The sequence below is a fragment of the Streptomyces sp. NPDC044061 genome (assembly GCF_056434305.1).
In genome coordinates this window covers 1-57,671 of sequence record NZ_JBWKFL010000039.1, presented here as the reverse complement: position 1 = coordinate 57,671, position 57,671 = coordinate 1, and the positions used below count along the sequence as shown (strand labels likewise).

Genomic DNA, 57,671 nt, shown 5'->3' with positions numbered 1-57,671 from the left:
CGGCCGGGTCGGAGGCCGTGAACGTGACCTTGAAGGTCACCTTGTTCGTCGTGCCGACGGCGACGTCCTTACCACCGTTCACCACCACGTTCGAAACGTTGGTGTCGCCCACCACCGTGTCCGCGTGAGCAACCGGAACGGTGAGGGCGATGAGTGCCAGCGCGCCGGACGAAGCGGCACCGATGGCGAGTCTGCGCATAAGTTCCCTCAGGAAAAGAGGCCTGTCGCCTGGGTAGGCGTGTGGCGGGTGAACGAACTGTAAGGGACACCTACTCCGGGGCACCGCCGCCCCCCGGGGCTTCAGGTCGTCCCGCCGGGTCGTCAGTGCCGTTCGGTCTCACCGTGTGGCAGCAGGGTCGGCATGTCCGTGTCCAGCGCCTGCTGCAGCACCTGGTGCGCGATGCGGTCGTAGTCGCCGGCGCTCTGCGGGCTGGGGTGGAGTTCGGCGTGGACGTCGTCCGCCAGAAACTCGCCGGTCGACTCGTGCATGAGCATCAGGAAGTGCCGCTTGGGCGCCCAGCGGAAGTCCGGGAAGCGCACACGGTTCTGCTGTTCCAGCCGCTGCGCCCAGTCCGAGCCGAACACCTCGTAGACCCCGTAGGCAAGGCCGCGGGCCGGCGGATGACCCTCCTGCGCCTCGTCGTTCGGGTAGCCGAAGACGCTCTGGGTGCATGCGATGAAGGTGACGTCGAGCACGCCGAGGTGTTCCTGGTCGGGCATGAGCACATGGCATCCGTGCTCGTCCATCAGGAGCAGGCCGCCCCCGGTAGTCGTGAGCTCGTGCCCGAGGTCGACCTTGACGGTGCGCGGACTCTTTTCCTGCGGCATGCACGCCTCCACACCACGAGAACGGATCGGACGCCAGTATGCGACCCGTACCTCGTGCCGTCCGCAGCAGGCCGGATCTGCCCTCATCGGGGGAGGCTCCGGTCGAGAACGATCTTCCAAGCTGGGGCTCCACGACATCGCTGGGCCATCGGCCAAAGCCGCTCCGCCCGTGCAGTAGCCTGCCTGCGGAGGGGTGCCATGTCCGCGTGGATCATGTTGGGTTCCGGCTGCGTTTTCGTAGTTCTGGGCGTGTTGACTTTGAACGGCCGGGGAACGGCGGCGTATGCGCCGTCGCCCAGGGCCGGTTGGGGTTGGATAGCGATGGCCGGCGGCCCCATCTTGGACGGAGCACCCAAACTCCTCGGCTTCTCTTCCGAAGCGGCGATGATTCTTTCCACCGTTGCTCTGGGGCTCGTCGTGCTCGGTGCGGTACTTCTGGTCCGGGGCGGAGCCTTCGTCAAGGCTCGTCGTGCCGGCGATGGCGACTGAGTGCTGCCCTGCGCCCTGTCCAGGGCGACCGTCAAGTTGGGCGACTGATGTCTGACACCAGCGGCTGACACCAACAGCGGCGGACGAAGGTGGATCAGGGCGAACGGCCAGGGATGGCCTTCCAGTCCGTTCGAAGGCCACTGGAGGCTCTCTGTGCACACCGCCGTCTTCCTGCTGCGGGATGCGCTGGCCCAGGTGGCGGTCTGGTGGGCAACTGGGAGCTGACCCGCCAGGCTTCGGGACCGGGCTGGAGGAAGCCGCGGGTCTTCTCTGCGATGGCGGCTTCGATGCTCGCCGGGCTGCCGGCCGTCTGGAGATGGCCAGTCGGCGTGCCACTCCCGTGCCCGTTCAGTCGGGAAACGGCGGGGAACAGCGGTCGCCGGCGGACAACGCTCACGAGAACGGCCCCTGACCGAGTTGCCTGGTCAGGGGCCATTCACCTGCGGTGGGCGTGGGATTTCAACCCACGGTGACATCGCTGCCACGACGGTTTTCAAGATCGTGGACTAGTCCTGGGGCGGAGCCGGACGCTCGTACCCAAGGATGTCGTGAAGCCAACGGTCGAAGTACTGGCCCTCGGCCTCTCGGTCACCCTCGACGGTCAGCCACTCACGGGCGGCAGTGACCATGTGGCTCTCTGCTTGATCCGTTTCCGCAGGCCGGAGCTCGACCCAATCGGTCAGCTCGCCCCAGATGAGCGCGAGCGAATTACACGCTTCATCACCTTCATCCACCGGCATCCCACCACTGGCAAGGCCAAGAATCTCCAACGCCGGTTCGTACGGTGAGGCATCGCTGTTCAGCATGGCCGTCACACGCGCCCTGACCGCTGTGCGAAAGGCCTCCGAGTCCTCCATGATCTGGAGAATAGGTGCAGCCATGGCGCAGCCCTCGGGTCGTGCCACTTTCGTGCCGGAACGGGCGGGGACTCACGGGGAATCGGGGCACTGAGCGGGCAGTACGGCCGCACTGCGCCAAGCCGGAGAACGCGCAGCCCGGTCCCGTCACCGCCCTACCTCGCTCCTGAAGCGGTGTTCATGCACGAGCGCCCTCCCGGGCCGTCCTCGGGCCATGGAAGGGCGCTCAAAGGTGACCAACGCCGACAGGCGCCGACAGCTCAGAAGCAGGTCAGAACGTTGATCGATGTGGCAGCCGCAGATCAGGGGCGCCAGTGATCAGTTGTGGCTGTGCAGCGGCACAGCGTGTGCTTCATGAAGCATGGGGATTGATCCGGAGCTGCACTCGGCACGGCCGGCCCGCAACAACTGGCGCAAGTCCCGCGCAACACTTCCACGGAGATCCTACGGGCAAGGGGCAGTTACCTGTGGTTCGCGGGCGACTGAAGCTCGTGCCGCGCCTGCCGTGTGAGTGTCCGACTGCGTGACAACGCCTGCCTACACCGGCGGACAACCACGCACACCTGTGGACCATCGCGACAGGTGAGGGGCACGCCGGGCCGAGGCCGAGCGCAGAGGCAAGTCGCTTCGGGACGAAGAGGTCGTGGGTTCAAAATCCCGCTGCCCTGACAGGTGAAACACCAGGTCAGGCCTTGGAAGGTGCCTTGGGAGCGAGCGGGGAATGAATCATGGAAATCTCGCCTCTCCCGTCATTTAGGTCAGAATCTGACCTCTAGGCCCCCTAGCGTCGTCCTTGCCCGGCGGAACACCGAATGACGGAAGGCAGCAACCATGAGCGAGACCATGACTGTCACCGAACTGGCCACCCACGACCCGGCTCATGAGCCGACCGCCACCGGCGAGCGCGCCGACTTGCTCGAGGCGCTGGCCAAGCATCGGCACTTCCTGCGATTCACCACCCGCGACCTCACCGACGAGCAGGCCGGGCGCCGGACCACCGCCAGCCGGCTGTGCCTGGGCGGCCTGATCAAACATGTCGCTGCGGTCGAGCGAACCTGGGTGCAGTTCATCCTGGACGGCCCGTCGGCGATGCCCGACTTCACCACCATGACCGAGGCCGACTGGGCCCGGCGGGCCGACGAGTTCCGGATGCTGCCCGACGAGACGCTGACCGGCGTGCTCGCCGACTACGCCGAGGTGGCCCGTCGGACCGACGAACTGGTCGTCACCCTGCCCGACCTGGACGCCACACAACTACTGCCGAAGGCCCCGTGGTCCGAGTCGGGCGCGCGATGGTCGGCCCGCCGGGTGCTGATGCACATCATCGCCGAGACCGCCCAGCACGCCGGCCACGGCGACATCATCCGCGAGTCCCTGGACGGCGCCAAGACCATGGGTTAGCCAACGCCGCGGCAGGGCGTATCGCCCCCACACGATCGAAGGCGATGACCCCTGTGACCCCGCAAACACCTTGCCCCGTGATCCGCGTGCCGACGAGTGTCTGTGAGGATGGCGGTGGCGCCGTCCGAGGGGTCTGACCCCCCGTCTGACCGACGCATGCTGTCCTGTTGATGATTTGTCGGCCACTTCGGACGGTGCCGTCCGGCGCGCTGCCGGTCGGGCGTGTGTGACCTCATAGGAGCCCGGCCAAAGGTGCCGGCGGGCAACGCCAGGTCGGAGGGGGTGCGCCAGTGATTGCACCAAGCGCCTTCCAAGCGCTCGCTGCGTCATGATCTGGCAATGGCTGAGTACGCCTGGCCCACGGGCCGTGAGGTGCCGGCCGCGGACGTGGGGGAGAGCTGGGCGGCAACCGTCGCAGCGCTCCCCGTAGGGACCCCGATCACAGGAGAGATCACCGGCCGCCGGCCCTTCGGGGTCTTCATGCGTATAGATGGCGTGCCGAACGCCATAGCGCCGGCGGAGATCACGTCCATGCCGTAGGGGATGGAGCTCCCGGCCCTCGGGACCTCCGTCAGCGGCGAGGTCTACTGGCACTCCCACAACCACCAGGTCAGGGTCCGCCTCGACGAGTGGCGGGCGGCCGACGGGTGATCGTCCCTGGGCCGTTCCTGGGCCGTTCCGACGCCGCTCGGTAACGACCAGTGGCGCCTACTGACGACAGTCGCAGCGACCGACACCCCCAGGTCACCCATTTGGATCTGCGACACTGGTAACGCCATGCCTAAGCCCGGAGAACTCACTTTTGTCGCGCCGCGCGGAGCCCAGAAGCCGCCGCGGCACCTCGCCGACCTCACGCCCGCCGAGCGCAAGGAGGTCGTGGCCGAGATCGGTGAGAAGCCGTTCCGTGCCAAGCAGCTCTCGCAGCACTACTTCGCGCGGTACGCGCCCGACCCCGAGCAGTGGACCGACATCCCCGCCGGGACGCGCGGCAAGCTGCGCGAAGCGCTGTTCCCGGAGCTGATGACCGTCGTACGGCATCTGTCGACCGACCAGGGGACCACGCGCAAGACGCTGTGGCGGCTGTTCGACGGGACGCTCGTCGAGTCCGTGCTGATGCGGTACCCGGACCGGGTGACGATGTGCATCAGCTCGCAGGCCGGGTGCGGGATGAACTGTCCCTTCTGTGCCACCGGGCAGGCGGGGCTCGACCGGAATCTGTCGACCGCCGAGATCGTCCACCAGATCGTGGACGGGATGCGGGCGCTGCGGGACGGCGAGGTTCCCGGCGGGGCCGCGCGGCTTTCCAACATCGTCTTCATGGGGATGGGGGAGCCGCTCGCCAACTACAAGCGGGTCGTGGGCGCCATTCGGGCCCTCACCGACCCCGCCCCGGACGGTCTCGGGCTCTCGCAGCGGGGCATCACCGTGTCGACGGTCGGCCTCGTGCCCGCCATCCACCGGTTCGCCGACGAGGGCTTCAAGTGCCGGCTCGCGATCTCCCTGCACGCCCCCGACGACGAACTGCGCGACACCCTCGTCCCCGTGAACACGCGGTGGAAGGTGCGCGAGGTGCTGGACGCCGGGTTCGAGTACGTCGAGAAGTCCGGGCGCCGGCTGTCGATCGAGTACGCGCTCATCCGCGACATCAACGACCAGGCCTGGCGCGGTGACCGGCTCGGGCGGCTGCTCAAGGGCAAGCCCGTGCACGTCAACCTGATTCCGCTCAACCCGACGCCGGGGTCCAAGTGGACCGCCTCGCGGCCGGAGGACGAGAAGGCCTTCGTGGAGGCCATCGCCGCCCATGGGGTGCCCGTCACCGTCCGGGATACGCGGGGGCAGGAGATCGACGGAGCCTGTGGTCAGCTCGCGGCCACAGAGCGGTAATGTGGCTGCGTTCGATTGAGTCTCATCACATCTTCATATTCCGACAGGGGAGCGCCACAGCGCTGAGAGTGCGGCGATCGGGCCGCAGACCCTCTGAACCTCGCCCAGGTCATTCTGGGTAGGAAGTTCGGTCATCACTCATGCTGTCGTGCCCTGCCCGGGCTCCCGGGTGGGGTCGCGTTCTTCCTGGCCAACCCCAGGAGGACAACCAAGTGCACACCAAGACCCTCGTGGCCGCGGCGGTCGGCCTCGGCCTCGTCACCTTGTCCGCGTGCGGATCGACGGACGCCAAGGGCTCCGCGGACTCCAGGACCGTGACCCTGGTCAGCCACGACTCGTGGCTCGTCTCCAAGAACGTGATCAAGGACTTCGAGAGCCAGTCCGGATACAAGGTCAGGGTCCTCAAGAGCGGCGACGCCGGCCAGGCCGTCAACAAGGCGATCCTGACCAAGGACAACCCGCAGGGCGACGCCTTCTTCGGCGTCGACAACACGCTGCTGTCGCGTGCCCTCGACAACGGGCTGTTCCAGCCGTACGAGGCGAAGGGTTCCGACCTGGTCCTGCCGCAGTACCGGGTCGACCAGGACAAGCACCGCGTCACGCCCATCGACACCGGCGACATCTGCGTCAACTACGACAAGGCCTACTTCAGCGAGCACAAGCTGACCCCGCCGCAGAGCTTCGCCGACCTCGCCAAGCCCGAGTACAAGAACCTCCTCGTCACCGAGAACGCCGCCACCTCCTCGCCCGGCCTCGGCTTCCTGCTCGGCAGCGCCGCGAGCTACGGTGACGGGGGCACCTCCCGCTCGAGCGAAGCCGAGAGTGGGGGAGGCTGGCAGGGCTACTGGAAGAAGCTCGAGGCCAACGGGGTCAAGGTTGTCGACGGCTGGGAGCAGGCCTACTACCAGGAGTTCTCCGGCTCGTCGGAGGGCAGGAAGGCGGGCGGTGACCGGCCGCTCGTCGTCTCCTACGCCTCCTCGCCGCCCGCCGAGGTGATCTACGCCAAGAAGCGGCCCGGCACCGCCCCGACCGGGGTGTCGTACGGAACCTGCTTCCGGCAGACCGAGTACGCCGGACTGCTGAGCAACGCGAAGAACCCCAAGGGCGGCAAGGCACTCCTCGACTTCCTGCTCACCAAGGAGTTCCAGGAGGACATGCCGCTGAAGATGTTCGTCTACCCGGTGCGGGAGGCCGCCCAGGTGCCGCCGGAGTTCGTGAAGTACGGCCCGCAGGCCAAGAACCCCGAGACCATGCCCCCCGGCAAGATCGCCGCCAACCGCGACCAGTGGGTCAAGTCGTGGACGTCGCTCGTACTGAAGTAGCCGAGGGGCACACGCGCGGGAGCGCGGCGCGGCTGGGGCTCATGGCTCTGCCCGTCGCGTTCTTCGCCGTCTTCTTCGCCTGGCCCGTGGCAGCGATCGTCGCGCGCGGGCTGAAGGTGGACGGCGTCTGGCAGTTGGGCCGGGCGGCGGACGTCGTCACGCAGCCGGACATCCGGCACGTGCTGTGGTTCACCACCTGGCAGGCTCTTGCCTCCACCGCGCTCACCCTGCTGCTCGCGCTGCCCGCCGCCTACGTCTTCGCCCGCCTCGACTTCCCGGGCAAGCAGGTGCTGCGGGCGGTCGTCACCGTCCCGTTCGTGCTGCCGACCGTCGTGGTCGGCACGGCGTTCCTGGCGCTGGTCGGGCGGGGCGGGCTGCTGGACGAGCTGTGGGGCGTACGGCTGGACACCACGGTGTGGGCGATCCTGCTGGCGCACGTCTTCTTCAACTACGCGGTCGTCGTCCGCACGGTCGGCGGGCTGTGGGCCCAGCTCGACCCCCGGCAGGAGCAGGCGGCCCGGATGCTCGGCGCCTCACCCCTGAAGGCCTGGCGGAAGGTCACTCTGCCCGCACTCGCGCCCGCAGTGGCCGCCGCCGCCCTGATGGTGTTCCTGTTCACCTTCACCTCCTTCGGCGTGGTGCAGATCCTCGGCGGGCCCACCTTCTCCACCCTCGAAGTGGAGATCTACCGGCAGACCTCAGAGCTCTTCGACCTGTCCACGGCCGCCGTCCTCACCCTCGTCCAGTTCGTCGCGGTGGGCGCGATCCTCGTCGTGCACGCCTGGGCGGTACGGCGGCGGGAGACCGCGCTGCGGCTCGTGGACCCGAAGGTGACCGCCCGCAGGCCGCGCGGGGCCGGGCAGTGGGCGCTGTTCACCGGGGTCCTCGCCACCATCGCGCTCCTTCTCCTGCTGCCGCTCGCCGTGCTGGTACGGCGCTCCCTGGACGCGCCCGGCCTCGGCTACTACCGGGCGCTGACCGACGCCGACGGCGGCACCTTCCTCGTGGCGCCGCTGCACGCCGTGTGGACCTCGCTCGAGTACGCGGCGGCCGCCACCGCCATCGCCGTACTGATCGGGGGCCTCGCCGCCGCCGCGTTGGCCCGCAGGGACGCGGGACGGCTGGTGCGCGGCTTCGACGCGCTGCTGATGCTGCCGCTCGGCGTCTCCGCCGTGACCGTCGGCTTCGGCTTCCTGATCGCTCTGGACAAGCCCCCGCTGGACCTGCGCCAGTCCTGGATCCTGGTACCGCTCGCCCAGGCGCTGGTGGGCGCGCCCTTCGTCGTACGGACCATGCTGCCGGTGCTGCGGGCGGTGGACGCACGACTCAGGGAGGCGGCGGCCGTGCTCGGGGCCTCGCCCTGGCGGGTGTGGCGGGAGGTCGACCTGCCGCTGGTGCGGCGGGCGCTGCTGATCGCGGCCGGTTTCGCCTTCGCCGTCTCCCTGGGCGAGTTCGGGGCGACCGTGTTCATCGCCCGGCCCGACAACCCGACGCTCCCCGTCGCCGTCGCCCGCCTGCTGAGCCGGCCCGGAGACCTCAACTACGGGCAGGCGATGGCCCTGTCCACGATTCTGATGGTGGTGTGCGCTGCCGCGCTGCTGATCCTGGAGCGGCTGCGCACCGATCGGACGGGGGAGTTCTGATGCTGCTGAGTCTCGAGGCCGCGACCGTGCGCTTCGGCGGGTGGCCCGTGCTCGACGCGGTCGACCTCGACGTCGCCGAGCACGAGGTGGTGTGCGTGCTCGGGCCCAGCGGCAGCGGCAAGTCGACGCTGCTGAGGGCGGTGGCCGGGCTGCAGCCCCTGGACCAGGGGCGGGTGCTGCTCGACGGCCGGGACCAGGCGGGCGTCGCCGCGCACCGGCGGGGTGTGGGGCTGATGTTCCAGGACCACCAGCTCTTCCCGCAGCGGGACGTCGGCGGCAACGTGGCGTTCGGGCTCAGGATGCACGGGGTGCCGCGGAGCGAACGGGACGCCGAGGTCGGGCGGTTGCTGGAGCTGGTCGGGCTGCCGGGGGCGGCCGGGCGGGCCGTGGCCGCGCTGTCCGGAGGCGAGCAGCAGCGCGTGGCCCTCGCGCGGGCGCTCGCGCCCCGGCCCCGGTTGCTCATGCTGGACGAACCGCTCGGCCAGCTCGACCGCTCGCTGCGGGAGCGGCTGGTGGTGGAACTGCGGGACGTCTTCGGCCGGTTGGGCACGACGGTGCTCGCCGTCACCCACGACCAGGGCGAGGCGTTCGCGCTCGCCGACCGGGTGGTGGTGATGCGCGACGGCCGTATCGCCCAGTCCGGAACGCCGCTGGAGGTCTGGCAGCGGCCCGCGAACGAGTTCGTGGCCCGTTTCCTCGGCTTCGACAACGTGGTCCCGGCGACCGTCGCCGACACGGCCGCGGACACCCCGTGGGGCAAGCTGCCCGTGCCCCACGGCGCCCCCGAGGGCACCCGGCAGCTTCTCGTGCGGCCCGCCGGAGTACGGCTCGTGGCGCCCGACGAGGGCCTGCCGTGCACGGTGACCGCCCGTACCTTCAAGGGCACCCATGTGGCCGTCCGCCTCCAGCCCCAGGACGGCGGCCCGCACCTGGAGGCGGCCTGCGCGCTGCGGGACGCACCGGAGGCCGGGCGCGCGGTGGGCGTGGAGTTCGACGTGGCCGAAATCGTCGTGCTGGGATGATCATGTCGCCCCTAGGGTGAGGGGTATGACGTTGCTCGCACATGACCGCTACTGCGACGAAATCGCCCATCAGGTACAGCAGTTGAGGGCGGTGGTGACCTCCGGCACGGACCTCGCCGCCACCGTGCCGACCTGCCCGGACTGGTCACTGGAAGACCTCGTGCGCCACATGGGCGGCGCGCTGCGCTGGGTGGACGCCCTGGTGCGCGCCCGGGCACAGGAGAACATCCCGCCCGAGCGGATTCCGCTCGCCGGTGGCCCGCGGGAGCGGGGTGACGCGGCCGCCCTGGACGCGTGGCTGGCGCAGACGGGCGAACGGGTCGTCGAGGCGCTGCGCGAGGCCGGTCCGGACACCAAGGTGTGGGCGTGGGCCGGAATCCACGACGCCGGCTTCTGGGCCCGGCGCATGGCCCACGAGATCACCGTCCACCGCGCCGACGCCACGCTCACGGCCGGGCTGCCCTACGAGGTCGCGCCCGACATCGCCGCCGACGCGCTGGACGAATGGCTGCAGCTCGTGGAGTGGGTGCAGCGCAACGCGGCCCATCCGGCGGCCGGGGAACTGCGCGGGCCCGGCCGCAGCATCCATCTGCACGCCACCGACACCGACGCCGCCCTGAACGCCGAATGGCTCGTCGAGCTGGGCGAGGAGGGCGTCAGCTGGCGCCGCGGCCACGAGAGGGCCACCGTCGCCCTGCGCGGCCCGCTCACCCCGCTGCTGCTCGCCTTCTACCGGCGGCTGCCGCTGGACGCCCCCGGCCTGGAGGTGCTGGGCGAGCGCGAGGTGCTGGAGTTCTGGCTGGAGCGGACCAGCTTCGGCTGAACACGACCGCGGCCCGCCCCCCGGGGATACGGGGACGGGCCGCGGCGGTGTACGAGTGGTGGTGCGAAGTGAGGCGTCAGCTGCCGCTCTTCGCGCCACGGCGGCGCATGCCGAAGTAGACCGCGCCACCGCCGACGACGACCAGGGCGCCCGCGACACCGGCGATCAGACCGGTGTTGGAGTTCGCACCGGTCTCGGCGAGGTTCGAGTCACCGGCCGCCGGGGACGGCGCGTTGCTCGGCGTGCCCGCCGGGGCGGAGCTGCTCTCGGACGCCGACGGAGTCGGGGTCGCGGTGGTCTTCGACGGCTTCGGCGTCGGGGTGGCCGGCGGGGTCGGAGTCTGGGACTCCTCCTTCTTGCAGGCGGTCGACGGGGTCACCAGGTCGGGATTGATGTCCTCGTCGACCAGGTTGCCGGCCTTGACGTGGATGCGGTAAGTGGCGTCCGGCTTCCAGTCCTCCTGGAAGGTCACCGAGGTGCCGTCGGCGGAGCCCTTGACATCCTGCGGCTCACCGACCTGCTTCTCGACGCCCGCGGCGTTCTTCGAGAACACGGTGATGGTGGCCGGGGTGCCGGAGCCGTCCTTGTCGGTGACGACGATGACGCCCTTGTTGCCGTCGCACTGGGCTTCGGCGGAGAACTCACGGATGTTGCACGCGAGCGCGGTGCTGGACAGACCCAGCGCCAGCGCGGCGGAGGCGGAGGCAACTCCCAGGACGCGCACGGAACGGCGTGCGCTACGGCGGGTTATGGACAACGCTTGTCCTTTACAGAGTGCAGAACTGCGGGGGGTTGAGGGGGAGACGGGACGACGGATGAGGTGAGGTCCCAGCACCCCCAGGAGGCTCACAGGTTTATAAGCGCTCCATAAGAAGTGTCAATGCATATGCCCGCGACGGCCGTTGGCTTTGCCTGCTTATTAACCGCAGAGACGTTTCAACGCCTCCGCGGCCTGCTCGATCCGGTCAACCAGGGCTATTCGGGACTCCATCGACCGCCCCCGCCCCAGCGACCTCAGCAGCGGCCAGGCGGGCAGCTCCTGCGTCCAGTGATCCTCGTCCACGAGCACCATCGGCGTGGGCTCGCCCCGCGACTCGTAGTAGTTCGGGGTCGCGTTGTCGAAGATCTCCTGTACGGTGCCGGCGGCGCCCGGCAGGAACACCACACCGGCGGTGGAGCGGGCCAGCAGGCCGTCCTCCCGTAGGGCGTTGGCGAAGTACTTGGCGATGTGCGCGGCGAAGGCGTTCGGCGGCTCGTGGCCGTAGAACCAGGTGGGGATGCCGATCGACTCCCCGCCGCCGGGCCAGCGTTCGCGCACCTCGAAGGCGGCCCGCGCCCACTCGGTGACGGACGGCCGGAACGAGGGCGCCTTGGCGAGGAGCCGGAGCGCGTCCTCCAGCATGCCGTCGGCGAACGGGGCGGCGTACGCCCCGAGGTTCGCCGCCTCCATGGCGCCCGGCCCGCCGCCGGTGGCGACCGTGAACCCGGCGCGCGCCAGCTCCCGGCCCAGCCGGGCGGCTCCGGCGTACGCGACCGTACCGCGGGCCATCGCATGGCCGCCCATGACGCCCACCACCCGTGCGCCGGTGAGGAGTTCGTCGAGGGCGTCGGAGACGGCGTCGTCGTGGATCGCGCGCAGCATCGAGGCGAAGACGTCGCCGTCGGCCTTCGTGCGCTGGAACCAGGCGTAGGCGCGCGCGTCCGGCGTGGACTCGTAGCCCGCCGCGAGCGACTCGAACAACTCGTCGGGCGTGTAGGCGAAACCGCGATAGGGGTCGAAGGGGAGCCCCGGGACCGGCGGGAACATCAGGGCGCCGGAGGCCCCGACGCGTGCGGCCGCCTCGGGTTCCATCGGGCAGCCGAGGAAGACGGCGCCCGCGGTGTCGAGGGCGAGCAGGGCGTCCGTACGAGCCGTCAGATCGACGGCCTGGACGCGGAACTGGGCCAGGGAGCCGTGCTCGGCGACCACTTCGTCGAACTCGGCGAGGGACTCGATCTCGCGGTCGTGGGCGGCGCGATGCGGCTGGGCGGGTGTCGGATGCACCCGCCCATGCTAGGCACGGGTGTTCGGCCGGGAGACGGTCAGCCCTGCACCGCGGCCGGATCCATCCACATGACCTCCCAGGTGTGGCCGTCGAGGTCGTCGAAGGCACGGCCGTACATGAAGCCGTGGTCCTGGGTCTGGCCGCTCGCCGAGCCACCGGCCGCGATCGCCCGGTCGACCAGCTCGTCCACCTTCTCGCGGCTCTCCGCGCTCAGACAGATCAGGACCTCGCTGGTCGTGGTCGAGTCGGCGATCTCCTTCTTGGTGAAGGTGGCGTAGTGCTGCTTGCTGAGCAGCATCGCGATGATCGTGTCGCTGATCACGACGCAGGTGCAGTCGTCGGAGCTGAACTGCGGGTTGATCGTGTAGCCGAGCTCGGTGAAGAACTTCTTCGACGCCGCGACGTCGTCGGTGGCCAGGTTCACGAAGATCATCTGCTGGTACATGGGGTCCCTCCCGGGGGCGGTCGCTGCTCTTCGCGGGTGTAGACGCCGGGCCGGCGGGAAACTCATCGCCGTCCCGGAGATTTCTCGTCCGGCCGCTCAGTGCGCCGTCGGCAGCGCGGCCAGGTTGGCGATCAACAACGTGAGCGGGCCGAAGAGGACCAACAGCGCGGTCGCGCGCAGGGCGGCGGCAGCGCGGAGCATAGTGGCCTGGGCGCCGAGGCGCAGCAGCGCGGCGGTGGTGTCGGCGCGGCTCTCCCGGGCCTCGACGGCCGCCGTCAGCAGGGTCGCCACCGTGCAGCCCGTCACCACGAGCGCGCCGAGCGTGGTCAGGGGGCCGAAGGAGGCGGCGGGGCCGCGGTACAGGGTGGTCAGCGCGTAGACGGCGGACGCCACCGCGCAGAGAACGCCGAGCGGGCGGCCGATCCGGGTGGCCTCCGCCATGAGGCCCCGGCCGGCCAGCAGCCTGAGGGCACCCGGGCGGACGGCCTGGAGAAGGCGCCCGCACAGGTGGGTGAGCCCGGGGGCGCCGAGGACGAGTCCGGCGGCGACGAGGATCCAGCCGCCCAGCACGGCCGCGGCGTCGACGGGCAGGTCGGCGAGGGCGGGGACGGGTGCGGAGCGGCCCGCGTAGGCCTGTACGGCGAGGCCGGCGGCGACGGTGGCGATGCCCCAGGGCAGGCCGACGGGCGCCTCGCGCGGTGCCGGGGGGCCGGTGAGGGCGCCGGCCTCGTCGGTGCCCGGCTCCGCGGCCTCGGCACCGGTGGGCTCGGCACCGGTGGGCTCGGCGGACGGCCGCGCGGCGGCCTCCGGCTTCCGTGCGGGGGAGCGCAGCCGCGCCCCGAACCTGCCGTACGCCCCGAACGTGTCCCTGCCGACCGAGTGGCCGTGCGCCGCCCCGAAGCGGCCCGAGGGGCGCGGTCCCCGAGGAGTGGCGCGGGGGTCCCTGGGACGGAGGGCCACCGCCACCGTCGCGGAGGCGAGCGCCGGGACCGGGGTCAGCAGGGTCAGCGTCCCGGCAGCCGGCAGGGGCTGGTCCGCGGCCAGGAACTGCGCCGCCCCGCCGTCGAGGGGCAGCCCGGTCAGGTCGCTGCGCAGGTGCAGGAAGACCAGCAGCGCCAGCAGTGAGCCCAGCGTGGTGGACAGGGCCGTCGTCAGGGCGGAGATCGCCATCAGGCGGGCCGGGCCGAGGCCAACGGCCGACAGGCCAGGGCGGGGCCGGGTCCCCGGATCCGTGCGGGCCACCGCGAGCGCGAAGTACACCGTGGCCGCGAGCGGGACCACGCACCAGGCCAGGCGCAGCGCGGCCGCGCCCGGGGTCCCGGGGTGGCCCAGCGCGTAGCCGAGGGTGCCGAGCAGCAGGAAGCCGGTGCCGGCCGAGGCCGCGGCCACCAGCAGGCGGCGCAGCTGGACGGCGGGCCGGGCCGCACGGGTCAGGCGGAGAGCGAGCACGCGGCCCGGCCTTCCGTCTCGGGAGCGTCCGGCAGGTGCACGGTGTTCACCCGCCGCCCGTCCAGCAGGGAGACCGTGCGGTCGGCGAGGGCCGCGGTCTCGGGGTCGTGCGTGGCCAGCAGGACGGTGATGCCGTGCGAGCGGGCCGCCGTGGTGAGCGTGCGCAGCACGTGCCCGCGGTCGGAGCGGTGCAGCGGGGCCGTCGGCTCGTCCGCGAACAGCACGGTGGGGCCGGGGGCGAGCGCGCGGGCGATGCAGACGCGCTGGCGTTCGGCCTGCTGCAGCTCGCGCGGGCGCCTGCGGGCCCGGTCGCCGACGTCCAGCCGCTCCAGCCACTCCAGCGCGGCCACCTTGGCCCGGCGGCGGCCGATGCCTCGCAGCATCAGGGGCAGGGCGGTGTTCTCCCAGACGTTCAGCTCCGGTACGAGGGCGGGGACCGGGTCGATCCAGCCGAAGCGGTCGCGGCGCATCCGCTCGCGGGCCATCGGTCCCATCGTGTGCACGGGCGAGCTGTTGAACCAGACCTCGCCGCCCTGCGCCGGGACGAGACCGGACAAGCACCTGAGGAGCGTGGTCTTGCCGCTGCCGCGCGGGCCGCTGACGGCGAGGATCTCGCCCTCCCGCACGCCGAGCGAGACCCCGGCCAGGCCGGGCGATCCGTCGGCGTGCCTGAACTGCAGGGCGCGTGCCCAGAGCACGTCGTTGTCCGGCGGGGCCTCCATGGCGCAACACCTCGGTTCTGATCCGCTTTTCCCGTGCCTGATCCCCCGTGTGGGGGAACGAAGGCTGGGCCGATCGGTCACTGGAACGCTAGGCAGCCGTCCGGGGGAGGCCGGACAGCACACGGCCCCGGGCCGCCGTTCTCACTCGAACGGACCGCACCGGGGCCGGTATCGATCATCCAGTCGGATGATCAGAGCTTCTGTCGAGGGTGTAGACGCTCAGCTCCGAGGGCTCAGAGCTTCGTCCACGCCTCCGTGAGGGTGGCGCGCAGGATCTGCTCGATCTCGTCGAAGGTCTCCTGGTTGGAGATCAGCGGCGGGGCGAGCTGGATCACCGGGTCGCCGCGGTCGTCGGCCCGGCAGTACAGGCCGTTGTCGAACAGCGCCTTGGAGAGGAAGCCGTACAGGACGCGCTCGGTCTCCTCGTCGTTGAAGGACTCCTTGGTGTTCTTGTCCTTCACCAGCTCGATGCCGTAGAAGAAGCCGTTGCCGCGGACATCGCCGACGATCGGCAGGTCGTGCAGCTTCTGCAGGGTCTGCAGGAAGTTGCCCTCGTTGTCGAGCACGTGCTGGTTCAGGCCCTCGCGCTCGAACAGGTCGAGGTTGGCGAGGCCCACCGCGGCCGACACGGGGTGGCCGCCGAAGGTGTAGCCGTGCAGGAAGGTGTTGTCGCCCTTGTAGAACGGCTCGGCGATGCGGTCGGAGACGATGCAGGCGCCGATCGGGGAGTAGCCCGAGGTCATGCCCTTGGCGCAGGTGATCATGTCCGGGACGTAGCCGAACTTGTCGCAGGCGAACATCGTGCCGAGGCGGCCGAAGGCGCAGATGACCTCGTCCGACACGAGCAGGACGTCGTACTTGTCGCAGATCTCGCGGACCCGCTGGAAGTACCCGGGCGGCGGCGGGAAGCAGCCACCGGCGTTCTGCACCGGCTCCAGGAAGACCGCGGCGACGGTGTCCGGGCCCTCGAAGAGGATCTGCTGCTCGATCTGGTCGGCGGCCCAGCGGCCGAAGGCCACCGGGTCGTCACCGAAGAGCGGGGCGCGGTAGATGTTGGTGTTCGGCACCTTGTGCGCGCCCGGCACCAGCGGCTCGAAGGGGGCCTTCAGAGCCGGCAGGCCGGTGATGGACAGGGCGCCCTGCGGGGTGCCGTGGTAGGCGACCGCACGCGAGATGACCTTGTACTTGGTCGGCTTGCCCTGCAGCTTGAAGTACTGCTTGGCGAGCTTCCAGGCGGTCTCGACGGCCTCGCCGCCGCCGGTGGTGAAGAAGACCTTGTTCAGGTCGCCCGGGGCGTGGTCCGCGAGACGCTCGGCCAGCTCGACGGCCTTGGGGTGGGCGTAGGACCAGACCGGGAAGAAGGCCAGTTCCTGGGCCTGCTTGAAGGCGGTCTCGGCGAGTTCCGTGCGGCCGTGACCGGCCTGGACCACGAACAGACCCGCGAGACCGTCGAGGTACCGCTTGCCCTTGTCGTCGTAGATGTAGGTGCCCTCACCCCGGACGATGGTCGGGACGGGGGAGTTCTCGTACGAGGACATGCGGGTGAAGTGCATCCACAAGTGGTCGTACGCGGTACGGCTGAGGTCCTGGGTCACGGTTATCGGGTTCCCCACATGTAGGTCTGCTTCTTGAGCTTGAGGTAGACGAAGCTCTCGGTGGAGCGCACGCCGGGCAGGGCCCGGATGCGTTTGTTGATGACGTCCAGCAGGTGGTCGTCGTCCTCGCAGACGATCTCGGCGAGGATGTCGAACGAGCCCGCGGCCATCACCACGTACTCGACTTCCGACATGCCGGTCAGCGCGTCCGCGATCGACTCGACATCGCCCTCGACGTTGATCCCCACCATCGCCTGCCTGCGGAAGCCCACGGTGAGCGGGTCCGTGACGGCGACGATCTGCATCACGCCCTGGTCCAGCAGCTTCTGGACGCGCTGGCGCACGGCCGCCTCGGACAGGCCGACCGCCTTGCCGATCGCGGCGTACGGCCGGCGGCCGTCCTCCTGGAGCTGCTGAATGATGGCGAGGGAGACGGCATCCAGCTGGGGGGTGCCGTTCCTGGACTCGCGGGACGAGTCCCTCTGGTCTGCGCTTCGACTGGCCACGACCTCACTGTGCACGACGTCTCGATAGTTTCGCAAGGCCGTAGCGATGAAATTCGTTGTTTATGACTCCGAGACTTGCGGATTTCGCAGAAGCGGTGCGGACGGGGGTGTTGAAAACGTGGGCGTGCCGATTAGGGTGGGTGTCTCAGCGACTGGACAGCCGCACGGTTGGACACGCTGTACAGCTCGAACCCTCGAACCAGATCAGGAGGCCGGCAGTGAGCACCGAGCTGCGTCGTCTGCGCAACTACATCGACGGTGAGTTCCGGGACGCCGCCGACGGACGGACCACCGAGGTGGTCAACCCCGCGAAGGGCGAGGCGTACGCGACCGCGCCGCTGTCCGGGCAGCCGGACGTGGACGCCGCCATGGAGGCCGCCGCCCGTGCCTTCCCGGCCTGGCGCGACACGACCCCGGCCGAGCGGCAGAAGGCCCTCCTGAAGATCGCGGACGCGTTCGAGGAGCGCGCCGAGGAACTGATCGCGGCCGAGGTGGAGAACACGGGCAAGCCGGTCGGGCTCACCCGCTCCGAGGAGATCCCGCCGATGGTCGACCAGATCCGCTTCTTCGCGGGTGCGGCCCGGCTGCTCGAGGGCCGCTCGGCCGGCGAGTACATGGACGGGATGACCTCGATCATCCGCCGTGAGCCGGTCGGCGTCTGCGCGCAGGTCGCGCCGTGGAACTACCCGATGATGATGGCCGTGTGGAAGTTCGCCCCGGCGATCGCGGCGGGCAACACGGTCGTCCTGAAGCCGTCCGACACCACCCCGGCCTCGACCGTCCTCATCGCGGACATCGTCGGCTCGATCCTGCCCAAGGGCGTCTTCAACGTCGTCTGCGGCGACCGCGAGACCGGCCGTCTGATGGTCGAGCACGACACCCCGGCGATGGCCTCCATCACCGGCTCCGTACGCGCCGGCATGTCCGTCGCCGAGTCCGCCTCCAAGGACCTCAAGCGGGTCCACCTGGAGCTGGGCGGCAAGGCGCCGGTCGTCGTCTTCGAGGACACCGACATCGCCAAGGCCGTCGAGGACATCTCGGTGGCGGGCTTCTTCAACGCCGGCCAGGACTGCACGGCCGCGACCCGCGTCCTCGTCCAGGAGTCCATCCACGACGAGTTCGTGGCCGCGCTCGCCAAGGCCGCGTCCGAGACGAAGACCGGTCAGCCGGACGACGAGGACGTCCTCTTCGGCCCGCTGAACAACCCCAACCAGCTCAAGCAGGTCTCCGGCTTCATCGACCGCCTGCCCGCCCACGCCAAGGTCGAGGCGGGCGGCCAGCAGGTCGGCGACAAGGGCTACTTCTACGCCCCGACCGTCGTCTCCGGCCTGAAGCAGGACGACGAGATCATCCAGAACGAGGTCTTCGGCCCGGTCATCACCGTGCAGTCCTTCTCGGACGAGGACCAGGCCGTCGAGTGGGCCAACGGCGTCGAGTACGCCCTCGCCTCCTCGGTGTGGACCAAGGACCACGGCCGCGCGATGCGCATGTCCAAGAAGCTCGACTTCGGCTGCGTGTGGATCAACACCCACATCCCGCTGGTCGCCGAGATGCCCCACGGCGGCTTCAAGAAGTCCGGCTACGGCAAGGACCTGTCGGCGTACGGCTTCGAGGACTACACGCGCATCAAGCACGTGATGACCTCGCTGGACGCGTAGGACCAGGGCCTGTCGTGCGGCCCCCGGACGGGACATCTCCCCGGCCGGGGGCCGCTCGCCTGTGCCCCGCGGCCGCTGATCGACAAGGTGTCGGGTCGATCCCGGCCCACTCGACGCAGCGTCGATTGCCCGTCCGCGCGCCGGGACGGCATGCTGCGGGTGTGCCCCAGACCACTTCCGGCGATACGCCGTTGTCCCGCCGTTCCCTGTTGCGTGCCCTCGGCGGTACCGCCGCGCTCGGTGCCCTCGCCGGCTGCGGGGTGCCCGCGGCCTACGTGAAGCCCGGCGACCGTTCCGTGGCCGACCAGTCGGCCACCGACCGGAAGCTGACCTGGGCGAACTGGCCGCTGTACATCGACACCGACGACGAAAACCCGAACAGGCGGCCCACGCTGGAGGCGTTCGAGAAGCGCACCGGGATCTCCGTCGACTACGTCGAGGAGATCAACGACAACGACGAGTTCTTCGGCAAGATCAGCCCCGCGCTGATGAACCACCAGTCGACCGGCCGCGACCTGATCGTCATCAGTGACTGGATGTGCGCGCGGTTCGTCCGGCTGGGCTGGGTGCAGCGGATGGACCGCGCGGGTCAGCCGAACGTCGCGAAGTATCTCGACCCGCTTCTCCGCTCGCCCGCCTTCGACCCGGGCCGCAGGTTCACCGTGCCGTGGCAGTCGGGCATCACCGGCATCGCGTACAACCGCCGCAGGCTGGGCCGCGAGATCCGGCACGTGAAGGACCTCTGGGCGAACGACCTCAAGGGCCGCGTGACGCTCCTGTCCGGCCTGGACGAGGCGTTCGCGCTGCTCATGCAGGGCAACGGCGTGGACATCACCAAGTGGACGGCGGACGACTTCCACACCGTCTGCGACCAGGTGGAGCGGGAGGTCCGCCGGGGCCAGATCCGCCGCTTCACCGGCAACGACTACACCAAGGACCTGGTCAGCGGCGACGTCCTCGCCTGCCAGGCGTACTCCGGCGACGTCATCCAGCTCCAGGCGGACAACCCCGACATCCGCTTCGTCGTGCCCGAGGAGGGCGCCGAACTCTGGTCGGACTCCCTGATGATCCCCAACCGGGCCCACCACAAGACCAACGCCGAGCGCCTGATCGACTACTACTACGCCCCCGAGGTCGCCGCGAGGCTCGCCGCCTGGGTCAACTACGTCTGCCCGGTCCCGGCGGCCCGCGAAGTCCTGGCCGCCGCCAAGGACAAGGACACCGCGGAGCTGGCCGACAACCCCCTGATCTTCCCGGACACCACCATGCGCAAGCGCCTCGCCATCGCACGCGACATCACCTCCACGGAGCGGGTGGAGTTCGCGAAGCGGTGGAACAAGATCGTGGGGTTGTAGGCCGACGTCACTTCAGACCGCTGAGCATGACGCCCCGGATGTAGTACTTCTGCAGCAGCAGGAAGAGGATCAGGACCGGCAGGACGCTCAGGACGAGGCCGGCCATGACGATGGGCATCGTGCGGGTCGGGTCGACGTAGTCCTGCAGGAGCTGGATGCCGACGGGCAGGGTCATCACGTCCGGGTCGGCGGTGGAGACGAGCAGGGCCCAGATGTACTCGTTCCAGGCGTCGACGAACGTCAGCAGGCCGAGTGTGACCAGGACCGGCTTGGTCTGGGGTACGACGATCCGCCACCACACCGTGAACTCCCCGGCCCCGTCGATGCGCGCGGCCTCCAGGACCTCGTCCGGGATCGAGACCATGAACTGGCGCATCAGGAAGATCCCGAAGCCGTTGACGAGGAACGGCATGGCGAGCGCCGCGATGCTGACGGTCAGGCCCGCGCCCCCGCGCCCGAACAGGTCGTTGCCGCCCGCCAGCGGCCAGTGCACCAGGATCAGGAAGTGCGGGATGAAGAAGAGGAACGGCGGGAACATCATCGTCGACAGCACCAGGCGGAAGACGAACTCCCGGCCCGGGAAGCGGAGTTTGGCGAGCGCGTAGCCGGCGAGCGACGACGTGAGCAGCACCGAACCGGTGATCAGGGCGGTGGCGACGACGCTGTTGCGGAACAGCGTCGGCAGATTCAGCTGGTCGATCGCCGCCCGGTAGTTGGACAGGTCGAACGCCTGGGGCAGGAACCGGTACGGCAGCGTGCCGGACTCGCCGGGCCCCTTGAACGACGTCATCACCATGTCGAGGAACGGCACGACCGTGAGGACGGCGCCGGTCACGACCACCAGATACGACAGCCACGGGAAACGGCGGCGGTTCATGCGTCCTCCCCCTTGCGCCGGAAGATCCACAACTGCGCCAGGGTGACCACGAGGACCACCAGGAACAGTACGAAGGCGGCGGCGCTCGCGGTGCCCCAGTCGCCGTAACTGAAGGCCTGCCGGTACATCTCCAGCGCGGCCACGTTGGTCGCGTCCCCCGGGCCGCCCCTGGTCATCACGCTGATCAGCGCGAACGACTGCAGGCCGGTCAGGAACTGGGTGACGCACACGAACAGCAGGGACGGCCGCAGCAGCGGCAGGGTGATCCGGAAGAAGACGGTGGCGGACCCGGCGCCGTCGAGCGCGGCGGCCTCGTAGTACGACCCGGGGATCGACTTCAGCCCGGCGGTCAGGACGAGGATCGCCGAGCCGACCGACGCCCAGGCCTGGACGACCACCACCGAGGGCAGCGCGGTGTCAGGGTCCTGCAGGAACGCCACCGAGTCGAGACCGATGCCGTTGAGGACGCCGTTGACCAGCCCGCCCGGCTCGTACATGTACTTCCACACGTTGCCGACGGCGACGACGGTCGTCACGATCGGCAGGAAGTACAGGGTGCGCCACAGCCCCTGGAACCGCAGCTTGTCGATGCAGGTGGCGACGAGCACCGAGCCGGCGAGCGCGAGGGCCACGGTGCCCAGGGCGAACAGCAGCGTGTTGGTGAGGATCGGCGTCAGGAACGTCGAGCCGTCCGCGAACAGGCCGGTGAAGTTGTCCAGGCCGACCGGATCGACATCCCCGAGGTCGAACCCGGCCCAGCGGGACATCGACAGCAGCAGTGCGAAGCCGAGCGGCAGGATCAGGAAGACCGCGAAGAACAGCAGCGTCGGCGTGAGGAAGAGATACGCGACGACGGCCTGACGGCGCCGGATCCGGTCGCGGACGCCGACGACCGGCCCGGTGGCGCGAGGGCCGGGCGCCGCCCGGTCGAGCGACTCCGGGGCCAGGGTGTTCACCATGAGCGCGACACCTCCTGATCGACCTGGCGGCGGGTGGTGCGCAGGGCCTCGTCGACCGACTGCTGACCGGTCCACAGCGCCTCGATGTTCTTGCGCAGCAGCGACTTGGCCTGCTGCGCGCCCGGCACGTTCGGCTCCGGCACCGCGTACGCCAGCGCGTCGAGGAACGGGCGCAGGTTCGGATCGCCGCCCCTGCCGAGCAACGTCCGCATGTCGTCCGCGCGGCCGGTCAGGGAACCGACCGGCACCTGCAGGGAACTCATCCGGGTCGCCGTCGCACCCTTCCCGGCGCCCTTCACCCCCACCTTCTCGGTGTTCAGCCAGCGCAGGAACTCCCAGGCCTCGCGCGGGTGTTCACTGGCCGCGTTGACCCCCAGCATGAAGCCGGTGGAGAGAGTGGCGCGCTTGCCGTCCGATGTGGGGAGGGGCACGGGCGCGACCCCGACATCGCGGTAGTCCCTGCCCATCAGGGTCTTCAGGCTCGTGGTCCACCAGCCGGCACTGACCACCATGGCCACCTGCCCGGACGGGAACGCCTGGTAGACGTTGACGCCGGGGGCGCTCGCACCTTCGACGACGAGGCGGTGCTCCAGATCGAACACGGCCCGGCCGGCCGGCGAGTCGATGGCGGTGCTCCTGCCGTCCGCCGAGACGAACGCTCCGCCGGCGGTGCTGAGCAGGGCGAGGGTCTGACCGACGGTGGTGGAGTCGTCGTAGGTCGACAGACCGAACCCCTGGACCAGCGTGTTGCCGTACCGGTCCCGCCTGGTGGTGCGGTGGGCCGTCTCCTCCAGCTCGCGCCAGGTGCGCGGAGGGCCGTCGACGCCGGCCTCGCGCAGCAGCCGCTTGTTGTAGTACAGGGCGTAGGTCTGCACCTCGGTGGGGTAGCCGTACACCTCGCCCCCGACCGACGAGGAGCCCACCGCGGCCTTGCCGTAGCCGTGTCTGATCTCCTCGGCGTGCTCGGACGGAGCGGGCCGCAGGACGCCGGCCCGGACGAGCTGGCCGTTCCAGAGGCAGTACGGGTGGACGATGTCGGCGCCCTGGCCCGCCGCCTGCCGGACCATGAACGTGGTCAGCAGGTCCGTGAACTCGACGGCCTTCGTCCGCACCTTGACCCGGTCGTGCGTGGCGTTCCACTCGTCGACCGGGCCCTGCAGGGCCTGTTTGAGCTCCCCGCTCGCGTAGTGGGAGAGCAGGGTGAGCACGATCGGGTCCCCGGGCCGCCCGGTGCCCTGGTGCGGCGCGGCGCATCCGGAGACGAGCAGTGCCGAGGGGAGCACGAGCGCGAAGTGACGGCGGCTCGGTCCGCCGCTGCGGCCGGACGGTGTCATCGGGCGGCCTCCCGCCGCATCACGCGGAACACCCGGGTCGTGGTGAAACCGGCCTTGCGGTACAGATGACCGGCCGGGGACTGCGCGCCGGTCCACAGGAACCACGCGGAGTGCGCGCGGCGCGCCCGCATCCGCTCCAGGACGAGGTGGAGGAGGACCTCGCCGAGTCCGGTGCCGCGCATCTCCTCCAGCACCCCGATCGGCCCGAACCGTTCGTCCACCGAGTCGAACGCGCCGTGCATCGCCCAGCCGACCATGCGGCCCGAGGGCTCCCGGACGACGACGATCCGGTCGAGCGGGGTGCCCGCGGCCAGGCAGTCCCGGATCGTGCGCGCCCAGTCCGGGCCGAAGCGGCTCCCGGCGAGCGCGAGGAGATCCACCAGGTCGTCGTCGGACGGCGTGCCGAACCGGTGGCCCCGCGCCTTCAGTTCGTCCAAGCGGTGCCCGACCGGCTCCGGGAGGCGATAGCCGACCAGGCGGCGGTCCATCGCCGCCGCCTCGTACAGCGTGCGGAAGTCCAGGGACTCGAGGAGCCCGGCCGCCTCCGGGTACTCCTCGGCATCCAGGCCGGGGAAGACGTAGTTGGGGGTGTACGAGGAGAAGTCCACCCGGGTGCGGCCGTGGCCGTGCAGCCAGTCGAGGGCCTCGGTCAGCAGCCGGCGGCCGAGGCCGCGCCCGCGGGCTGCCGGGTCGACGAAGAAGAACGGGATCCAGCCCTGCTCGGGCTCCAGGTCGGTGCCGGTCATCGGCGTCAGACGGCGCACCGCGTAGGCGGCCCCGACGACACGCTCGCCGTCGACGGCGAGCCGAAGGCCCTCCGGGTCGAAGTTGGCGTCGAGCAGCACCAGGGAGCGGAAGCGGTCCGGGGTGATGGGGTCGGCCGGGGCACTTCGGCGCCACGCCTCCACCAAGCGGGGGCCGTCACCCGCGCGGAAACCACGGGTGCCGGCCCGGGAGTTCTTCGTGCGATCGGTCATCGACGGGGGTGTCCTTCCGAGCGGTGCGGCAGGCCGCAGCGGTGGGGGGCGGGAGGTCGCTGCAGTGGGGCGGGAGGTCTCAGGGGTAGAGCAGCACGTCGACACCGGACCACCGGCCGGGCGGTGCCGGCGGATCGCACAACGGCAGCGGGTCGCCGCCCGCGTCGACGGCGTGCCGCAACCGGTCGGACCCCCACAGCAGGTCGATGAAGTGACGGTGGCCGGTCCCCTCCGCGCCGCCGTCCGTGGTGCGCCAGGCGAAGTCGTCCGGGTACAGCCGCCGCAGCGTGGCGAGCATCGCGACGGCGGTGCGCACGGGAGCGAACGCCTCGCGGTCGGTGACGTGGAGCTGGACCCCGCGCAGCGGCCGTCCGGCGTGTTTGTGGAAGGCCGGTACGAACCGCAGGTCACGGAAGTGCACTCCGGGCAGGGCGAGTTCGGCGAGCGAGGGTGCGAACCGCGCGTCGATGTACGGGGCGCCGACGATCTCGAAGGGCTGTGTGGTGCCACGGCCCTCCGAGATATTCGTCCCCTCGAACAGGCAGGTGCCGGGGTAGACGGTCGCGGTGACGGGTGTCGGGATGTTCGGCGAGGGCGCGACCCACGGCAGGCCGGTGGCCCGCGCGTCCATGGCGCGTCGCCAGCCGGCAGCTTCGATCACCGTCAAGTCGACGGCATTGCCCGCTACTTGGGGAACGGCCGAGGCGTTGAGCCACCGTGCCAGTTCGCCGCAGGTGAGGCCGTGCCGGACGGGCAGCGGGGCGCGCCCGACGAAGCTGGCCCACGCCGGGTCGAGCAGTGGGCCCTCGCTGACGAGTCCGCCGAGGGGATTCGGCCGGTCGGCGACCACGAACCGTACGCCCGTGCGGGCCGCGGAGACCATCAGGTCGAACATGGTCCACACGTAGGTGTAGAACCTGGCCCCGATGTCCTGCAGGTCGAACACCAGGGCGTCGACGCCGCTGTCGAGCAGGAGCCGGTCGAGACGCTCGCCGCCGCACCGGTAGGTGTCGTGGACCGGCAGGCCGGTGGCGGGGTCGGCCCGGGCGGCCTCGCTCTCACCGGCCTGGCCGGTCCCGTGCAGCCCGTGCTCGGGACCGAACAGGGCGACCAGCCGCACACCGGCCTCGAGCAGCGCGGGCGCGGCCGGGCGCAGGTCGGGGAGGATGCCGGTGTGGTTGGTCACCAGCCCGAGCCGCCCTGGCCCGGCGAGCCCGGGCGACGCGTGCAGCCGTGCGATCCCGGTCGTCACAGCGACGCGGTCGTCCGTGCTCATCCTGTGGCCCCGTCTGCCGGTGACATCTCGAAGCAGTGGGCCGGAATTTACTGGAATGTCCGGTATTTTGGCAATGATACATCGGCAGTTCGCGCCGATGCGGTGCCCGTGAACCGGACCGGTCACGGGCCGCACGTGTTGCCTAGTGCCAGCAGGTGGCCTCGCCGCCGCCGCTGCCGTCCGACAGGGTGCCGATCGACACCTCGTAGGCGATGCCGGTGCCCGCCTCGGGCCGGGGCGAGTAGGCCTCGATGCGGGTGTCGACGTTGAGCAGCAGATGCCGGCCCTTGTCGGTCCTGGTCCAGCAGGCTCCCTCCACAGTGGCGGGCGCCGCGTCGGGGGACGGATTGCGTTCGAACCGCCAGCCGGCCGCCGTCGCTTCCTTGGCGTAGTGGTCCATGACGTCCTCCACGCGGCCGGGATAGGCGTAGAGGCGATCGGCGTGCAGCCAGGGCTTGCCGCTGCTGTCGTCGTCGCAGTCGGTGGTGACGCCCAGAGTGCGGTAGTTGGCGGGCGCCTCGGCGCCGGCGGGCGCGGCGTCGAGCAGTGGCTGCGCGGCGAGCCGCCGCAGTTCGTCCTTGGTGCCCTCGCAGGTGTCGCCGCCGAGGACGGAGCAGGCGCCGAGGAACGCGGCCGGCAGCAGGAGCGCGGCCGCCAGTGCCGCGCGGCCAGATGCGGACGATGATGTGGGGAACAACTCTGCTCCTAGGAGTATGGGGGGATGGCCGGGCGCGGCTCCCGGCCGGGGGAGACCGCGCCCGGCTTGTCGATCGGTCAGATCATCGTGCTGCGGCGGCCGTCAGGTTGTTTTGAACGCGTTCAAATGTGGGCGTACGCTTCTGCCATGAGCGACAGAGCCGCCCTGCTCAAGGGCATTCGTATGTGGCTGGTTCTCTTCGTGGTGTGCCTCGTGCTCAGCGGGGCCACCGCCTTCCCGCTGGTGCACGAACTGCGCTGGACCGAGGCCGCGTTGCGGGCGCTGTCGGTGCCCGAGCAGCTGCCGGGGCTCATGGAGTGGATCTCGCGGGTGCGGGACGGGCTCGACGCCGTCGACGCCGAGTACCCGTTCGTGCTGTACGGCACGGACTGGCTGGCCTTCGCGCACCTCGTCATCGCGGTCGCCTTCTACGGGCCGTACCGGGACCCGGTCCGCAACGTCTGGGTGGTCGAGTTCGGGATGATCGCCTGCGCCGGCATCGTCCCGCTCGCGCTCGTCTGCGGTCCGATCCGGGGTATCCCCTTCTGGTGGACCCTGATCGACATGTCGTTCGGAGTGTTCGGCGTCCTTCCGCTCTACGTCGTGCGCAGGAAGATCAAGCGGCTGGAGGCGCTGAGCGAACCGGCAGCGGTTCCGGCTGCCGCCGCCTGAGCGGGGCATGCGCCGGCGGCGACGAACACTGGACGACGGCACACGGCCGGGCAGCGGCGGCGCACCTTCGCACGGCCTCGGCTAGCCGCCGTTGCGCAGGGCGTTCAGGACGTCGACGCGGTTGGTGGTGATCGAGTCGACGCCCAGGTCGAGAAGGCGGCGCATGGAGCGGCGGGTGTCCGGGGTCCAGACGGACAGCAGGTAGCCGTCGTGGTGGACGCGGGCCGCCAGGTCGTGACCGACCAGGGAGAAGCGGTAGTTGAGCCAGCGGGGGCGCACCACGTCCAGCAGCGCGGGGCGGGGCGGGGCCAGGGTCGTCCAGGTCAGGGCGATCTCGGCGGCCGGATCGGCGGCGCGTACGGCGAGCATCGCCTCGGCGTGCGCGCAGTAGTACACCCGGTCCCGGGCCCCGCACTGCCGGACGACGTCCATGGTCCGCTCGACGCTCCGCCGGTCGACCCGACCGCACAGATCCACCATCACCCGGGTGTCGCCCGTCGCGGCCAGCGCCTCCACCAGCGTCGGCACCGCGCCCGCCGCGAGTCCACGCAGTTCGTCGGCCGACAGGGCGAGCAGCGGCCGGTCGTGCGCCCACAGCCGCTCCAGCGTCTCGTCGTGCAGCAGCACGGGGACGCCGTCGCGGGTGAGCCGTACGTCGATCTCGACCGCGTCCGCGCCCAGGTCGAGCGCGGAACGCAGCGAGTCGAGGGTGTTCTCGCGGAAGCGGTAGGGGTCGCCGCGGTGGGCCACGACGGTCACGGTCTGCATGGCCCCCATTGTGAGGTGTGTCAGGGGGCGAGCCAGGCGGTGGTGTACGTGTCGATCTCCGCCATGATCCGGGCCTTGCCGGCCGCGTCCAGGAAGGACGCCTCGACTGCGTTCTTCGCGAGGCCGGCCAGGCCCCGCTCGTCCAGGTCGAGCAGGCGGGCCGCCACCGCGTACTCGTTGTTGAGGTCGGTGCCGAACATCGGCGGGTCGTCGGAGTTGATCGTGACCAGCACGCCGGCCCGGGTGAACTCCTTGATCGGGTGCTCGTCCAGGGTGCGGACGGCGCGGGTGGCGATGTTGGAGGTCGGGCAGACCTCCAGCGGGATGCGGTGATCGGCGAGGTGCGCGAGCAGCTTGGGGTCCTGGGCGGAGCTGGTGCCGTGCCCGATGCGTTCGGCGCGCAGCTCGGTGAGCGCGTCCCACACCGTCTCCGGGCCGGTCGTCTCCCCGGCGTGCGGGACGGAGTGCAGTCCGGCGGCGATGGCGCGGTCGAAGTAGGGTTTGAACTGCGGCCGGGGCACGCCGATCTCGGGCCCGCCGAGCCCGAACGACACCAGGCCCTCCGGGCGGAGCCGGTCGTCGGTGGCGAGGCGGGCGGTCTCCTCGGCGGATTCGAGGCCGGCCTCGCCCGGGATGTCGAAGCACCAGCGCAGTACGGTCCCGAACTCGGCCTCGGCGGCCTTGCGGGCGTCCTCGATCGCTGCCATGAAGCCGTTCTCGTCTATTCCGCGCCGGGTCGAGGAGAACGGGGTGATGGTCAGCTCGGCGTACCGCACCTGCTGCCGGGCCAGGTCGCGGGCCACCTCGTAGGTCAGCAGCCGGACGTCCTCCGGGGTGCGGATCAGGTCCACGACGGACAGGTACACGTCGATGAAGTGGGCGAAGTCCGTGAAGGTGAAGTAGTCGACCAGGGCCTCGGGGTCGGTGGGGACCTTGGAGTCGGGGTGGCGGGCGGCCAGCTCCGAGACGATGCGCGGGGAGGCGGAGCCGACGTGGTGGACGTGCAGTTCGGCCTTGGGCAGTCCGGCGATGAAGGCGTGCAGATCGCGGTCGGGCGTGCCCACGGCGGGTACGGAGCTGCGGTCGGTCAAGGGTTCCTCCCCGGGAACGGCGCCCGTGGACCAAGGTCCGTGGTCCGGGCGCGGGTGATCGGCTGATCGGTGACTCGGGGTCATCGTAGGCCCCCACCCTCGGCGGTCGGGGCCTCCCCGTAGCATGGCGGGACATCCATCACAGGGGGGCCTGAGCCATGTCCGACGAGGTGCCGCAGCCGATACCACCGGAGCACACCGGCGGGGACCGGCCCACGTCACCTCGGGTGTCGCTGGACAAGGGGACCGGGGAGCAGCCCGTGCCCGAGCCGTCCCTCCAGGACCGCCCGGAGGCGGCACCGCCCGGGAGCACGGACCCGTGGGCGCCCCCGGCGCACCGTCCCGGAGCCGGCGACACGATGCTCTCGGCCGTGTCCGACACCCCTCCCGTCCATGACCAGCAGACGGTCACCTCCCTCTCCGCCCCGGACGCGGCCCCGGCCGACGCGGCGCCCCCGGCGTGGTCCAGGCCGACCGCCCCCTTCACACCCCCGGCCTCGGTGCCGTCGGCGAACCCCTTCGCACCCCCGGCCTCGGTGCCGTCGGCGAACGCCCCGGCGAACCCCTTCGCACCTCCGGTCTCCGGACCCTCGGCGACCGGGGGCGCGAACCCGTTCACCCCGCCCGGTGCCACCTCCACGGCCGGCACTCCGGTGCACCCCTACGCCCCGCCGTCGGCCCCGGCCGCCACTCCCGGGAACCCGTACGCACCACCCGCGGCACCCGCTGTCCAGCCCCAGGAGTCGGTCGTCCCCGTACCTCCGCCGCCCATATCCCCCGACGGCCCCGGCCAGGTGCCGTACGGCTACCCGGCCGTTCCGTCGGCGTACGGCTACCCGGCACAGCAGCCGCAGCCGGGCTACGGCGGGCCCGGCATCCCGGCCTACCCCGCGGCGGGCGGCTACGGCTGGCCGGGTATGCAGCCGCAGCCGAACAACGGCATGGGCACGGCCTCGCTGGTGCTGGGCATCCTGGCGACGGTCGGCTTCTGCGCGTGGCCGTTGGCCCTGGTGATGGGCGTGCTGGCCGTGGTCCTCGGCGCGCTGGGCCGGGGCAAGGCCCGCCGGGGCGAGGCCACCAACCCGGGCGTGGCCCTGGCCGGGATCATCTGCGGCGCCGCGGGCATCGTGCTGGTGCTGGGACTGTTCGCCTTCGCCATCGCCTTCTACAAGTAACCCCACCAACGCTCGGTACCGGCCCATCGGGCGGAAGCCTCCGTAGGATCACGCCCGGCCCCGGCCGGGCTCCCTCACCGAGACGTAGAACGGCCTGAGCCCGCGATCCGGCGCGCAGATCCTGGTCAGCCCCGCGGCCGAAGCCAAACAGAACCACGCTCCGATCGACGCCCGCCAGGACGACGCCCGGGCTGAAGCTCCGCAGGATCACGCCCGGGCCGAGGCCCCGCAGGGGGACGCCCCGGTCCCCGGGCGACCAGCCAGGCGTCGGCCGGGCTCGCTCGCCGAAACGCGGAGCGGTCTGAGTCCTGAGTCCGGTGCGCAGATCTTGGTCAGCGGCTGAAGCCCGGATCACGCTCCGGCCAAGCCCGGCAGGATCACGCTCCGGCCGAAGCTCCGCAGGATCACGCCCGGGCCGAGGCCCCGCAGGGCGACGCCCCGGTCCCCGGGCGACCAGCCAGGCGTCGGCCGGGCTCGCTCGCCGAAACGCGGAGTGGCGTGAGCCCGCAGTCCGGTGCGCAGATCTTGGTCGGCGGCTGAAGCCCGGATCACGCTCCGGCCAAGCCCGGCAGGATCACGCTCCGGCCGAAGCTCCGCAGGACCACGCCAGGGCCGAAGCCCCGCACGGTCACCCCCGGCCCCCGGCCAAGCGCCGGTCGGGCTCGCTCGCCGAAACGCGGAGTGGCGTGAGCCCGCAGCCGGGCGCGCTTGGTCAGCCTCGGGCGCAGCCCAGCAGGACCACGCCCCGGCCGAAGCCCCGCACGGTCACCCCCGGCCCCCGGCCAGGCGTCGGCCGGGCTCGCTCGGCGAAACGTGGAGCGGCCTGAGCCCACCGTCCGGCGCGCACATCAGGTCAGTCCAGCCCGCCCCAGGTCAGCCCCCTGCCCAAGCCCCGCAGGGTCACGCCCCCGTTCCGGCCAACCGCTCCCTCGCCTCCATCAGGGCGAAGCCCAGGAGGTTCGGGCCGCGCCAGCGCTCCGGGGCGGAGGCCGCCTCGTCGTCGGCGGAGAGGCCGATCCCCCAGACGCGGTCCACGGGGCTCGCCTCCACCAGGACCCGGTCACGGGTGCCGAGCAGATAGATCCGGAGGTCGTCGTCCGAGGCGAACTTGTGCACGCTGCCCTCGACGACGATCCGGAAGCGCTCCTGCTCCCATGTCGCCTCGTCGAAGCCCCGGACCAGCCGCCCCGCCTTCTTGGCCTCCGCGGGATGCTCCGCCGCGAGGATCCGGCGCTCCGCCTCCGCGTCCTCGAACAGCCGCGCCTTGCCGGCCATCATCCAGTGCTCGGCCGTCGCGTACGCCACGTCGTCCACCACGAACGGTGAAGGCCACCACTGGCTGAGACAGCTCGCGCCGATCCGGCCGTCCGGCCGCGGCCGGTGCCCCCAGAAGTGCAGATACCTGACCCGGGCACCCGCCCGGACCTCCCTGATCAGGGATTCCACCCCGTCGATCTTCCCCATGCACGCGAGTGTGGCACGCACCACTGACACTACGTCCGTCCTTTTCCGTGGCGACTCGACACCTGGTCGACAGATTCCGTCGCGTAACCAAAAGGCAACAACGGAATCACTTGTTGGAGTCCTATTGCTCTGTCAGGATCGGCACTCAAATCGAGCTGGAGCTACGCCACCCACCCCCCGGGACGGGGCGAACGGCGGAGGAGAGCGACATGCACAACCCGGGCAATGGCACCCCGGAACGATTCGCCGCGCAGGAGCGCCTCGCGGACGGCGCGCAGTTCATCGCGGGCCGTCTCACCAAGGGCACCTCGGGCCGCACCCACGCCGTGGTCGACCCCGCCACCGGCGAGGAGGTGTACACGTATGAACTGGCCGGCACGGACGACGTCGACGCGGCCGTCGCCGCGGCGCGCGAGGCCTTCCCGGGCTGGGCCTCCACGACCCCGGGCGAGCGCTCGGACGCCCTGCACCGGTTCGCCGCCGTGCTCGCCGACCGCGCCGAGGAGTTCGCCCGGGCCGAGTCCCTGCAGTGCGGAAAGCCGCTGAAGCTGACCCGTGAGTTCGACGTGCCGGGGACGATCGACAACACCGCCTTCTTCGCCGGTGCCGCACGGCATCTGCAGGGGCAGTCCGCCGGCGAGTACTCGGGGGACCACACCTCGTACGTCCGGCGCGAGCCCATCGGTGTCGTCGGCTCGATCGCGCCCTGGAACTACCCCCTTCAGATGGCCGCCTGGAAGATCCTCCCGGCGATCGCCGCGGGCAACACCATCGTGCTCAAGCCCGCCGAGCTGACCCCGCTGACCTCGCTGCTGTTCGCCCAGGCCGCCACGGACGCGGGCATCCCGGACGGCGTGATCAACATCGTCACCGGCTCCGGCAGGGAGGCCGGTGAGCACCTGGTGGGCCACCCCGACGTGGTCATGACCTCCTTCACCGGGTCCACCGCCGTCGGCAAGCGGGTCGCCGAGGTCGCCACCGCCACCGTCAAGCGCCTCCACCTGGAGCTGGGCGGCAAGGCCCCCTTCGTCGTCTTCGACGACGCCGACCTGGAGGCCGCCGTGCACGGCGCGGTCGCGGGCGCGCTCATCAACACCGGGCAGGACTGCACCGCCGCCACGCGCGCGTACGTGCAGCGACCGCTGTACGAGGCCTTCGTGGAGCGGACGGCCGCGCTGATGGAGACCGTGCGGCTCGGGGATCCCTTCGCCGCGGGCACCGACCTCGGGCCGCTCATCTCGCACGTCCAGCGCGACCGGGTCGCCGGCTTCGTGGACCGGGCGCGCGGCTACGCGCGCGTGGTGACCGGCGGCGAGGCTCCCCAGGGGGACCTCAAGGACGGCGCCTACTACCGGCCCACCCTCATCGCCGACGCGGCCCAGGACAGCGAGATCGTCCAGTCCGAGATCTTCGGCCCCGTACTGGTCGTACTTCCGTTCGACGGTGATGATGAGGGCATCCGGCTGGCCAACGACTCCCCGTACGGCCTGGCCGCCTCCGCCTGGAGCGGCAATGTCTACCGGGCCAACCGTGCCACCCGCGAGATCAAGGCGGGCTGCGTCTGGATCAACGACCACATCCCGATCATCAGCGAGATGCCGCACGGCGGCTACAAGGCCTCCGGCTTCGGCAAGGACATGTCGGCGTACTCGTTCGAGGAGTACACGCAGGTCAAGCACGTAATGTTCGACAACACGGCGGTGGCGAGGAAGGACTGGCACCGCACCGTCTTCGGGGACCGCTAGAGCCGATCAGGCCAGAGAACAGGCCGACTCCTCCCGAAAGGGCACCACGCGCATGGAGCAGTACGAGCCCGACCGCCTTACCCCGGCCCAAGTGGCCGCCATGCGGCGCAGCATGCGCAACGGCCGGGCGGCCATGACCCGCCGGTCGCTGCTGCGCGCCTCCGCGGGCGGCGCGCTCACGGTCGGCGGACTCGGGGCGCTGAGCGCCTGCGGGATCCCCGCGGCGGGCAAGACGCAGGGTGGCACGTCCGCCCAGGACCACTCGGCCCAGGAGAAGGTCGTGAACTTCTCCAACTGGACCGAGTACATCGACGTCGACGACAGCGGCAAGCACCATCCGACGCTCGAGACCTTCCGCAAGCGGACCGGCATCACGGTCAAGTACACCGAGGACATCAACGACAACAACGAGTTCTTCGGCAAGATCAAGCCGCAGCTCGCCGCGGGCCAGGACACCGGCCGCGACCTCGTCGTCCTCACCGACTGGCTGGCCGCGCGGCTGATCCGCCTGGGCTGGGTCCAGAAACTGGACCCGTCCAACCTGCCGCACGCCTACACCAACCTGTCGCAGCAGTTCCGCGACCCCGACTGGGACCCGGGACGGGCGTACTCCTATCCCTGGCAGGGCATCCCGACGGTCATCGCCTACAACAAGAAGGCGCTCGACGGCATCGAGGTGAAGTCGGTCTCCGACCTGCTCGACAACCCCAAGCTGAAGGGCCGCGTCTCGTTCCTGTCCGAGATGCGCGACAGCATCGGCATGACGCTGCTCGACATGGGCAAGGACCCGGCGAAGTTCACCGACGACGACTTCGACGCGGTGACAGCCCGCCTGCAGAAGGCCGTCGACAAGGGCCAGATCCGCCGCTTCACCGGCAACGACTACACCTCGGACCTGACCAAGGGCGACATCGCGGCCTGTGTGGCCTGGGCCGGAGACGTGGTCCAGCTCAAGGCGGACAGTCCGGACGTCGACTTCGTCATCCCGGACAGCGGCTACATGACGTCGACCGACAACATGCTGGTTCCCAACAGGGCGCGGCACAAGGCGAACGCCGAAAGGCTGATCGACTTCTACTACGAGCCGGAGCAGGCCGCCGCGCTCGCCGCGTACATCAACTACGCGACTCCCGTCGATGGCGTGAAGCCCTACCTTGCGAAGATCGACCGGGACGCGGCGAACAACCCGCTGATCGTCCCCGACAAGGCCATGCAGGCCAGGTCCCACTCCTTCCGCTCCCTGAGCCAGAAGGAAGAGACGGCCTACGAAGAGAAGTTCGCGAAGCTCACAGGGGCGTGACGACCATGACGACAGACAACAGCGGCGACGTCCGCCTCTCCGGTATCAGCAAGACCTACGACAACGGCTTCACCGCCGTGCAGCCCCTCGACCTGACGGTGCCGCAGGGGTCCTTCTTCGCCCTGCTCGGCGCCTCCGGCTGTGGCAAGACGACCACCCTGCGCATGATCGCCGGTCTGGAGGATCCTTCCTCCGGGACCGTGCACCTCGGCGACCAGGACGTCACGCACCTGCCGCCGTACAAACGGCCGGTCAACACCGTGTTCCAGTCCTATGCCCTCTTCCCGCACCTCGACATCTTCGAGAACGTCGCCTTCGGCCTGCGCCGGCGCGGCATCAAGGGCGTGAAGAAGCAGGTCGAGGAGATGCTGGAGCTGGTCCAGCTCGGCGAGCAGGCGCGCAAGAAACCGCACCAGCTCTCCGGTGGGCAGCAGCAGCGCGTGGCCGTGGCCCGCGCCCTGATCAACCACCCGAAGGTGCTCCTCCTCGACGAGCCCCTCGGCGCCCTCGACCTCAAGCTGCGCCGCCAGATGCAGCTGGAGCTCAAGCGCATCCAGACCGAGGTCGGCATCACCTTCGTCCACGTCACGCACGACCAGGAGGAGGCCATGACCATGGCCGACACGGTCGCCGTGATGAACGCCGGCCGCGTCGAGCAGCTCGGCTCGCCCTCCGACCTGTACGAGAACCCGCAGACCACCTTCGTCGCCAACTTCCTCGGCACCTCCAACCTGATCGAGGCCGAGGTCGACACCAAGAACGGCGACGACATCGTGCTCAAGGCCGGCGGCGGCAAGCTGGTCCTGCCCGTGGCGCGATGTTCCGCGCCGACGACGACCGGCGGCAAGGTGCTGGTCGGCATCCGCCCGGAGAAGATCTCGCTCACGCACGCGGACGACGCCGGCGAGATCCCCGAGGGGCGCAACCGCCTCACCGGCAAGATCGCCGACGCGAGCTTCATCGGCGTCTCCACGCAGTACGTCATCGACAGCCCGGTCTGCGACGAGCTCGCGGTCTACGTCCAGAACGTGGAGCGCGACGGACGGCTCGTGCCCGGTGCCGACGTCGTCCTGCACTGGAACCCCGCCCACACCTTCGGCCTGGACGCGGCCCAGGACATCGACGCCGGCGTGGAGAGCGTCGAGGAAGAGGCCGCGTAGACATGTCGACGCTCACCGAGGCGCCTCCGCCCCTCGCCCCCACCGAGCCGGCCAAGAAGCCCGCGCGCAAGCGGGGCCGGTTCACGCCCTACTGGCTGCTGCTGCCCGGCCTGCTCTGGCTGGTCGTCTTCTTCGCGCTGCCGATGATCTACCAGGCCTCCACCTCCGTGCAGACGGGCTCCCTGGAGGACGGCTACAAGGTCACCTGGCACTTCGCGACCTACTGGGACGCGCTCAGCGAGTACTGGCCGCAGTTCCTGCGCTCGGTCTTCTACGCCGCCGCCGCGACGATCCTGTGCCTGGTGCTCGGCTACCCGCTGGCCTACCTCATCGCCTTCCGCGCCGGCCGCTGGAAGAACCTGATCATGATCCTGGTGATCGCGCCGTTCTTCACCAGCTTCCTGATCCGCACGCTGGCCTGGAAGACGATCCTCGCCGACAGCGGCCCGGTCGTGCACACCCTGAACTCGCTGCACGTCCTGGATCTCACCAACTGGCTCGGCTGGACGGCCGGCGACCGCGTCCTCGCCACACCGCTCGCGGTGGTGTGCGGTCTGACGTACAACTTCCTGCCGTTCATGATCCTTCCGCTGTACACCTCGCTGGAGCGGATCGACGGGCGGCTGCACGAGGCGGCCGGCGATCTGTACGCCAAGCCGTGGACCACCTTCCGCAAGGTGACCTTCCCGCTGTCGATGCCGGGCGTGGTCTCCGGCACGCTGCTGACGTTCATCCCGGCGGCCGGTGACTACGTCAACGCCGAACTCCTCGGCTCCACCGACACCCGCATGATCGGCAATGTGATCCAGACGCAGTTCCTGCGCATTCTGGACTATCCGACGGCGGCCGCCCTCTCCTTCATCCTCATGGCCGCGATCCTGGCCATGGTCACGATCTACATCCGCCGGTCCGGGACGGAGGATCTCGTCTAAATGCCCTTCGTCAACTGGCTCAAGCGCCATCTGGTCGTCATCGCGGGACTGCTGACCCTCGGCTATCTCCTGCTGCCCAACGTCATCGTGACGGTGTTCTCCTTCAACAAGCCGAAGGGGCGCTTCAACTACGAGTGGCAGCAGTTCTCGACGGCCGCCTGGAAGGACCCGTGCGGTGTCGCCGACATGTGCGGCTCGCTGTCCATCAGCCTCCAGATCGCCTTCTGGGCGACGGTCGGCGCCACGCTCCTCGGCACGATGATCGCCTTCGCGCTGGTGCGCTACCGCTTCCGTGCGCGGTCCGCCGTGAACTCGCTGATCTTCCTGCCGATGGCCATGCCCGAGGTCGTCATGGCGGCCTCGCTGCTCACGCTGTTCCTCAACATGGGTGCTCAGCTGGGCTTCTACACGATCCTGATCGCGCACATCATGTTCTGCCTCAGCTTCGTGGTCGTCGCGGTCAAGGCCCGTGTGATGTCGATGGACCCGCGCCTGGAGGAGGCCGCACGGGACCTGTACGCCGGCCCGGCGCAGACCTTCCTGCGCGTGACCCTGCCGATCGCGGCACCCGGAATCGCGGCGGGCGCGCTGCTCTCCTTCGCGCTCTCCTTCGACGATTTCATCATCACCAACTTCAACGCGGGCTCGACCGTCACCTTCCCGATGTTCGTGTGGGGTTCGGCGCAGCGCGGAACGCCCGTGCAGATCAACGTCATCGGTACGGCCATGTTCCTGGTCGCCGTACTGCTCGTCCTCACCTCGATGCTCATCACCAACCGCCGTAGCAGCCAGAAGGCGTAACAGCCCTGTAGGGAGTTGAAATCATGGCCCCAAGCGCCATGAGTCGTGGCAAACACAACTGGATCTCCTCTCTTTCCGAAGCCCAGCCGGTCTCGTACTGGCTGGAAGACCCCGGCAAGCCGCACACCGAACCCGCCCTCACCACCGCCGAGACCTGTGACCTGCTGGTCGTCGGCGGCGGCTACAGCGGACTGTGGACCGCGCTCAACGCGAAAGAGCGCGACCCGCAGCGGGACGTGGTCCTGCTGGAGGGCCGCGAGGTGGGCTGGGCCGCCTCCGGCCGCAACGGCGGCTTCTGCGCGGCCTCCCTCACCCACGGCCTGCCCAACGGCCTCGCCCGCTGGCCGGACGAGATCCACCAGCTGGAGGAGCTGGGCCGGCGCAACCTCGACGAGATCGAGGCCGCGGTCGCCCGGCACGGCATCGACTGCGAATTCGAGCGCACCGGCGAGATCGACGTGGCCACCGAGACCTACCAGGCCTGGGCGCTGCGCGACTGGCACCGGGAGCTGGGGGAGAGGGGCCTCGCGGACGGCATCGAGTTCCTCGACGCCGACGCCGTGCGCGAGCAGGTCGCCTCGCCCACCTTCGAGGCCGGGCTCTGGGACCGCAGGGGCGTGGCCATGCTGCACCCGGCCAAGCTGGTCTGGGGCTTGAAGCAGGCGTGCATCGCGCTGGGCGTGCGCGTGTACGAGCACACGCCCGCCCTTTCCCTGAAGCAGTACGGCGCGGGCATGGCCGTCCGCACCCCGTACGGCTCGGTCCGCGCCCGTCAGGTCGCGCTCGGTACGAACATCTTCCCGAGCCTGCTGCGGCGCGTGCGCTCGTACACCGTCCCGGTCTACGACTACGCGCTGATGACCGAGCCGCTGAGCGCCGACCAGCTGGCGGAGATCGGCTGGAAGAACCGTCAGGGACTCGGGGACTCGGCGAACCAGTTCCACTACTTCCGGCTGTCCGCCGACAACCGGATCCTGTGGGGCGGTTACGACGCGATCCACCACTACGGCGGCCGGGTGCGCGCGGAGTACGACGACCGTCCGGAGACGTACGCCAAGCTCGCGGGCCACTTCTTCACGTGCTTCCCGCAGCTGGAGGGCATCCGCTTCACCCACGCCTGGGGCGGCGCGATCGACACCTGCTCCCGCTTCTCGGCGTTCTTCGGCACGGCCCACCAGGGGAAGGTGGCGTACGCGGCGGGTTACACCGGTCTGGGCGTGGGCGCGACCCGCTTCGGCGCCGACGTGATGCTCGACCTGCTGGACGGGGAGCGCACCGAGCGGACGGAGCTGGGGATGGTGCGCAAGAAGCCGCTGCCGTTCCCGCCGGAGCCCCTCGCCTGGACCGGTATCGCCCTGACCAAGTGGTCCCTGGCCCGCGCGGACGCGCAGGGCGGCCGGCGCAATCTGTGGCTGCGGACGATGGACCGGCTGGGGCTGGGCTTCGACAGCTGATCCCGTTCGGCGTGACTCGGCTCACTCGAAAGAAGAGTGAGAACCCGCGTAATGCCCCCGGAAGACCTCCCTCTCTCCCGTGACGCCACCGCGTCCACGAGACAGGGAGGTCTTCTGATGACTGGGGCGAAGACGGCGGTCGAATGGCTGGCATCCGTCGCACCGGATCCCGAGGCCTGCCGCTGGGCTTGGGAGCGCAACCCCCAAGGGGTCGCGCTGCTCCCCGCGGGCAGGGCCTGGGACGTGCTGATCCTGCCAAGCGACCTCGGCCGTCCCACGCTCGACGTGCTCAGCCGGATCCTCGACCAACCCGGCCCGGTGCTGGCCGACTTCGGCGACAACCGGGTCGCTTTCCTCGTGCCGCCGGGCACCGCGGCCCGCTGGCTCGGCACCGGCATCCGTACCGCGGGACCCGGCACCTGGATCGTCGTGCCGTACCCGGGCCGGGCGACGCGGGGCGTGCGCTGGCTGGTCCCGCCGGACGGCTCGGGCACGCTGACCGATCCGGCGCTGCTGGAGCTGGCGATGCACGAGGCGGCGGCAGGGCCGGCCAGGGGCAGGGACGGTGACGCGTAACGCCCGGACACCTTGACAAGAAGATTGGTCTGGACCAAGTTGAGTGCGCTCCACCCCTCCAACAACTCCCCCCTCGCCGGAGGCCCTTGTGGACCGCGCCCGACCCACGCGCAGCGCCAGACGCCCCAGATCCGTCCTCGCCCTGTTCACGGCCGCGCTGCTGGCCGTACCCGGCATCACCGCGCTCTCGTCGGCCGCCCGTGCGGCCGACGCGGACCTCGCCCGCAACGGCGGCTTCGAGTCCGGCCTCGACGGCTGGACCTGTACGGCCGGGGCGGCGGTCAACTCGCCTGTACACAGCGGGAGTTCCGCACTCCAGGCGACCCCGGCCGGCAGTGACCACGCCCAGTGCGCACAGACGGTGACCGTCCAGCCGAACGCGCAGTACATCCTGTCCGGCTACGTCCGGGGCTCCTACGTCTACCTCGGCGCCAACGGCACCGGCACCACCGACGTCTCCACCTGGACCCAGTCCGCCCCCGACTGGCAGAAGCTGACCACCACCTTCACCACCGGCGCCGCCACGACGAAGGTGACCGTCTACACGCACGGCTGGTACGGCACCGGCGTCTACTATGCCGACGACATCTCCCTGGTCGGCCCGGGTGCGAGCACCGGGCAGCCGCCCGCCGCGCCCACCGGCCTCAAGGCCGGCGCGGTCACCTCCTCCTCCGTCGCCCTGTCCTGGTCCGCGGTGACGGGCGCCACGAGCTACGCGGTCTACCGCGACGGGGTCAAGGTCCAGACGGCGAGCGGCACTTCGGCCACCGTCGGCGGCCTCACGCCTTCGACGGCGTACAGCTTCCAGGTCACCGCGAGCAACGACGCCGGCGAGTCCGCCAGGTCGGCCGCGGTGACCGCGACGACCACGGCAGGCAGCGGCGGCGGCTCGCCGGGCCTGCCGGCCCACGCCCTGGTCGGCTACCTCCACGCCACCTTCGCCAACGGCTCCGGCTACACCCGCCTCGCCGACGTGCCCGACAGCTGGGACGTCATCGACCTCGCCTTCGGCGAGCCCACCTCGGCCACCTCCGGTGACATCCGCTTCAACCGCTGCCCGGTCACCGAGTGCCCGAACGTCGAGAGCGACGCCGACTTCAAGGCGGCGATCAAGGCCAAGCAGGCGGCCGGCAAGAAGGTGCTGATCTCGATCGGCGGCCAGAACGGCCAGGTCCAGCTGACGACGACGGCCGCGCGGGACGCCTTCGTCGCCTCCGTCTCGAAGATCATCGACGACTACGGCCTCGACGGCCTCGACATCGACTTCGAGGGCCACTCGCTGTCCCTGAACGCGAGCGACACGGACTTCAAGAACCCCACCACGCCCGTGATCGTCAACCTCGTCTCGGCCCTGAAGACCCTGAAGGCGAAGTACGGCGCGAAGTTCGTGCTGACGATGGCACCGGAGACCTTCTTCGTGCAGAACGGCTACCAGTTCTACGGCACCGGCAAGTGGGGCGGCCAGGACCCGCGTTGCGGCGCGTACCTCCCCGTCATATACGCCCTGCGGGACGACCTGACCCTGCTGCACGTCCAGGACTACAACTCGGGTCCCATCATGGGTCTGGACAACCAGTACCACTCCATGGGCGGCGCCGACTTCCACATCGCCATGACCGACATGCTGCTCACCGGCTTCCCGGTCGCGGGCGACCCGAACAACGTCTTCCCGCCGCTGCGCCCGGACCAGGTGGCGATCGGCATGCCGGCGTCGACGAACGCGGGCAACGGCTACGTCGCCCCGCCCGAGGTCACCAAGACCCTGGACTGCCTCACGAAGAAGACGAACTGCGGCTCGTACGCGACCCACGGGACCTGGCCCGCGCTGCGGGGTCTGATGACGTGGTCGGTGAACTGGGACCGGTACTCGAACTGGGAGTTCGAGAAGAACTTCGACGCGTACTTCGGCTGAGCACGAGGGACAGGGTGGCCAGCAGCGCAGTGCACAGGCACCAGCTGGCCACCACGTCCAGCGGCCAGTGCCAGCCGTGGCGGACCAGGCCGTAGGACACCCCGGCGACGAGGGCCGTGCAGACCGCGACGAGCGTCCGGCGGGCGGCCGGGGAGCGGAGCCAGGGCAGCAGGAGCAGGGTCGCGGAGCCGTACGCGATCGCCGCCGTCGCCGTATGGCCGGACGGGAAGTAGCCGACCCCGGGGGCAACCACGGCCGTCCCCGGGCGGGCGGTCCAGTCCTTCAGCGGCACGACGATCGCCGGGACCAGCGCCATCAGCACGGCGGCGGCCAGGGGCGGCAGCCACCACAGGCCCGTACCGGCGGCCCGGCCGCGCCAGGCGGTGTAGGCCAGCACGAGGACGAGCACGGGCACGGCCACCAGCACGTTGCCGAGGTCGGACAGGAGTGCGGAGAACCGGTCCGGGTGGACGAGGACATGGCTGAGCCGGGCGTCCAGGTGCAGCAGGGGACCGTGGGTGACGACCTGCCAGGTGATCAGACCCAGGAGGAGAGCCGGCAGGAAGACCAGGAGAAGGCCGGGGAGCGGGGGTCTGGGGAGCGGGTCCGGTGAGGTCGACACGGGGCCCAGCTTCGCAGGTCCGACCGGAAAGCACCGGAAAGAGCGGGGAAGAACCGGGAAGAGCCCGGAAGAAGGGGGAAGGAGGTCGGCCGCCCCGGAACAGGGGGGGTGGTTCCGGGGCGGCCGTCCGGATCGGAACGTCGCTCGCCCCGGGGGGTTTGGGGCGGCGACCGTCCGATCGGTGAGGAGATCCCGGAGCCGTCAGGCCCCGGTTGTGTGCGCGAGGGCACGACCAGGTCGAAGCTGGGGAGGCCCCGGCCTGAGATCGCCCACAGTCCCCTGTGGGCGGGGTGTATCTCTCATCTGGGTAGAACCTACGGCAGCCCGAGGCACTTGGGCAGACGGAATCGCGTCCCGTCATCCACCTCGCACACCTTCTTCACACGGCCTGCCGCAGGAACCCTTCAGAGGTGCGGACCACTCGCTCAGATGCGCGAGAAGGCCTGCTCGATGATGTCGAGGCCCTCGTTGAGCAGGTCGTCGCCGATGACCAGCGGCGGCAGGAAGCGCAGCACGTTGCCGTAGGTGCCGCAGGTGAGGACCAGCAGGCCCTCGGCGTGGCAGGCCTTGGCGAGGGCGGCGGTGGCCTCCGGGTTCGGCTCCTTGGTGGCACGGTCCTTGACCAGTTCGATGGCGATCATGGCGCCGCGGCCGCGGAGGTCACCGATGATGTCGAACTTCTCGGCCATGGCGCCGAGGCGGGACTTCATGACCGCCTCGATGTTCTTCGCCTTGGCGTTGAGGTCCAGCTCCTTCATGGTCTCGATGGCGCCGAGCGCACCGGCGCAGGCGACCGGGTTGCCGCCGTAGGTGCCGCCGAGGCCGCCCGCGTGCGCGGCGTCCATGATCTCGGCGCGGCCGGTGACGGCGGCCAGCGGCAGACCGCCGGCGATGCCCTTGGCGGTGGTGATCAGGTCCGGGACGATGCCCTCGTCCTCGCAGGCGAACCACTGGCCGGTGCGGCAGAAGCCGGACTGGATCTCGTCCGCGACGAAGACGATGCCGTTGTCCTTGGCGAACTGGCTGATCGCGGGCAGGAAGCCCTTGGCCGGCTCGATGAAGCCGCCCTCACCGAGCACCGGCTCGATGATGATCGCGGCCACGTTGTCCGGGCCGACCTGCTTGGTGATCTGGTCGATGGCCTGCTTGGCGGCCTCGGGGCCCGCGTTCTCCGGGCCGGTCGGCCAGCGGTAGGCGTAGGCGACCGGAACGCGGTAGACCTCGGGGGCGAACGGACCGAAGCCGTGCTTGTACGGCATGTTCTTCGCGGTCAGCGCCATGGTGAGGTTCGTGCGGCCGTGGTAGCCGTGGTCGAACACGACGACCGCCTGGCGCTTGGTGTACGCACGCGCGATCTTGACGGCGTTCTCGACGGCCTCGGCGCCGGAGTTGAACAGCGCCGACTTCTTCGCGTGGTCACCCGGGGTCAGCTCCGCGAGGGCCTCGGCGACCTCCACGTAGCCCTCGTACGGGGTGACCATGAAACAGGTGTGGGTGAAGTCGGCGAGCTGGGCGCTCGCGCGGCGCACGACCGCCTCGGCGGAGGCGCCGACGGAGGTCACGGCGATGCCGGAGCCGAAGTCGATCAGGCGGTTGCCGTCGACGTCCTCGATGATGCCGCCGCCCGCGCGCGTGGTGAAGACGGGCAGCACCGAGCCCACGCCCTGCGCGACCACGGCGGTACGCCGGGCCTGCAGCTCCTGCGACTTCGGGCCGGGGATGGCGGTGACGACGCGGCGCTCCTGCGGAAGTGCGGTCATGAGGGCTCCCTGAAGATCTTGCGTACCGGGTGTTCCCGGGCGATTCCGGACGGTGCGTTTTTCGGACGCTTGTCTCTTTCTTCGCAGGCTAGGGCCGACTGCGGAGGGTGGGCATGCTCCATGTGGGCGTTGTCGGGAGGATTCCTTGTCCGTGATGGACATAGCAGTAGGGGACGAGTGCGGCCGGCCGTGCCGTTCTCTCGGCCGCGTAAACGGTGAACTCCCTTTGTCGGGGCGTTAGATTGGCTCGCTGATGGTGGATGGAACGGCTGGTCAGGGGGCAAGGGCGATGGACAGCGACGGGACGCGGGACGCGCGCGGTACGCATGCGAATCCTGTGCCGCGCCCTGCGGTGCCCCGCGAGGGTGCCGCCGTACCACCCATGCCCCAGGAGCCGCCCGGGGCACCGCCCAGGCCGGACGGCTCCGCCTTCCTGGCCTGGCTGCGGGCGCCCAGGCCCGATGCGGCGCCCGGGGTGTGGCGGTTCGGGTACCGGCCCCGGCCACAGCAGGAACCCGAGCTGATCCCGGCCCGCCAGCTGCTGGGTGGTGCGCTGATCGCCTTCCTCGTGGGCTGGCTGGTGTGGTCCCTGCTGTGGAACGGCTACCTCGGCGGCTGGTGGGTACTGCCGCTGGAGCTGTTCACCCCGGACTCCTGGCGGCAGGGCAACGACCGCGTCGGCAACGCCGTCCTCTGGTACTCGTACTACACCCTCATCGCCCTCGCCATCATGCTCGTCGTCGGCCGGCTCGGCCGCTGGGGCGAGGTCTGGCGCCGCTACGGCCCGCCCGCCTGGCGCCCCGCCGTGCCCGCCGCCGCACCGCCCCCCGCTCCCGAGCAGGACCCTGCCGAGTGGCCCCAGCTGCGGCGGGCCGGCGCCCACGAGGCCGCCGAACGGCTCGCCGCCGAGGCGAAGGCCGGCCTCATGCGGGACGTCGACCACGCGCGGATCAGCCGGGCCTGGCAGGGCGTGCGGTCGGGCGCGCACAGCCTCGCCTCCTTCACCGGCGCCGTGCTGAAGGACGGCTCGGCCGCCTGTCTGCACCCCTCGGGCGAGCGCGACCTGCCCGCCCGGCACGCCCGCCACGACGTGCTCACCGGCCAGGTACGGCTCGGCACCACCGCCGACGACCCGCGCAACCCGTACCACTACCGGGGCGCCGGACTCGCCGTCGGCCCCGAGCTGCTCGGCACCTCCCTGCTCGCCGTCGGCCCGGCCGGCTCCGGCAAGACCGGCGCGGTCATCCGGCCGCTCGCCGAGTCGCTGTGCCTGCACGCCCTCGCCGGACGCGCCGCCGTGGTCGTCGTCGGCGCGGCAGGCGCGGGGCTCGGCCCGGCCGAGTCGTACGACGTCGTCCTGCGGATCGGGCACCCCGAATCCGTCTACGACCTCGACCTGTACGGCGGCACCACCGACCCCGACGAGGCCGCCGCCATACTCGCCGAGGCCCTCGTCGGCGACCTCGCCGACCCGCACCCCGGTGGCGACAGCCGCCGCTCCACCACCGTCCTCGCCCAGCTGCTCGGGCCCTTCCGGGCCGTCCACGACCGCTTCCCCTCCGTCCCCGAGCTGCGCCAGCTCCTCGACGGCACCCCCGGCCCGCTGGCCGCGCTCCGCAAGGCCCTGACGGACACCGGGCAGGAGTCGCTGCTCAGGGAACTCGACGCGCGGGAGCGGCAGATGGCCCACCCGGGAGACGTCGGCGCGGTCCTCGCCGACCGCATCGCGCTGCTCGACCGGCCCGCCTTCGCCACCTTCTTCGACACCTCCGGGCAGTCCCGGCCGTTCTCCCTCAAGGCTCTGGACCACCCGGTGCGCGTCCGCATCGACCTGCCCCAGCGCGGGCACGCCGACGCCTCCCGGATCCTCGCCCGGCTGGTGCTCGCCCAGTTCACGGCCAGCGTGACGGTACGGGAGGACCGGTCGCTGTTCGCCTGTCTGCTGCTGGACGACGCCTCCGGCGTGGTCACCCCGGAGGCGGTGCGCGGGGTCCAGCGGCTGCGGTCCGCGAACGCCGGCACCGTGCTGACGCTGCGCACCCTGGACGACGTACCCCGGCCGCTGCGCGGACCGCTGCTCGGTGCCACGGGCTGCCGGATGGCGCTTGCCGGGCTCACCCCCTGGGACGGGCAGGACTTCGCCGAGGTGTGGGGCAAGGAGTGGACCGAGACCCGGGACGTCACCGACCGGCAGATCATCGCCGAGACCCCGGCCGGCAAGGCCGTGCACATGCTGCGCCGGGTCATCACCGGCCAGGCGCCCACCGCCCGGGCGGTCACCGTCCGCCAGGTCGAGCGCGAGCGCTGGTCGGCCTCCGAACTGGCGCACGGGGTGCCGCCGGGGCACGCGGTGCTGTCGCTGACCACCGTGCAGGGGGAGCACGCTCCGCCGCTGCTGGTGGACCTGCGGGGCTGAGCGCGGTCACGCGGTACAGCCGGAGGGCCAGCAGGGGACCGTACGGTGAGGCAGAATCGGCATAGGCCGTTCATACGCGGCGGCCAAAAGATCTCGGTTCTCCCAGACCTGAAGGCCCGATGCCCCCGACTCTCGCCTCGCTCGTCCACCACTCCGCGCTCAAGCTGACCGTGCGCGCGGGCGAGGACCGTCTCGACGTGCCCGTCCGCTGGGCGCACGTCAGCGAGCTGGCCGATCCCGTCCCCTACATGGAGGGCGGCGAGCTGCTGCTGATCACCGCGCTCAAGCTGGACGCGGAGGATCCGGAGGCCATGCGGCGGTATGTGAAGCGGCTGGCCGGGGCGGGAGTGGTCGGCCTCGGGTTCGCCGTCGGCGTCAACTACGAGGAGATCCCGAAGGCGCTCGTCGACGCCGCCGAGGGGGAGGGGCTGCCGCTGCTGGAGGTGCCGCGCCGCACACCCTTCCTCGCCATCAGCAAGGCGGTCTCCGCCGCGATCGCCGCCGACCAGTACCGGGCCGTCACGGCGGGCTTCGCCGCCCAGCGCGAGCTGACCAAACAGGCCCTGAACGCCGGACCCGAGGGGCTGCTCGCCGCGCTCGCCACGCAGGTCGACGGGTGGGCGGCGCTGTACGACGCCTCGGGCGCCGTCGTCGCCACGGCACCCGAGTGGGCCGGCCGCCGGGCCGCCCGACTCACCGCCGAGGTAGAACGGCTGCGGGAGCGGCCCGCGCCGGCCTCCTCCGTCGTCGGCGGCCCCGACAACGAGGACCGGGTGGAGCTGCACTCCCTCGGGACCGGCCGGCGCCCGCGCGCCGCGCTCGCCGTCGGCACGGCCGCCGCCCTGGGCACCGCCGAGCGGTACGCCGTCCACTCCGCGATCGCCCTGCTCACCCTCACCACCGAACGCTCCCGTTCCCTGCACGCGGCCGAACAGCGCATCGGCGCCGCCGTACTGCGCATGCTGCTCGCCGGCGAGCCGGACCACGCCCGGGCCGTCGCCGGGGACCTGTACGGCGGGCTGCTCGACGCGCCCTTCCGGGTGATCGTCGCCGAGTCGGTGTCGGGCGGCGACCCGTTGGGCGCGCTCACGGAGACGGTCGAGGCGGCCGCCGCCCGCTCCGGTGAGGCGGTGCTGGTGGTGCCGGAGGGGGAGCGGCTGGTGGTGCTGGCCGCGGACGGCGGCGCGGCGGTGGCCGCGTGTGCCGCGCACGCGGCGGCGCTGGAGGCGGCGGCGCGCGCCGTGCCCGAGCAGGGGGCGGTGGAGGAGGACGAGCTGGTCGTCGGTCTGTCCGCACCGGCCGGGCCGATCGCCGCGGCCGCGGCCTACAAGCAGGCCGAGCAGGCGCTGTCGGTGGCCCGGCGACGGGGACGGGTGTTCGTGGAGCACGAGCAGCTGGCCGCGGGGTCGGTGCTGCCGCTGCTGGCCGACGACGCGGTCAAGGCGTTCGCCGACAGCCTGCTGCGGGCGCTGCACGAGCACGACGCGACGGGCCGGGGCGACCTGGTCGCCTCGCTGCGGGCATGGCTCTCCCGGCACGGGCAGTGGGACGCGGCCGCGGCGGACCTGGGCGTGCACCGGCACACGCTGCGGTACCGGATGCGCAGGGTCGAGGAGATCCTGGGCCGCAGCCTGGACGACCCCGACGTCCGGATGGAGCTGTGGCTGGCCCTGAAGGCCACGTCGGCGGAGTGAACGGCGGCGGGGACCCCGCCAAACCGGAGCATCCCCCATCCGCACCAGTACGACTCGGACAAGCGACCCCTGCGCCGCCCGGCCCTACGGTGGACAGCGAACCGAACGAACACCCCCAACGCGGAAGGGCCGGGACTCACACATGACTTCCACCCACGCCTTCTGGCTCGCCGGCCGCCAGGTCACCGGCGAGGACACCTTCGACGTCACCTCCCCGTGGGACGGCCGGCTCGTCGGCAAGGTCAGCGTGCCGACCGAGGCCCAGGTCGAGGAGGCCGTGGCCGCCGCGTACGCCGTACGGGACGAGTTCGCCGCCACCCCGGCGCACGTCCGTGCCGCCGCCCTCGACCACGTCAGCAGGCGTCTTTCCGAGCGCACCGAGGAGATCGCCCAGATGATCTCCGCCGAGAACGGCAAGCCGATCAAGTGGGCCCGGGGCGAGGTCGGCCGTGCCGTCTCCGTCTTCCGCTTCGCGGCCGAGGAGGCCCGCCGCTTCAACGGCGGCGAGGCGCAGCGCCTGGACACCGACGCCGGCGGCCAGGGCCGCCTGGCGCTGACCCGCCGCTTCCCGAAGGGTGTCGTCCTCGGCATCGCGCCGTTCAACTTCCCGCTGAACCTGTGCGCCCACAAGATCGCCCCGGCCATCGCCGCCGGCGCGCCGATCATCCTCAAGCCGGCCCCGGCCACCCCGCTCTCCGGTCTGGTCCTCGGCGACCTGCTGGCCGAGACCGAGCTGCCCGCCGGCTCCTGGTCGATCCTGCCGGTCTCCAACGACCGCATGCCCGCCCTCGTCCAGGACGAGCGCCTGCCGGTGATCTCCTTCACCGGTTCCGAGAAGGTCGGCTACGCGATCATGGACTCGGTGCCGCGCAAGCACTGCACCCTGGAGCTGGGCGGCAACGGCGCGGCCGTCGTGCTCGCCGACTTCGCGAGCGACGCCGACCTGGACTGGGCCGCGAACCGCATCGCGACCTTCTCCAACTACCAGGGCGGCCAGTCCTGCATCTCGGTGCAGCGAGTGATCGCCGACGCCACCGTCTACGACCGGCTGCTCCCGCGCATCGTCGCCGCCGTCGAGGCCCAGGTCACCGGTGACCCGTCCGACGCCACGACCGACGTCGGCCCGCTGGTCAGCGAGGACGCCGCCAAGCGTGTCGAGTCGTGGGTGGACGAGGCCGTCTCGGCGGGGGCGAAGCTCCTCACCGGTGGCAAGCGCGACGGCGCCTCCTACGCGCCGACCGTCCTCACCGAGGTGCCGGCCGACACGACGATCTCCTGCGAGGAGGTCTTCGGACCCGTCCTCACCGTGCTGAAGGTGGACGGCGAGGACGAGGCGTTCGCCGCGGTCAACGACTCCAAGTACGGCCTCCAGGCGGGTGTGTTCACCCACGACCTCCAGGTCGCCTTCCGCGCCCACCGCGCTCTCGAGGTCGGCGGTGTCGTCGTCGGTGACGTTCCGTCCTACCGCGCCGACCAGATGCCGTACGGCGGCGCCAAGCAGTCCGGTGTGGGTCGCGAGGGCGTGAAGTTCGCGATGGACGACTACACCTACGAGCGCGTGCTGGTACTCACCGGTCTCGCGCTCTGACCTGCCGAGGACAGGTCCGCAGGGACTGACCTGCCACGGACAGGTCGGACGGAACGGCCGCAGCCCACTGTGCGGGGGCTGCGGCCGTTTCCTGTTGCTGGGTAAAGGATTCGGCATCGACGGGTCAACAGCCTTGTTCTGTGCATGACTCACTCGATGGGATGCATGACGACCACTACGTCCGACTGCGGACCACTCAGGGGAATTCATGCACACAGCCCGTACCGGGCGCGGCGTCGCGGCTTCCGCGGCCGCCACCGCCGCACTCGTCGCCGCCGCACTGGCGACCACCTCTTCGGCCGGCGCCACCAGCGCCGCGCCCGCCGCCGTACCGCACACCAAGGCGGTTCCGGCCATCGCGGGCCACACTCTGGTCCACGGCGTGGCGAGCCCGCTCCCCATCGAGCAGTGCCAGGCCAAATGGCACATCGCCTGTTACAACCCGCTCCAGTACCGCACCGCGTACAACCTCGACCCGCTGTACCGGAAGGGCATCACGGGCAAGGGGCGCACCATCGTCATCGTCGACTCGTTCGGCTCCCCGACCGTGCAGCACGATCTCGACGTCTACAGCAAGCAGTTCGGCCTGCCCAGCACCAAGGTCAAGGTGGTCAAGTGGGGTCACGTCCCCGCCTTCGACCCCAAGAACTCCGAGATGACCGGGTGGGCCGGCGAGACCACGCTGGACGTCGAGATGGCCCACGCCGTGGCGCCCGGCGCCAAGATCGTCCTGGTGGAGACGGCGGTCTCCGAGACCGAGGGCACCACCGGCCTGCCGGAGATGATGGCCGCCGAGAAGCACCTGATCGACCACGGGGTCGGCGACGTCATCAGCCAGAGCTTCGGCGCCACCGAGAACACCTTCCCCGGGTTCGGCCGGGGCGACTTCTCCAGCATCAAGAAGCTGCGCTACGCCTTCCAGGTCGCGAACCGCAAGCACGTCACCGTGCTCGCCTCCTCCGGCGACGGGGGCGCCACCGACCTGAAGGCGGACGGCAAGACCTACTACAAGAAGCGCGTCAACTCCTGGCCCTCCTCGGACCCGTTGGTCACCTCCATCGGCGGCACCCAGCTGCACCTGAACGACAAGGGCGAGCGCGTCAAGCAGGACAGCGTCTACAACGACTACGGCGCGGGCGGCGGCGGCCAGTCCCACGTCTTCTCCCGGCCGGCCTTCCAGAACGGCGTGAAGCGGATCGTCGGCGCCCGCCGCGGCACCCCGGACGTGTCGCTGGCCGCCGCCGTCAACGGCGGCGCCTGGATCTACTCCAGCTTCGATCCGACCGCCACCGGCTGGGACGTCACCGGCGGCACCAGTGAGGCGAGCCCGCTCTTCTCGGGCGTCGTCGCCCTCGCCGACCAGGCGGCCGGCCACCGGCTGGGCAACATCAACGCGGCGCTGTACAAGCTCTCCCAGCACGCCGGCTCCAGCACCGGCATAGTCGACGTCAACGACGGCACGGACAACAGCTACGAGGGCGTCACCGGCTACAAGGCCGTCAACGGCTACGACATGGCCACCGGCGTCGGCACGGTGGACGCCCAGCGCTTCGTGACCACCCTCGCCAGGGCAAGTCACCACAGCTGACGGGGTATTGCCGACAGGGCCACTCCCTGACGGCAGCCCCGCGACGACGGCCCGGGTGTCGCATCCGGGCCGTCCGGAGGGGGCCGCACTGCGCAGGACACCGGGCGGCCCAAGGCTTACAGTCGCGAGTGAGAGGCGTTCCGCCCGGCCCGCGAACGCGTCCATGCTCCTGAAGGAGTGCGGGACGGGGACAAGGCAGGCAGAGGCGTGCGCCGGACGCGCCGGAGCACGGGAAGGTACGTCAGGAGGCGGCCGGTGCCGGTCCCGAACTCGCCCGTACCGTCAGCTCCGGCGTGAGCAGGACGACCTCGTCGCCGCCCCGCCCCTGCAGCTTGGCCACCAGGTGCTCGACGGCGTGCCGGCCCATCTCCCGCGCGGGGATGGCGACCGAGGTCAGCCGCACCGAGGCCTGGACGGCCACCTGGTCCGGGCAGATCGCGACCACGGACACGTCCTCGGGCACGGCCCGGCCCTGCTGGCGCAGCAGCGCGAGCAGGGGCTCCACGGCGGACTCGTTCTGCACGACGAACCCGGTGGTGCCCGGGCGCTCGTCGAGGATCCGGGCCAGGGTCACGGCCATCGCGTCGTACCCGCCCTCGCGGGGGCGGTGCAGCACCCGGACGCCCGCCTCGCGGGCACGGGAGCGGAGCCCGTCGAGGGTGCGTTCGGCGAAGCCGGTGTGCCGCTCGTAGACGGCCGGGGCCTCGCCGATGACAGCGATGTCACGGTGGCCCAGACCCGCGAGGTGCTCCACGCACAGCGCGCCCGTCGCCGTCCAGTCCAGGTCGACGCAGGTCAGACCGGTGGTCTCGGCGGGCAGACCGACCAGGACCGACGGCTGGTCCGTGCTGCGCAGCAGCGGCAGCCGCTCGTCCTTCAGCTCGACGTCCATCAGGATCATCGCGTCGGCGAGACCGCTGCCGGTGACCCGGCGCAGCGCGTCGGGGCCCTCCTCGCCGGTGAGCAGCAGGACGTCGTACCCGTGCGTGCGGGCCGTGGTGGCCACCGCGATCGCGATCTCCGTCATCACCGGCACGTACATGTCGGTGCGCAGCGGGATCATCAGCGCGATGATGTTCGACCGCTTGCCGGCCAGGGCGCGCGCGCCCGCGTTCGGGTGGTAGCCCAGTTCGTGGATGCTCTGCTCGACCCGCTGCCGGGTGGTCGCGGAGATGGACCGCTTGCCGCTGAGGACATAGCTCACCGTGCTCGCCGAGACTCCGGCGTGCCGGGCGACCTCGGCGAGGGTGACCATCCAGCTCTCCAAGCTTTTTGAAGCGCTTCGACACTGCGCATTGCTGACAAGGGCGAGTGAGGGTGTATTGACAGTAGCTTCAGCAGGAGTGGGTGCCGATAGGCTGTCGAAGCGCTTCGACAGCTTTTCCCGGCCTCGGCCGAACGGCGACGCACGCCGCCGAATGACGACAAGTGTGTCCCCGCGTCCACCGATCGGACCGCGAGGGGTGGTGGGGTCGGCCCGTTTCGGGTACCAACGATCCAGTAGCACCGGTCGGTAATGACCGGTCCCCAGTCGTCCCTCTTCGCGGCGAGGTGAGCCTCAATGTCCGCCACCACCAGCCCACGCACCACCGTCACCGAGCGCGAGGCGCGCCAGGTGGCGGAGGCCGCCCGGGAGCAGGACTGGCGCAAGCCCAGCTTCGCCAAGGAACTGTTCCTCGGCCGCTTCCGGCTCGACCTCATCCATCCCCACCCGCTCCCGGACCCCGAGAGCGTGCGCAGCGGCGAGCAGTTCCTCGCCAAACTGCGCGACTTCTGCGAGACGACGATCGACTCCGCCCGCATCGAGCGCGAGGCCCGCATCCCCGACGAGGTCGTCGCCGGCCTGAAGGAACTCGGCGCCCTCGGCATGAAGATCGACCCCAAGTACGGCGGTCTCGGCCTCACCCAGCTGTACTACAACAAGGCGCTCGCCCTGGTCGGCTCCGCGAGCCCCGCGGTCGGCGCCCTGCTCTCCGCCCACCAGTCGATCGGCGTACCCCAGCCACTCAAGCTGTTCGGCACCCAGGAGCAGAAGGACGCCTTCCTGCCCCGCTGCGCCCGCACCGACATCTCTGCCTTCCTGCTCACCGAGCCGGACGTCGGCTCCGACCCGGCCCGCCTCGCGACGACCGCCGTCCCGGACGGCGACGACTACGTCCTCGACGGGGTCAAGCTGTGGACCACCAACGGGGTGGTCGCCGACCTGCTCGTCGTGATGGCGCGCGTACCGAAGTCCGAGGGACACAAGGGCGGCATCACCGCCTTCGTGGTGGAGGCGACCTCCGAGGGCATCACCGTGGAGAACCGCAACGCCTTCATGGGCCTGCGCGGCATCGAGAACGGCGTCACCCGCTTCCACCAGGTGCGCGTCCCGGCCACCAACCGGATCGGCCCCGAGGGCGCCGGCCTGAAGATCGCGCTCACCACCCTCAACACCGGCCGGCTGTCGCTCCCCGCCATGTGCGCCGGCGCCGGCAAGTGGTGCCTGAAGATCGCCCGCGAGTGGGCGGCGGAGCGGGAGCAGTGGGGCAAGCCGGTCGCACTGCACGAGGCCGTCGGCTCCAAGATCAGCTTCATCGCGGCCACCACCTTCGCGCTCGAGGCCGTCCTCGACCTGTCCTCGCAGATGGCCGACGAGGACCGCAACGACATCCGCATCGAGGCCGCACTCGCCAAGCTCTACGGCTCCGAGATGGCCTGGCTGATGGCCGACGAACTGGTCCAGATCCGCGGCGGCCGCGGCTACGAGACGGCCGAGTCCCTGAAGGCGCGCGGCGAGCGGTCCGTGCCGGCCGAGCAGATCCTGCGCGACCTGCGCATCAACCGCATCTTCGAGGGCTCGACGGAGATCATGCACCTGCTCATCGCCCGCGAGGCGGTCGACGCCCACCTCTCGGTCGCCGGTGACCTCATCGACCCCGACAAGTCCCTGTCGGACAAGGCGAAGGCCGGCGCGAACGCGGGCGTCTTCTACGCCAAGTGGCTGCCGAAGCTGGTCGCCGGACCCGGCCAACTGCCCTCCTCCTACAGCGAGTTCAAGCGTGACGTCGATCTCTCCGGCCATCTGCGCTACGTCGAGCGGCACGCCCGCAAGCTGGCCCGCTCCACCTTCTACGCCATGTCCCGCTGGCAGGGCCGGATGGAGACCAAGCAGGGCTTCCTCGGCCGGGTCGTGGACATCGGCGCCGAACTGTTCGCCATGAGCGCGGCCTGCGTGCGCGCCGAGCGGCTGCGCGGCGAGGGCGAGCACGGCCGCGAGGCCTACCAGCTCGCCGACGCCTTCTGCCGCCAGTCCCGCATCCGCGTCGAGGAACTCTTCAACCGGCTGTGGACCAACACCGACGACCTCGACCGCAAGGTGGTCAAGGGAGTGCTCGGCGGGGCCTACGAGTGGCTGGAGGAGGGGATCGTCGACCCGTCCGGCGACGGCCCGTGGATCGCCGACGCGACCCCCGGACCGTCCGCACACGAGAACGAGCGCCGCCCGTTCGGCGGTTAGTCCGGCAAGCACGTGTCGCTCGGATCCCGCGTCGTCCAGGAGCAGGAGCCCTGTTCGGCGCGGGATCCGAGTCGCTGTGCCCGAAGGGTCACCAAGCGGTCTTCACCCGGCCTTCACAAGGGGAAAACAACTCCATCCGGCGGCGAAAGCCGTTAACCCACCCGCCCGGGGGACGCCCTGTCCTGACCGCCACGGCTTGCGGCCACAATGGGGGGATGACCGACAGTCCCGCCAGTCCCGCACCCCTCGCCGACCCGCACCTCGTGTACGACCCCCTCGCGGGAGACGGCCCGAAGGACGTGGTGATCCTCGGCTCCACCGGGTCCATCGGAACCCAGGCCATCGACCTCGTGCTGCGCAACCCCGACCGCTTCCGGGTCACCGCCCTCTCCGCGAACGGCAGCCGCACGGCCCTGCTCGCCGAGCAGGCGCACCGGCTGCGGGTGCGGACCGTGGCGGTCGCCCGCGAGGACGCCCTGCCGGCCCTGCGCGAGGCGCTGACCGAGCGGTACGGCGCAGGGGAGCCGCTCCCCGAGATCCTCGCCGGGCCCGACGCGGCCACGCAGCTCGCCGCCTCCGAATGCCACACCGTGCTCAACGGCATCACCGGGTCCATCGGCCTCGCGCCCACCCTCGCCGCCCTGGAGACCGGCCGCACCCTCGCGCTCGCCAACAAGGAGTCGCTGATCGTCGGCGGCCCCCTGGTCAAGGCGCTCGCCAAGCCCGGCCAGATCATCCCGGTCGACTCCGAGCACGCCGCGCTCTTCCAGGCCCTCGCCGCCGGCACCCGCGCCGACGTGCGCAAACTGGTCGTCACCGCCTCCGGCGGCCCCTTCCGCGGCCGTACCAAGGCCGAACTGGCGAACGTCACCGTCGAGGACGCCCTCGCGCACCCCACCTGGGCCATGGGCCCGGTGATCACGATCAACTCCGCGACCCTCGTCAACAAGGGCCTGGAAGTCATCGAGGCGCACCTGCTCTACGACATTCCCTTCGACCGCATTGAGGTCGTCGTGCATCCCCAGTCGTATGTCCACTCGATGGTCGAGTTCACCGACGGATCCACGATCGCCCAGGCGACGCCCCCCGACATGCGCGGGCCGATCGCCATCGGTCTGGGCTGGCCCGAACGTGTCCCGGACGCGGCGCCCGCCTTCGACTGGAGCAAGGCCTCCACCTGGGAGTTCTTCCCCCTGGACAACGAGGCCTTCCCCTCGGTGAACCTCGCCCGGCACGTGGGGCAGCTCGCGGGCACGGCTCCGGCGGTGTTCAATGCGGCCAACGAGGAGTGTGTCGAGGCCTTCCGCACCGGCGCACTGCCCTTCAACGGCATCATGGAGACCGTCACCCGGGTGGTCGAGGAGCACGGCACCCCGGCCGCGGGAACCTCACTCACCGTGTCGGACGTCCTCGAAGCGGAGACCTGGGCGAGGGCCCGGGCGCGCGAACTGACAGACCGGACCGCGGAGGCGCGTGCATGACGACCTTGATGTTCATCCTCGGCATAGTGGTCTTCGCGGTCGGCCTGCTCGTCTCGATCGCGTGGCACGAGCTGGGGCACCTGTCCACGGCCAAGCTCTTCGGCATCCGCGTCCCGCAGTACATGGTCGGCTTCGGCCCGACCATCTGGTCGCGCTCGAAGGGCGAGACCGAGTACGGCATCAAGGCCATCCCGCTCGGCGGCTACATCCGCATGATCGGCATGTTCCCGCCGGACGACGCCGGCCGGATCTCCGCCCGCTCCACCTCCCCGTGGCGCGGCATGATCGAGGACGCCCGCTCGGCGGCCTTCGAGGAGCTCAAGCCGGGTGACGAGACGCGCATGTTCTACACGCGAAAGCCGTGGAAGCGGGTCATCGTCATGTTCGCGGGCCCGTTCATGAACCTGGTGCTCGCGGTAGGCCTGTTCCTCACCGTGCTGATGGGCTTCGGCATCCAGCAGCAGACCACCACGGTCGCCTCGGTCTCGCCCTGCATCATCGCCGCGAGCGAGCACCGCGACAGCTGCAAGAAGTCCGACCCCGCCTCCCCGGCCGCGGCCGCCGGCATGAAGAACGGCGACAGGATCGTCTCCTTCGACGGCAAGCCGACCAGGGACTGGAACACGCTGTCCGACCTCATCCGCGACAGCGCCGGCAAGGACGTCGCCGTCGTCGTCGACCGCAAGGGCCAGGAAGTGACCCTGCACGCGAAGATCGCCACCAACCAGGTCGCCAAGAAGGACTCCAGCGGCACCTACGTCCAGGGCCAGTACGTCAAGGCCGGCTTCCTCGGCTTCAGCGCCGCCACCGGCGTCGTCCAGCAGGGCTTCGGCGACTCCGTGACCTGGATGACCGACCGGGTCGGCGACGCCGTCGACTCGCTCGTCGCCCTGCCCGGCAAGATCCCGGCCCTGTGGGACGCGGCCTTCGGCAACGGCCCGCGCGAGCCGGACTCCCCGATGGGCATCGTCGGCGCGGCCCGGATCACCGGCGACATCGCCACCCTGAACATCCCGGCATCGCAGCAGCTGGCCATGTTCGTCTTCGTGCTGGCCGGCTTCAACCTCTCCCTCTTCCTGTTCAACATGCTCCCGCTGCTCCCGCTCGACGGCGGGCACATCGCGGGCGCCCTGTGGGAGTCGCTCAGGCGGAACGTGGCCCGAGTGCTGCGCCGCCCGGACCCCGGCCCGTTCGACGTGGCCAAGCTGATGCCGGTGGCCTACGTGGTGGCCGGGATCTTCGTCTGCTTCACGATTTTGGTCTTGATCGCCGATGTCGTTAATCCGGTCAAGATCAGTTAGAAGATTTCGGCGTGACGGCCGGACCGCGCCCTTCGCTCGCGTGACTCGCGCGAGTGAGGGGCGCGGCTTCTTTGCACGACGCGGACGTGGGCTCCTCGACGGAAAGGGGTTCACGCCGTGAAAATCTCCTGGCCACCCGCCGTTCCAGGCGGCCCGGGACCCGGCCTTCCCGGGCCGCCTTCCATCGAGTGGGTTTGCCGGGTGGGATGTGCCGGCGCCAGGGCCGGTGCCGTAATCTCGAAGCCTGGAGCCCGCCGTTCACGGGACCGGACCTTGATCCACGACTTGGGGTTGCACAGCAGATGACTGCGATTTCTCTCGGCATGCCGTCCGTTCCGACCAAGCTCGCCGAGCGTCGGAAGAGCCGGCAGATCCAGGTCGGAAGCGTGGCGGTCGGCGGAGACGCGCCTGTCTCGGTGCAGTCGATGACGACGACCCGTACGTCGGACATCGGCGCCACCCTGCAGCAGATCGCCGAGCTGACCGCGTCGGGTTGTCAGATCGTGCG

Annotated in this window: 48 protein-coding genes and 1 pseudogene (1 of these 49 running past the window's edge); 27 read left to right on the top strand and 22 right to left on the bottom strand. The window is 70.7% G+C overall.

Annotated features, from left to right (window positions below):
- Both AC07CM_RS40310 and AC07CM_RS40305 read right to left on the bottom strand, forming a co-directional pair.
- Window positions 1-199: the 5' portion of a calcium-binding protein gene (locus AC07CM_RS40310; protein WP_478881506.1), read on the bottom strand. It extends 572 nt beyond the left edge of the window; 199 of the gene's 771 nt are visible here — the first part of the coding sequence; it begins with the start codon at window positions 197-199; its stop codon lies beyond the left edge, outside the window.
- Window positions 200-321: 122 nt separating this feature from the next.
- Window positions 322-828 carry a hypothetical protein gene (locus tag AC07CM_RS40305; RefSeq protein WP_478881505.1) on the bottom strand — a complete coding sequence of 169 codons (507 nt, stop codon included), beginning with the start codon at window positions 826-828 and terminating at the stop codon, window positions 322-324.
- Between the two features lie 198 nt (window positions 829-1,026).
- On the opposite strand from AC07CM_RS40305, the gene AC07CM_RS40300 reads away from it, so the two are divergent.
- Window positions 1,027-1,317, top strand: a complete 291-nt coding sequence (locus AC07CM_RS40300; RefSeq protein WP_478881504.1) for a hypothetical protein — start codon at window positions 1,027-1,029, stop codon at window positions 1,315-1,317.
- A 506-nt stretch (window positions 1,318-1,823) separates the two neighbouring features.
- Here AC07CM_RS40300 and AC07CM_RS40295 read toward each other — a convergent pair.
- Window positions 1,824-2,174 carry a hypothetical protein gene (locus AC07CM_RS40295; RefSeq protein ID WP_478881503.1) on the bottom strand — a complete coding sequence of 117 codons (351 nt, stop codon included), beginning with the start codon at window positions 2,172-2,174 and terminating at the stop codon, window positions 1,824-1,826.
- A gap of 831 nt (window positions 2,175-3,005) precedes the next feature.
- Here AC07CM_RS40295 and AC07CM_RS40290 point away from each other — a divergent pair.
- The 6 genes from AC07CM_RS40290 to AC07CM_RS40265 all read left to right on the top strand — a co-directional run bounded on the left by AC07CM_RS40290 (window position 3,006) and on the right by AC07CM_RS40265 (window position 10,269).
- Complete coding sequence (locus AC07CM_RS40290; protein ID WP_478881502.1) at window positions 3,006-3,575, top strand: DinB family protein; 570 nt, start codon at window positions 3,006-3,008, stop codon at window positions 3,573-3,575.
- A 777-nt stretch (window positions 3,576-4,352) separates the two neighbouring features.
- Window positions 4,353-5,459: a dual-specificity RNA methyltransferase RlmN gene (gene rlmN, locus AC07CM_RS40285; RefSeq protein WP_478881501.1), complete on the top strand. Its 1,107-nt coding sequence runs from the start codon at window positions 4,353-4,355 to the stop codon at window positions 5,457-5,459.
- 212 nt (window positions 5,460-5,671) lie between these two features.
- The gene (locus tag AC07CM_RS40280; protein ID WP_478881500.1) at window positions 5,672-6,781 is read left to right on the top strand and encodes a thiamine ABC transporter substrate-binding protein; all 1,110 of its coding nucleotides are present in this window, start codon (window positions 5,672-5,674) and stop codon (window positions 6,779-6,781) included.
- Window positions 6,782-6,822: 41 nt separating this feature from the next.
- Entirely contained in the window at window positions 6,823-8,424 is a 1,602-nt protein-coding gene (locus AC07CM_RS40275; RefSeq protein ID WP_478881499.1) for an ABC transporter permease, read from the top strand.
- Entirely contained in the window at window positions 8,424-9,446 is a 1,023-nt protein-coding gene (locus AC07CM_RS40270; RefSeq protein WP_478881498.1) for an ABC transporter ATP-binding protein, read from the top strand. The genes AC07CM_RS40275 and AC07CM_RS40270 overlap by 1 nt, the downstream gene beginning before the upstream one ends.
- 25 nt (window positions 9,447-9,471) lie before the next feature.
- Window positions 9,472-10,269 (top strand): maleylpyruvate isomerase family mycothiol-dependent enzyme, encoded by a 798-nt coding sequence (locus AC07CM_RS40265; RefSeq protein ID WP_478881497.1) that lies wholly within the window; start codon window positions 9,472-9,474, stop codon window positions 10,267-10,269.
- Window positions 10,270-10,345: 76 nt separating this feature from the next.
- Here the strand turns inward: AC07CM_RS40265 and AC07CM_RS40260 are convergent, their stop codons facing one another.
- The 7 genes from AC07CM_RS40260 to AC07CM_RS40230 all read right to left on the bottom strand — a co-directional run bounded on the left by AC07CM_RS40260 (window position 10,346) and on the right by AC07CM_RS40230 (window position 17,046).
- Entirely contained in the window at window positions 10,346-11,026 is a 681-nt protein-coding gene (locus AC07CM_RS40260; protein WP_478881496.1) for an LAETG motif-containing sortase-dependent surface protein, read from the bottom strand.
- 162 nt (window positions 11,027-11,188) lie between these two features.
- Window positions 11,189-12,313, bottom strand: coding sequence for an LOG family protein (locus tag AC07CM_RS40255; protein WP_478881495.1), 1,125 nt, complete (start codon window positions 12,311-12,313; stop codon window positions 11,189-11,191).
- A gap of 38 nt (window positions 12,314-12,351) precedes the next feature.
- Window positions 12,352-12,759: a VOC family protein gene (locus AC07CM_RS40250; protein WP_478881494.1), complete on the bottom strand. Its 408-nt coding sequence runs from the start codon at window positions 12,757-12,759 to the stop codon at window positions 12,352-12,354.
- Between the two features lie 96 nt (window positions 12,760-12,855).
- Window positions 12,856-14,208 (bottom strand): hypothetical protein, encoded by a 1,353-nt coding sequence (locus AC07CM_RS40245; protein ID WP_478881493.1) that lies wholly within the window; start codon window positions 14,206-14,208, stop codon window positions 12,856-12,858.
- Window positions 14,190-14,930, bottom strand: a complete 741-nt coding sequence (locus tag AC07CM_RS40240) for an ABC transporter ATP-binding protein (RefSeq protein ID WP_478881492.1) — start codon at window positions 14,928-14,930, stop codon at window positions 14,190-14,192. Before AC07CM_RS40240 ends, AC07CM_RS40245 begins: the two co-directional genes overlap by 19 nt.
- Before the next feature lie 233 nt (window positions 14,931-15,163).
- Window positions 15,164-16,543 carry an aspartate aminotransferase family protein gene (locus tag AC07CM_RS40235; protein WP_478881491.1) on the bottom strand — a complete coding sequence of 460 codons (1,380 nt, stop codon included), beginning with the start codon at window positions 16,541-16,543 and terminating at the stop codon, window positions 15,164-15,166.
- Complete coding sequence (locus tag AC07CM_RS40230; protein WP_361234848.1) at window positions 16,528-17,046, bottom strand: Lrp/AsnC family transcriptional regulator; 519 nt, start codon at window positions 17,044-17,046, stop codon at window positions 16,528-16,530. Before AC07CM_RS40230 ends, AC07CM_RS40235 begins: the two co-directional genes overlap by 16 nt.
- A 203-nt stretch (window positions 17,047-17,249) precedes the next feature.
- Between AC07CM_RS40230 and AC07CM_RS40225 the strand changes: the two genes are divergently transcribed.
- Window positions 17,250-18,689 carry a gamma-aminobutyraldehyde dehydrogenase gene (locus AC07CM_RS40225; RefSeq protein ID WP_478881490.1) on the top strand — a complete coding sequence of 480 codons (1,440 nt, stop codon included), beginning with the start codon at window positions 17,250-17,252 and terminating at the stop codon, window positions 18,687-18,689.
- A gap of 161 nt (window positions 18,690-18,850) precedes the next feature.
- On the top strand, window positions 18,851-20,044 hold the full coding sequence (locus AC07CM_RS40220) for an extracellular solute-binding protein (protein ID WP_478881489.1): 1,194 nt from the start codon (window positions 18,851-18,853) through the stop codon (window positions 20,042-20,044).
- Between the two features lie 7 nt (window positions 20,045-20,051).
- Here the strand turns inward: AC07CM_RS40220 and AC07CM_RS40215 are convergent, their stop codons facing one another.
- From AC07CM_RS40215 to AC07CM_RS40190, 6 genes are all read right to left on the bottom strand, one after another.
- Window positions 20,052-20,921, bottom strand: coding sequence for a carbohydrate ABC transporter permease (locus tag AC07CM_RS40215; protein ID WP_478881488.1), 870 nt, complete (start codon window positions 20,919-20,921; stop codon window positions 20,052-20,054).
- Window positions 20,918-21,880: a carbohydrate ABC transporter permease gene (locus AC07CM_RS40210; RefSeq protein WP_478881487.1), complete on the bottom strand. Its 963-nt coding sequence runs from the start codon at window positions 21,878-21,880 to the stop codon at window positions 20,918-20,920. The genes AC07CM_RS40215 and AC07CM_RS40210 overlap by 4 nt, the downstream gene beginning before the upstream one ends.
- Entirely contained in the window at window positions 21,874-23,214 is a 1,341-nt protein-coding gene (locus AC07CM_RS40205; protein ID WP_478881486.1) for an ABC transporter substrate-binding protein, read from the bottom strand. Before AC07CM_RS40205 ends, AC07CM_RS40210 begins: the two co-directional genes overlap by 7 nt.
- Complete coding sequence (locus AC07CM_RS40200) at window positions 23,211-24,191, bottom strand: GNAT family N-acetyltransferase (protein ID WP_478881485.1); 981 nt, start codon at window positions 24,189-24,191, stop codon at window positions 23,211-23,213. Before AC07CM_RS40200 ends, AC07CM_RS40205 begins: the two co-directional genes overlap by 4 nt.
- 79 nt (window positions 24,192-24,270) lie before the next feature.
- A complete protein-coding gene (locus AC07CM_RS40195) occupies window positions 24,271-25,467 on the bottom strand; it encodes an exo-beta-N-acetylmuramidase NamZ family protein (RefSeq protein ID WP_478881484.1) in 1,197 nt (398 codons plus the stop codon).
- A 142-nt stretch (window positions 25,468-25,609) separates the two neighbouring features.
- Window positions 25,610-26,164: a hypothetical protein gene (locus AC07CM_RS40190; protein WP_478881483.1), complete on the bottom strand. Its 555-nt coding sequence runs from the start codon at window positions 26,162-26,164 to the stop codon at window positions 25,610-25,612.
- A 147-nt stretch (window positions 26,165-26,311) separates the two neighbouring features.
- On the opposite strand from AC07CM_RS40190, the gene AC07CM_RS40185 reads away from it, so the two are divergent.
- Window positions 26,312-26,836 (top strand): hypothetical protein, encoded by a 525-nt coding sequence (locus AC07CM_RS40185; protein ID WP_478881482.1) that lies wholly within the window; start codon window positions 26,312-26,314, stop codon window positions 26,834-26,836.
- A gap of 81 nt (window positions 26,837-26,917) precedes the next feature.
- Here the strand turns inward: AC07CM_RS40185 and AC07CM_RS40180 are convergent, their stop codons facing one another.
- Both AC07CM_RS40180 and AC07CM_RS40175 read right to left on the bottom strand, forming a co-directional pair.
- Window positions 26,918-27,604, bottom strand: coding sequence for a glycerophosphodiester phosphodiesterase (locus AC07CM_RS40180; protein ID WP_478881481.1), 687 nt, complete (start codon window positions 27,602-27,604; stop codon window positions 26,918-26,920).
- A gap of 20 nt (window positions 27,605-27,624) precedes the next feature.
- A complete protein-coding gene (locus AC07CM_RS40175; RefSeq protein ID WP_478881480.1) occupies window positions 27,625-28,695 on the bottom strand; it encodes an adenosine deaminase in 1,071 nt (356 codons plus the stop codon).
- A gap of 158 nt (window positions 28,696-28,853) precedes the next feature.
- Here AC07CM_RS40175 and AC07CM_RS40170 point away from each other — a divergent pair, with 158 nt between their 5' ends.
- A complete protein-coding gene (locus tag AC07CM_RS40170; protein ID WP_478881479.1) occupies window positions 28,854-29,870 on the top strand; it encodes a DUF4190 domain-containing protein in 1,017 nt (338 codons plus the stop codon).
- Window positions 29,871-30,770: 900 nt separating this feature from the next.
- Here the strand turns inward: AC07CM_RS40170 and AC07CM_RS40165 are convergent.
- The gene (locus tag AC07CM_RS40165; protein ID WP_478881478.1) at window positions 30,771-31,334 is read right to left on the bottom strand and encodes an NADAR family protein; all 564 of its coding nucleotides are present in this window, start codon (window positions 31,332-31,334) and stop codon (window positions 30,771-30,773) included.
- A gap of 209 nt (window positions 31,335-31,543) precedes the next feature.
- Here AC07CM_RS40165 and AC07CM_RS40160 point away from each other — a divergent pair, with 209 nt between their 5' ends.
- The 8 genes from AC07CM_RS40160 (at window position 31,544) to AC07CM_RS40125 (ending at window position 41,214) form a co-directional block, all read left to right on the top strand.
- On the top strand, window positions 31,544-33,079 hold the full coding sequence (locus AC07CM_RS40160) for a gamma-aminobutyraldehyde dehydrogenase (protein WP_478881477.1): 1,536 nt from the start codon (window positions 31,544-31,546) through the stop codon (window positions 33,077-33,079).
- A gap of 52 nt (window positions 33,080-33,131) precedes the next feature.
- Complete coding sequence (locus AC07CM_RS40155) at window positions 33,132-34,379, top strand: ABC transporter substrate-binding protein (RefSeq protein ID WP_478881476.1); 1,248 nt, start codon at window positions 33,132-33,134, stop codon at window positions 34,377-34,379.
- Window positions 34,376-35,539: an ABC transporter ATP-binding protein gene (locus AC07CM_RS40150; RefSeq protein ID WP_478881475.1), complete on the top strand. Its 1,164-nt coding sequence runs from the start codon at window positions 34,376-34,378 to the stop codon at window positions 35,537-35,539. The genes AC07CM_RS40155 and AC07CM_RS40150 overlap by 4 nt, the downstream gene beginning before the upstream one ends.
- Window positions 35,540-35,541: 2 nt before the next feature.
- On the top strand, window positions 35,542-36,471 hold the full coding sequence (locus tag AC07CM_RS40145; protein ID WP_478881474.1) for an ABC transporter permease: 930 nt from the start codon (window positions 35,542-35,544) through the stop codon (window positions 36,469-36,471).
- The gene (locus tag AC07CM_RS40140) at window positions 36,472-37,272 is read left to right on the top strand and encodes an ABC transporter permease (RefSeq protein WP_478881473.1); all 801 of its coding nucleotides are present in this window, start codon (window positions 36,472-36,474) and stop codon (window positions 37,270-37,272) included.
- Between the two features lie 23 nt (window positions 37,273-37,295).
- The gene (locus tag AC07CM_RS40135) at window positions 37,296-38,726 is read left to right on the top strand and encodes an NAD(P)/FAD-dependent oxidoreductase (protein ID WP_478881472.1); all 1,431 of its coding nucleotides are present in this window, start codon (window positions 37,296-37,298) and stop codon (window positions 38,724-38,726) included.
- A gap of 117 nt (window positions 38,727-38,843) precedes the next feature.
- Window positions 38,844-39,302: a hypothetical protein gene (locus AC07CM_RS40130; protein WP_478881471.1), complete on the top strand. Its 459-nt coding sequence runs from the start codon at window positions 38,844-38,846 to the stop codon at window positions 39,300-39,302.
- 88 nt (window positions 39,303-39,390) lie between these two features.
- Window positions 39,391-41,214 (top strand): chitinase, encoded by a 1,824-nt coding sequence (locus AC07CM_RS40125; RefSeq protein ID WP_478881470.1) that lies wholly within the window; start codon window positions 39,391-39,393, stop codon window positions 41,212-41,214.
- On the opposite strand, the pseudogene AC07CM_RS40120 reads toward AC07CM_RS40125, so the two are convergent.
- Together AC07CM_RS40120 and gabT are read right to left on the bottom strand one after the other, a co-directional pair.
- Window positions 41,156-41,836, bottom strand: a pseudogene (locus AC07CM_RS40120) (phosphatase PAP2 family protein); the annotation flags it as partial. The gene AC07CM_RS40125 and the pseudogene AC07CM_RS40120 overlap by 59 nt on opposite strands.
- Window positions 41,837-42,261: 425 nt before the next feature.
- Window positions 42,262-43,596 (bottom strand): 4-aminobutyrate--2-oxoglutarate transaminase, encoded by a 1,335-nt coding sequence (gabT, locus tag AC07CM_RS40115; protein ID WP_478881469.1) that lies wholly within the window; start codon window positions 43,594-43,596, stop codon window positions 42,262-42,264.
- Window positions 43,597-43,885: 289 nt separating this feature from the next.
- Here gabT and AC07CM_RS40110 point away from each other — a divergent pair, with 289 nt between their 5' ends.
- The 4 genes from AC07CM_RS40110 (at window position 43,886) to AC07CM_RS40095 (ending at window position 50,882) form a co-directional block, all read left to right on the top strand.
- Window positions 43,886-46,012 carry an ATP-binding protein gene (locus tag AC07CM_RS40110; protein WP_478881468.1) on the top strand — a complete coding sequence of 709 codons (2,127 nt, stop codon included), beginning with the start codon at window positions 43,886-43,888 and terminating at the stop codon, window positions 46,010-46,012.
- Between the two features lie 119 nt (window positions 46,013-46,131).
- Entirely contained in the window at window positions 46,132-47,706 is a 1,575-nt protein-coding gene (locus AC07CM_RS40105; RefSeq protein WP_478881467.1) for a PucR family transcriptional regulator, read from the top strand.
- A 142-nt stretch (window positions 47,707-47,848) separates the two neighbouring features.
- On the top strand, window positions 47,849-49,294 hold the full coding sequence (locus AC07CM_RS40100) for an aldehyde dehydrogenase family protein (protein ID WP_478881466.1): 1,446 nt from the start codon (window positions 47,849-47,851) through the stop codon (window positions 49,292-49,294).
- 208 nt (window positions 49,295-49,502) lie between these two features.
- Window positions 49,503-50,882, top strand: a complete 1,380-nt coding sequence (locus AC07CM_RS40095; RefSeq protein WP_478881465.1) for a S53 family peptidase — start codon at window positions 49,503-49,505, stop codon at window positions 50,880-50,882.
- 241 nt (window positions 50,883-51,123) lie between these two features.
- Here the strand turns inward: AC07CM_RS40095 and AC07CM_RS40090 are convergent, their stop codons facing one another.
- Window positions 51,124-52,137: a LacI family DNA-binding transcriptional regulator gene (locus AC07CM_RS40090; protein ID WP_478881464.1), complete on the bottom strand. Its 1,014-nt coding sequence runs from the start codon at window positions 52,135-52,137 to the stop codon at window positions 51,124-51,126.
- 306 nt (window positions 52,138-52,443) lie between these two features.
- On the opposite strand from AC07CM_RS40090, the gene AC07CM_RS40085 reads away from it, so the two are divergent.
- The 4 genes from AC07CM_RS40085 to AC07CM_RS40070 all read left to right on the top strand — a co-directional run.
- Window positions 52,444-54,381, top strand: a complete 1,938-nt coding sequence (locus AC07CM_RS40085) for an acyl-CoA dehydrogenase family protein (protein WP_478881463.1) — start codon at window positions 52,444-52,446, stop codon at window positions 54,379-54,381.
- 215 nt (window positions 54,382-54,596) lie between these two features.
- Entirely contained in the window at window positions 54,597-55,862 is a 1,266-nt protein-coding gene (gene dxr, locus AC07CM_RS40080) for a 1-deoxy-D-xylulose-5-phosphate reductoisomerase (RefSeq protein WP_478881462.1), read from the top strand.
- Window positions 55,859-57,163 carry a M50 family metallopeptidase gene (locus AC07CM_RS40075; protein ID WP_478881461.1) on the top strand — a complete coding sequence of 435 codons (1,305 nt, stop codon included), beginning with the start codon at window positions 55,859-55,861 and terminating at the stop codon, window positions 57,161-57,163. Before dxr ends, AC07CM_RS40075 begins: the two co-directional genes overlap by 4 nt.
- A gap of 302 nt (window positions 57,164-57,465) precedes the next feature.
- Window positions 57,466-57,671 (top strand): flavodoxin-dependent (E)-4-hydroxy-3-methylbut-2-enyl-diphosphate synthase (locus AC07CM_RS40070; RefSeq protein WP_366012120.1); only part of this gene is annotated, 206 nt, incomplete at its 3' end.

Bases quoted from the DNA above. Each gene is read 5' to 3' on its own strand.
- AC07CM_RS40305 (WP_478881505.1), bottom strand. From the start codon at position 828: ATGCCGCAGGAAAAGAGTCCGCGCACCGTCAAGGTCGACCTCGGGCAC.
- AC07CM_RS40300 (WP_478881504.1), top strand. From the start codon at position 1,027: ATGTCCGCGTGGATCATGTTGGGTTCCGGCTGCGTTTTCGTAGTTCTG.
- AC07CM_RS40295 (WP_478881503.1), bottom strand. From the start codon at position 2,174: ATGGAGGACTCGGAGGCCTTTCGCACAGCGGTCAGGGCGCGTGTGACG.
- AC07CM_RS40290 (WP_478881502.1), top strand. From the start codon at position 3,006: ATGAGCGAGACCATGACTGTCACCGAACTGGCCACCCACGACCCGGCT.
- rlmN (WP_478881501.1), top strand. From the start codon at position 4,353: ATGCCTAAGCCCGGAGAACTCACTTTTGTCGCGCCGCGCGGAGCCCAG.
- AC07CM_RS40275 (WP_478881499.1), top strand. From the start codon at position 6,823: ATGGCTCTGCCCGTCGCGTTCTTCGCCGTCTTCTTCGCCTGGCCCGTG.
- AC07CM_RS40270 (WP_478881498.1), top strand. From the start codon at position 8,424: ATGCTGCTGAGTCTCGAGGCCGCGACCGTGCGCTTCGGCGGGTGGCCC.
- AC07CM_RS40265 (WP_478881497.1), top strand. From the start codon at position 9,472: ATGACGTTGCTCGCACATGACCGCTACTGCGACGAAATCGCCCATCAG.
- AC07CM_RS40250 (WP_478881494.1), bottom strand. From the start codon at position 12,759: ATGTACCAGCAGATGATCTTCGTGAACCTGGCCACCGACGACGTCGCG.
- AC07CM_RS40240 (WP_478881492.1), bottom strand. From the start codon at position 14,930: ATGGAGGCCCCGCCGGACAACGACGTGCTCTGGGCACGCGCCCTGCAG.
- AC07CM_RS40215 (WP_478881488.1), bottom strand. From the start codon at position 20,921: ATGAACCGCCGCCGTTTCCCGTGGCTGTCGTATCTGGTGGTCGTGACC.
- AC07CM_RS40210 (WP_478881487.1), bottom strand. From the start codon at position 21,880: ATGGTGAACACCCTGGCCCCGGAGTCGCTCGACCGGGCGGCGCCCGGC.
- AC07CM_RS40205 (WP_478881486.1), bottom strand. From the start codon at position 23,214: ATGACACCGTCCGGCCGCAGCGGCGGACCGAGCCGCCGTCACTTCGCG.
- AC07CM_RS40200 (WP_478881485.1), bottom strand. From the start codon at position 24,191: ATGACCGATCGCACGAAGAACTCCCGGGCCGGCACCCGTGGTTTCCGC.
- AC07CM_RS40195 (WP_478881484.1), bottom strand. From the start codon at position 25,467: ATGAGCACGGACGACCGCGTCGCTGTGACGACCGGGATCGCACGGCTG.
- AC07CM_RS40185 (WP_478881482.1), top strand. From the start codon at position 26,312: ATGAGCGACAGAGCCGCCCTGCTCAAGGGCATTCGTATGTGGCTGGTT.
- AC07CM_RS40180 (WP_478881481.1), bottom strand. From the start codon at position 27,604: ATGCAGACCGTGACCGTCGTGGCCCACCGCGGCGACCCCTACCGCTTC.
- AC07CM_RS40170 (WP_478881479.1), top strand. From the start codon at position 28,854: ATGTCCGACGAGGTGCCGCAGCCGATACCACCGGAGCACACCGGCGGG.
- AC07CM_RS40165 (WP_478881478.1), bottom strand. From the start codon at position 31,334: ATGGGGAAGATCGACGGGGTGGAATCCCTGATCAGGGAGGTCCGGGCG.
- AC07CM_RS40160 (WP_478881477.1), top strand. From the start codon at position 31,544: ATGCACAACCCGGGCAATGGCACCCCGGAACGATTCGCCGCGCAGGAG.
- AC07CM_RS40155 (WP_478881476.1), top strand. From the start codon at position 33,132: ATGGAGCAGTACGAGCCCGACCGCCTTACCCCGGCCCAAGTGGCCGCC.
- AC07CM_RS40145 (WP_478881474.1), top strand. From the start codon at position 35,542: ATGTCGACGCTCACCGAGGCGCCTCCGCCCCTCGCCCCCACCGAGCCG.
- AC07CM_RS40140 (WP_478881473.1), top strand. From the start codon at position 36,472: ATGCCCTTCGTCAACTGGCTCAAGCGCCATCTGGTCGTCATCGCGGGA.
- AC07CM_RS40135 (WP_478881472.1), top strand. From the start codon at position 37,296: ATGGCCCCAAGCGCCATGAGTCGTGGCAAACACAACTGGATCTCCTCT.
- AC07CM_RS40130 (WP_478881471.1), top strand. From the start codon at position 38,844: ATGACTGGGGCGAAGACGGCGGTCGAATGGCTGGCATCCGTCGCACCG.
- gabT (WP_478881469.1), bottom strand. From the start codon at position 43,596: ATGACCGCACTTCCGCAGGAGCGCCGCGTCGTCACCGCCATCCCCGGC.
- AC07CM_RS40110 (WP_478881468.1), top strand. From the start codon at position 43,886: ATGGACAGCGACGGGACGCGGGACGCGCGCGGTACGCATGCGAATCCT.
- AC07CM_RS40105 (WP_478881467.1), top strand. From the start codon at position 46,132: ATGCCCCCGACTCTCGCCTCGCTCGTCCACCACTCCGCGCTCAAGCTG.
- AC07CM_RS40100 (WP_478881466.1), top strand. From the start codon at position 47,849: ATGACTTCCACCCACGCCTTCTGGCTCGCCGGCCGCCAGGTCACCGGC.
- AC07CM_RS40095 (WP_478881465.1), top strand. From the start codon at position 49,503: ATGCACACAGCCCGTACCGGGCGCGGCGTCGCGGCTTCCGCGGCCGCC.
- AC07CM_RS40090 (WP_478881464.1), bottom strand. From the start codon at position 52,137: ATGGTCACCCTCGCCGAGGTCGCCCGGCACGCCGGAGTCTCGGCGAGC.
- AC07CM_RS40085 (WP_478881463.1), top strand. From the start codon at position 52,444: ATGTCCGCCACCACCAGCCCACGCACCACCGTCACCGAGCGCGAGGCG.
- dxr (WP_478881462.1), top strand. From the start codon at position 54,597: ATGACCGACAGTCCCGCCAGTCCCGCACCCCTCGCCGACCCGCACCTC.
- AC07CM_RS40075 (WP_478881461.1), top strand. From the start codon at position 55,859: ATGACGACCTTGATGTTCATCCTCGGCATAGTGGTCTTCGCGGTCGGC.